This is a genomic window from Roseovarius sp. MBR-51, from assembly GCF_053628575.1.
The window spans coordinates 115,344-169,840 of sequence record NZ_JBRJGQ010000006.1 but is presented as its reverse complement, the minus strand read 5'-3'; the positions used below and the strand labels follow the sequence as shown (position 1 = coordinate 169,840).

The 54,497-nt window shown below is 62.5% G+C and carries 58 protein-coding genes and 2 tRNA genes (2 of these 60 cut by a window edge); 26 read left to right on the top strand and 34 right to left on the bottom strand.

Going from position 1 to position 54,497, the window contains the following annotated elements:
- The 4 genes in view from ACSSVY_RS10640 to purC are tightly spaced (at most 47 nt apart) and all read right to left on the bottom strand, a layout consistent with a single transcriptional unit that may run on beyond the window.
- Positions 1-1,053: the 5' portion of a sensor histidine kinase gene (locus ACSSVY_RS10640; protein WP_454269532.1), read on the bottom strand. It extends 708 nt beyond the left edge of the window; only the first 1,053 of its 1,761 coding nucleotides appear in the window; it begins with the start codon at positions 1,051-1,053; its stop codon lies beyond the left edge, outside the window.
- 47 nt (positions 1,054-1,100) lie between these two features.
- Complete coding sequence (gene purQ / locus ACSSVY_RS10635; RefSeq protein ID WP_454269531.1) at positions 1,101-1,769, bottom strand: phosphoribosylformylglycinamidine synthase subunit PurQ; 669 nt, start codon at positions 1,767-1,769, stop codon at positions 1,101-1,103.
- Positions 1,769-2,008, bottom strand: a complete 240-nt coding sequence (purS, locus tag ACSSVY_RS10630; RefSeq protein WP_045682245.1) for a phosphoribosylformylglycinamidine synthase subunit PurS — start codon at positions 2,006-2,008, stop codon at positions 1,769-1,771. The genes purQ and purS overlap by 1 nt, the downstream gene beginning before the upstream one ends.
- Before the next feature lie 13 nt (positions 2,009-2,021).
- Positions 2,022-2,783 carry a phosphoribosylaminoimidazolesuccinocarboxamide synthase gene (purC, locus tag ACSSVY_RS10625; RefSeq protein WP_454269530.1) on the bottom strand — a complete coding sequence of 254 codons (762 nt, stop codon included), beginning with the start codon at positions 2,781-2,783 and terminating at the stop codon, positions 2,022-2,024.
- Between the two features lie 162 nt (positions 2,784-2,945).
- On the opposite strand from purC, the gene ACSSVY_RS10620 reads away from it, so the two are divergent.
- The 3 genes from ACSSVY_RS10620 (at position 2,946) to ACSSVY_RS10610 (ending at position 4,695) form a co-directional block, all read left to right on the top strand.
- Positions 2,946-3,260 (top strand): DUF1476 domain-containing protein, encoded by a 315-nt coding sequence (locus ACSSVY_RS10620; RefSeq protein WP_454269529.1) that lies wholly within the window; start codon positions 2,946-2,948, stop codon positions 3,258-3,260.
- A gap of 162 nt (positions 3,261-3,422) precedes the next feature.
- Positions 3,423-4,433, top strand: a complete 1,011-nt coding sequence (gene bmt / locus ACSSVY_RS10615) for a betaine--homocysteine S-methyltransferase (protein WP_454269528.1) — start codon at positions 3,423-3,425, stop codon at positions 4,431-4,433.
- A gap of 16 nt (positions 4,434-4,449) precedes the next feature.
- Positions 4,450-4,695 (top strand): methionine synthase, encoded by a 246-nt coding sequence (locus tag ACSSVY_RS10610; RefSeq protein WP_454269527.1) that lies wholly within the window; start codon positions 4,450-4,452, stop codon positions 4,693-4,695.
- Here ACSSVY_RS10610 and ACSSVY_RS10605 read toward each other — a convergent pair.
- On the bottom strand, positions 4,677-5,762 hold the full coding sequence (locus ACSSVY_RS10605) for a PA0069 family radical SAM protein (protein ID WP_454269526.1): 1,086 nt from the start codon (positions 5,760-5,762) through the stop codon (positions 4,677-4,679). The genes ACSSVY_RS10610 and ACSSVY_RS10605 overlap by 19 nt on opposite strands.
- Before the next feature lie 135 nt (positions 5,763-5,897).
- On the opposite strand from ACSSVY_RS10605, the gene ACSSVY_RS10600 reads away from it, so the two are divergent.
- The 3 genes from ACSSVY_RS10600 (at position 5,898) to ACSSVY_RS10590 (ending at position 8,533) form a co-directional block, all read left to right on the top strand.
- Positions 5,898-6,884, top strand: a complete 987-nt coding sequence (locus ACSSVY_RS10600) for an SGNH/GDSL hydrolase family protein (protein ID WP_454269525.1) — start codon at positions 5,898-5,900, stop codon at positions 6,882-6,884.
- Positions 6,885-7,124: 240 nt separating this feature from the next.
- Positions 7,125-7,829, top strand: a complete 705-nt coding sequence (locus ACSSVY_RS10595; protein WP_454269524.1) for a corrinoid protein — start codon at positions 7,125-7,127, stop codon at positions 7,827-7,829.
- A gap of 62 nt (positions 7,830-7,891) precedes the next feature.
- Positions 7,892-8,533: a DUF1638 domain-containing protein gene (locus ACSSVY_RS10590; RefSeq protein ID WP_454269523.1), complete on the top strand. Its 642-nt coding sequence runs from the start codon at positions 7,892-7,894 to the stop codon at positions 8,531-8,533.
- Positions 8,534-8,591: 58 nt separating this feature from the next.
- On the opposite strand, the gene ACSSVY_RS10585 is transcribed toward ACSSVY_RS10590, so the two are convergent.
- Positions 8,592-9,002 (bottom strand): SufE family protein, encoded by a 411-nt coding sequence (locus tag ACSSVY_RS10585; protein ID WP_454269522.1) that lies wholly within the window; start codon positions 9,000-9,002, stop codon positions 8,592-8,594.
- A 126-nt stretch (positions 9,003-9,128) separates the two neighbouring features.
- Between ACSSVY_RS10585 and ACSSVY_RS10580 the strand changes: the two genes are divergently transcribed.
- Positions 9,129-9,647, top strand: coding sequence for a hypothetical protein (locus ACSSVY_RS10580; RefSeq protein ID WP_454269521.1), 519 nt, complete (start codon positions 9,129-9,131; stop codon positions 9,645-9,647).
- Positions 9,648-9,700: 53 nt separating this feature from the next.
- Here ACSSVY_RS10580 and rnd read toward each other — a convergent pair whose 3' ends face one another.
- The 3 genes from rnd to purM all read right to left on the bottom strand — a co-directional run bounded on the left by rnd (position 9,701) and on the right by purM (position 12,605).
- Entirely contained in the window at positions 9,701-10,861 is a 1,161-nt protein-coding gene (gene rnd, locus ACSSVY_RS10575; RefSeq protein WP_454269520.1) for a ribonuclease D, read from the bottom strand.
- Between the two features lie 107 nt (positions 10,862-10,968).
- Positions 10,969-11,562, bottom strand: coding sequence for a phosphoribosylglycinamide formyltransferase (gene purN, locus ACSSVY_RS10570; RefSeq protein WP_454269519.1), 594 nt, complete (start codon positions 11,560-11,562; stop codon positions 10,969-10,971).
- Positions 11,559-12,605, bottom strand: coding sequence for a phosphoribosylformylglycinamidine cyclo-ligase (gene purM / locus ACSSVY_RS10565; protein ID WP_454269518.1), 1,047 nt, complete (start codon positions 12,603-12,605; stop codon positions 11,559-11,561). Before purM ends, purN begins: the two co-directional genes overlap by 4 nt.
- Before the next feature lie 109 nt (positions 12,606-12,714).
- Here purM and ACSSVY_RS10560 point away from each other — a divergent pair.
- Positions 12,715-12,791, top strand: a tRNA-Ile gene (locus ACSSVY_RS10560).
- Positions 12,792-12,810: 19 nt separating this feature from the next.
- Positions 12,811-13,149, top strand: coding sequence for a TfoX/Sxy family DNA transformation protein (locus tag ACSSVY_RS10555; RefSeq protein ID WP_040650642.1), 339 nt, complete (start codon positions 12,811-12,813; stop codon positions 13,147-13,149).
- A gap of 42 nt (positions 13,150-13,191) precedes the next feature.
- On the opposite strand, the gene ACSSVY_RS10550 is transcribed toward ACSSVY_RS10555, so the two are convergent.
- Genes ACSSVY_RS10550 through ACSSVY_RS10540 form a run of 3 tightly spaced genes read right to left on the bottom strand, consistent with a single transcriptional unit; the run spans position 13,192 to position 16,195 of the window.
- Positions 13,192-14,334, bottom strand: a complete 1,143-nt coding sequence (locus ACSSVY_RS10550) for a trans-sulfuration enzyme family protein (RefSeq protein WP_454269517.1) — start codon at positions 14,332-14,334, stop codon at positions 13,192-13,194.
- A 17-nt stretch (positions 14,335-14,351) separates the two neighbouring features.
- Positions 14,352-15,083 (bottom strand): maleate cis-trans isomerase family protein, encoded by a 732-nt coding sequence (locus ACSSVY_RS10545; protein ID WP_454269516.1) that lies wholly within the window; start codon positions 15,081-15,083, stop codon positions 14,352-14,354.
- Complete coding sequence (locus tag ACSSVY_RS10540) at positions 15,083-16,195, bottom strand: anhydro-N-acetylmuramic acid kinase (RefSeq protein ID WP_454269515.1); 1,113 nt, start codon at positions 16,193-16,195, stop codon at positions 15,083-15,085. Before ACSSVY_RS10540 ends, ACSSVY_RS10545 begins: the two co-directional genes overlap by 1 nt.
- A gap of 63 nt (positions 16,196-16,258) precedes the next feature.
- Between ACSSVY_RS10540 and tyrS the strand changes: the two genes are divergently transcribed.
- The gene (tyrS, locus tag ACSSVY_RS10535; protein WP_454269514.1) at positions 16,259-17,512 is read left to right on the top strand and encodes a tyrosine--tRNA ligase; all 1,254 of its coding nucleotides are present in this window, start codon (positions 16,259-16,261) and stop codon (positions 17,510-17,512) included.
- A 61-nt stretch (positions 17,513-17,573) separates the two neighbouring features.
- On the opposite strand, the gene aroB is transcribed toward tyrS, so the two are convergent.
- Both aroB and ACSSVY_RS10525 read right to left on the bottom strand, forming a co-directional pair.
- Entirely contained in the window at positions 17,574-18,692 is a 1,119-nt protein-coding gene (aroB, locus tag ACSSVY_RS10530; protein WP_454269513.1) for a 3-dehydroquinate synthase, read from the bottom strand.
- A complete protein-coding gene (locus ACSSVY_RS10525) occupies positions 18,689-19,270 on the bottom strand; it encodes a shikimate kinase (protein ID WP_454269512.1) in 582 nt (193 codons plus the stop codon). The genes aroB and ACSSVY_RS10525 overlap by 4 nt, the downstream gene beginning before the upstream one ends.
- A 90-nt stretch (positions 19,271-19,360) precedes the next feature.
- Here ACSSVY_RS10525 and ACSSVY_RS10520 point away from each other — a divergent pair, with 90 nt between their 5' ends.
- From ACSSVY_RS10520 to ACSSVY_RS10510, 3 genes are read left to right on the top strand one after another with little or no spacing between them, the layout of a single operon-like run.
- Complete coding sequence (locus tag ACSSVY_RS10520) at positions 19,361-19,510, top strand: hypothetical protein (protein WP_009818711.1); 150 nt, start codon at positions 19,361-19,363, stop codon at positions 19,508-19,510.
- Between the two features lie 34 nt (positions 19,511-19,544).
- The gene (locus tag ACSSVY_RS10515; protein ID WP_454269511.1) at positions 19,545-21,029 is read left to right on the top strand and encodes a hypothetical protein; all 1,485 of its coding nucleotides are present in this window, start codon (positions 19,545-19,547) and stop codon (positions 21,027-21,029) included.
- On the top strand, positions 21,026-21,997 hold the full coding sequence (locus ACSSVY_RS10510; protein ID WP_454269510.1) for a site-specific tyrosine recombinase XerD: 972 nt from the start codon (positions 21,026-21,028) through the stop codon (positions 21,995-21,997). The genes ACSSVY_RS10515 and ACSSVY_RS10510 overlap by 4 nt, the downstream gene beginning before the upstream one ends.
- Here the strand turns inward: ACSSVY_RS10510 and ACSSVY_RS10505 are convergent.
- Positions 21,934-22,752 carry a metallophosphoesterase family protein gene (locus tag ACSSVY_RS10505; RefSeq protein ID WP_454269509.1) on the bottom strand — a complete coding sequence of 273 codons (819 nt, stop codon included), beginning with the start codon at positions 22,750-22,752 and terminating at the stop codon, positions 21,934-21,936. The two genes, ACSSVY_RS10510 and ACSSVY_RS10505, sit on opposite strands and share 64 nt — an antisense overlap.
- 70 nt (positions 22,753-22,822) lie before the next feature.
- Between ACSSVY_RS10505 and ACSSVY_RS10500 the strand changes: the two genes are divergently transcribed.
- A complete protein-coding gene (locus ACSSVY_RS10500) occupies positions 22,823-24,130 on the top strand; it encodes an HlyC/CorC family transporter (RefSeq protein ID WP_454269508.1) in 1,308 nt (435 codons plus the stop codon).
- Between the two features lie 9 nt (positions 24,131-24,139).
- On the opposite strand, the gene ACSSVY_RS10495 is transcribed toward ACSSVY_RS10500, so the two are convergent.
- On the bottom strand, positions 24,140-24,715 hold the full coding sequence (locus ACSSVY_RS10495; RefSeq protein WP_454269507.1) for a hypothetical protein: 576 nt from the start codon (positions 24,713-24,715) through the stop codon (positions 24,140-24,142).
- Between the two features lie 144 nt (positions 24,716-24,859).
- On the opposite strand from ACSSVY_RS10495, the gene ACSSVY_RS10490 reads away from it, so the two are divergent.
- From ACSSVY_RS10490 to ACSSVY_RS10455, 8 genes are all read left to right on the top strand, one after another.
- Positions 24,860-25,297 (top strand): tellurite resistance TerB family protein, encoded by a 438-nt coding sequence (locus ACSSVY_RS10490; protein ID WP_454269506.1) that lies wholly within the window; start codon positions 24,860-24,862, stop codon positions 25,295-25,297.
- A 65-nt stretch (positions 25,298-25,362) separates the two neighbouring features.
- On the top strand, positions 25,363-25,803 hold the full coding sequence (locus ACSSVY_RS10485; RefSeq protein WP_454269505.1) for a tellurite resistance TerB family protein: 441 nt from the start codon (positions 25,363-25,365) through the stop codon (positions 25,801-25,803).
- The gene (locus ACSSVY_RS10480) at positions 25,800-26,555 is read left to right on the top strand and encodes a phosphate/phosphite/phosphonate ABC transporter substrate-binding protein (protein WP_454269504.1); all 756 of its coding nucleotides are present in this window, start codon (positions 25,800-25,802) and stop codon (positions 26,553-26,555) included. The genes ACSSVY_RS10485 and ACSSVY_RS10480 overlap by 4 nt, the downstream gene beginning before the upstream one ends.
- A 122-nt stretch (positions 26,556-26,677) precedes the next feature.
- Positions 26,678-27,454 (top strand): ABC transporter ATP-binding protein, encoded by a 777-nt coding sequence (locus tag ACSSVY_RS10475; protein WP_454269503.1) that lies wholly within the window; start codon positions 26,678-26,680, stop codon positions 27,452-27,454.
- Between the two features lie 27 nt (positions 27,455-27,481).
- Positions 27,482-28,195 carry a transporter substrate-binding domain-containing protein gene (locus ACSSVY_RS10470; RefSeq protein ID WP_454269502.1) on the top strand — a complete coding sequence of 238 codons (714 nt, stop codon included), beginning with the start codon at positions 27,482-27,484 and terminating at the stop codon, positions 28,193-28,195.
- 83 nt (positions 28,196-28,278) lie between these two features.
- Complete coding sequence (locus tag ACSSVY_RS10465; protein WP_454269500.1) at positions 28,279-29,160, top strand: ABC transporter permease; 882 nt, start codon at positions 28,279-28,281, stop codon at positions 29,158-29,160.
- Positions 29,157-29,963, top strand: coding sequence for an ABC transporter permease (locus ACSSVY_RS10460; RefSeq protein WP_454269498.1), 807 nt, complete (start codon positions 29,157-29,159; stop codon positions 29,961-29,963). Before ACSSVY_RS10465 ends, ACSSVY_RS10460 begins: the two co-directional genes overlap by 4 nt.
- The gene (locus tag ACSSVY_RS10455) at positions 29,963-30,550 is read left to right on the top strand and encodes a nucleotidyltransferase family protein (RefSeq protein WP_454269497.1); all 588 of its coding nucleotides are present in this window, start codon (positions 29,963-29,965) and stop codon (positions 30,548-30,550) included. The genes ACSSVY_RS10460 and ACSSVY_RS10455 overlap by 1 nt, the downstream gene beginning before the upstream one ends.
- On the opposite strand, the gene ACSSVY_RS10450 is transcribed toward ACSSVY_RS10455, so the two are convergent.
- Genes ACSSVY_RS10450 through ACSSVY_RS10435 form a run of 4 tightly spaced genes read right to left on the bottom strand, consistent with a single transcriptional unit; the run spans position 30,547 to position 36,034 of the window.
- The gene (locus tag ACSSVY_RS10450) at positions 30,547-33,192 is read right to left on the bottom strand and encodes a DUF2339 domain-containing protein (protein ID WP_454269496.1); all 2,646 of its coding nucleotides are present in this window, start codon (positions 33,190-33,192) and stop codon (positions 30,547-30,549) included. The two genes, ACSSVY_RS10455 and ACSSVY_RS10450, sit on opposite strands and share 4 nt — an antisense overlap.
- Before the next feature lie 3 nt (positions 33,193-33,195).
- On the bottom strand, positions 33,196-34,197 hold the full coding sequence (locus ACSSVY_RS10445) for a YcjF family protein (protein WP_454269495.1): 1,002 nt from the start codon (positions 34,195-34,197) through the stop codon (positions 33,196-33,198).
- Positions 34,194-34,640: a GNAT family N-acetyltransferase gene (locus ACSSVY_RS10440; RefSeq protein WP_454269493.1), complete on the bottom strand. Its 447-nt coding sequence runs from the start codon at positions 34,638-34,640 to the stop codon at positions 34,194-34,196. The genes ACSSVY_RS10445 and ACSSVY_RS10440 overlap by 4 nt, the downstream gene beginning before the upstream one ends.
- Positions 34,637-36,034 (bottom strand): YcjX family protein, encoded by a 1,398-nt coding sequence (locus ACSSVY_RS10435; protein WP_454269646.1) that lies wholly within the window; start codon positions 36,032-36,034, stop codon positions 34,637-34,639. Before ACSSVY_RS10435 ends, ACSSVY_RS10440 begins: the two co-directional genes overlap by 4 nt.
- Before the next feature lie 215 nt (positions 36,035-36,249).
- Between ACSSVY_RS10435 and ACSSVY_RS10430 the strand changes: the two genes are divergently transcribed.
- Entirely contained in the window at positions 36,250-36,870 is a 621-nt protein-coding gene (locus ACSSVY_RS10430) for a thiamine phosphate synthase (protein WP_454269492.1), read from the top strand.
- A gap of 57 nt (positions 36,871-36,927) precedes the next feature.
- Here the strand turns inward: ACSSVY_RS10430 and ACSSVY_RS10425 are convergent, their stop codons facing one another.
- The 3 genes from ACSSVY_RS10425 to ACSSVY_RS10415 form a co-directional block, all read right to left on the bottom strand.
- On the bottom strand, positions 36,928-37,710 hold the full coding sequence (locus ACSSVY_RS10425) for a lysophospholipid acyltransferase family protein (protein WP_454269645.1): 783 nt from the start codon (positions 37,708-37,710) through the stop codon (positions 36,928-36,930).
- A gap of 47 nt (positions 37,711-37,757) precedes the next feature.
- Positions 37,758-38,525, bottom strand: a complete 768-nt coding sequence (locus ACSSVY_RS10420; RefSeq protein ID WP_454269491.1) for a GNAT family N-acetyltransferase — start codon at positions 38,523-38,525, stop codon at positions 37,758-37,760.
- Positions 38,526-38,632: 107 nt separating this feature from the next.
- Positions 38,633-38,815 (bottom strand): DUF3553 domain-containing protein, encoded by a 183-nt coding sequence (locus ACSSVY_RS10415; protein ID WP_040651557.1) that lies wholly within the window; start codon positions 38,813-38,815, stop codon positions 38,633-38,635.
- Positions 38,816-38,840: 25 nt separating this feature from the next.
- On the opposite strand from ACSSVY_RS10415, the gene ACSSVY_RS10410 reads away from it, so the two are divergent.
- Positions 38,841-39,440, top strand: coding sequence for a histidine phosphotransferase family protein (locus ACSSVY_RS10410; RefSeq protein ID WP_454269490.1), 600 nt, complete (start codon positions 38,841-38,843; stop codon positions 39,438-39,440).
- Here ACSSVY_RS10410 and ACSSVY_RS10405 read toward each other — a convergent pair.
- From ACSSVY_RS10405 to ACSSVY_RS10370, 8 genes are all read right to left on the bottom strand, one after another.
- Entirely contained in the window at positions 39,430-40,695 is a 1,266-nt protein-coding gene (locus ACSSVY_RS10405) for a glutamate-5-semialdehyde dehydrogenase (RefSeq protein ID WP_454269489.1), read from the bottom strand. The two genes, ACSSVY_RS10410 and ACSSVY_RS10405, sit on opposite strands and share 11 nt — an antisense overlap.
- Before the next feature lie 22 nt (positions 40,696-40,717).
- On the bottom strand, positions 40,718-41,824 hold the full coding sequence (proB, locus tag ACSSVY_RS10400) for a glutamate 5-kinase (protein ID WP_454269488.1): 1,107 nt from the start codon (positions 41,822-41,824) through the stop codon (positions 40,718-40,720).
- Positions 41,812-42,855, bottom strand: a complete 1,044-nt coding sequence (gene obgE, locus ACSSVY_RS10395) for a GTPase ObgE (protein ID WP_454269487.1) — start codon at positions 42,853-42,855, stop codon at positions 41,812-41,814. The genes proB and obgE overlap by 13 nt, the downstream gene beginning before the upstream one ends.
- A 33-nt stretch (positions 42,856-42,888) precedes the next feature.
- On the bottom strand, positions 42,889-43,428 hold the full coding sequence (locus ACSSVY_RS10390; protein ID WP_454269485.1) for a GNAT family N-acetyltransferase: 540 nt from the start codon (positions 43,426-43,428) through the stop codon (positions 42,889-42,891).
- Positions 43,429-43,613: 185 nt separating this feature from the next.
- Complete coding sequence (rpmA, locus tag ACSSVY_RS10385; RefSeq protein ID WP_009818684.1) at positions 43,614-43,883, bottom strand: 50S ribosomal protein L27; 270 nt, start codon at positions 43,881-43,883, stop codon at positions 43,614-43,616.
- Positions 43,884-43,894: 11 nt separating this feature from the next.
- Positions 43,895-44,509 carry a 50S ribosomal protein L21 gene (locus ACSSVY_RS10380; RefSeq protein ID WP_045681006.1) on the bottom strand — a complete coding sequence of 205 codons (615 nt, stop codon included), beginning with the start codon at positions 44,507-44,509 and terminating at the stop codon, positions 43,895-43,897.
- A gap of 200 nt (positions 44,510-44,709) precedes the next feature.
- Positions 44,710-45,516, bottom strand: a complete 807-nt coding sequence (locus ACSSVY_RS10375) for a DUF2059 domain-containing protein (RefSeq protein ID WP_454269483.1) — start codon at positions 45,514-45,516, stop codon at positions 44,710-44,712.
- A 2-nt stretch (positions 45,517-45,518) separates the two neighbouring features.
- Positions 45,519-46,364, bottom strand: coding sequence for a DUF2059 domain-containing protein (locus ACSSVY_RS10370; RefSeq protein WP_454269481.1), 846 nt, complete (start codon positions 46,362-46,364; stop codon positions 45,519-45,521).
- A gap of 133 nt (positions 46,365-46,497) precedes the next feature.
- Between ACSSVY_RS10370 and ACSSVY_RS10365 the strand changes: the two genes are divergently transcribed.
- Both ACSSVY_RS10365 and ACSSVY_RS10360 read left to right on the top strand, forming a co-directional pair.
- Positions 46,498-46,587: transfer RNA gene (locus tag ACSSVY_RS10365), tRNA-Ser, on the top strand.
- A 265-nt stretch (positions 46,588-46,852) separates the two neighbouring features.
- Positions 46,853-51,124: a choice-of-anchor I family protein gene (locus ACSSVY_RS10360; protein WP_454269480.1), complete on the top strand. Its 4,272-nt coding sequence runs from the start codon at positions 46,853-46,855 to the stop codon at positions 51,122-51,124.
- 89 nt (positions 51,125-51,213) lie between these two features.
- Here ACSSVY_RS10360 and ACSSVY_RS10355 read toward each other — a convergent pair whose 3' ends face one another.
- The 3 genes from ACSSVY_RS10355 to ACSSVY_RS10345 form a co-directional block, all read right to left on the bottom strand.
- Positions 51,214-51,684 carry a hypothetical protein gene (locus ACSSVY_RS10355; protein WP_454269478.1) on the bottom strand — a complete coding sequence of 157 codons (471 nt, stop codon included), beginning with the start codon at positions 51,682-51,684 and terminating at the stop codon, positions 51,214-51,216.
- Positions 51,685-51,743: 59 nt separating this feature from the next.
- Positions 51,744-54,155 carry an endopeptidase La gene (gene lon / locus ACSSVY_RS10350; protein WP_454269477.1) on the bottom strand — a complete coding sequence of 804 codons (2,412 nt, stop codon included), beginning with the start codon at positions 54,153-54,155 and terminating at the stop codon, positions 51,744-51,746.
- Positions 54,156-54,345: 190 nt separating this feature from the next.
- A protein-coding gene (locus tag ACSSVY_RS10345) for a PAS domain-containing protein (protein WP_454269475.1) crosses the window boundary here: on the bottom strand, positions 54,346-54,497 show its 3' portion. 1,165 nt of this gene lie beyond the right edge of the window; only the last 152 of its 1,317 coding nucleotides appear in the window; its start codon lies off the right edge, out of view; it ends in the stop codon at positions 54,346-54,348.

Sequence of the window (54,497 nt, the reverse complement as noted above, 5' to 3'; positions counted from 1 at the left end):
TTCGGCCTGCGCAAGGTTCTCTTGCGCGCGCCTGCGCTCGGCGATTTCCCGCTGGAGGCGGGCATTCAATGCGCGAAGCTCTGCCGATTCCCGCTGAAACAGCGCCATTCGGAGCGCCGCCTTGCGATTGAGAAAGTAAAAGGCGAGCGCCAAGAGAATCGCGAATCCCATGATCTCGAGCGCGAGATAGCCGTTCACCTTGTCGCGCACCGCCGTGTAGGTGGTGAAACCGGCGATCCGCCAGCCGCGAAAGGCAACACGCCCCTCGACCCGCATCACCGCCTCGCCGCGGACATAGGCATCCGCCGGTAGTGCTGTCCAATCCGAGGTCGCCTGAATGGCGCGCTGAATGGCGCTGGTGACCGGCTCGCGGCGCAGGGCCTCGGCCTCTGTCAATCCGCGCCAGCGCGGTTCGGTGGCCAGAATGATCCGGCCTTCGGTATCCGTGACCATCACCGCATCGGAAATCCCGGCCCAGGCGCGTTCGTATTTGCGCAGATCAACCTCGACCACGATCACGCCCAACGTGCCATTCTGCGTCTCGATCCGGCGCGAGTAGTAAAAGTTGAATTGCCCGGTTTCCTGTCGCAAAACATGGAAAATCGTATCGCGCGACCGCATGGCATCGACGAAATAGGCGGCGGTCTTGTGGCTCTCGCCGAGACGCGACCGCTCTGTTGCCGCGACCGCGCGTCCGTCCTTGTCCAGCAGTGTCAGACCCGCCGCACCAATCTCTTCGACAAAGGAAATCAGGCGCTGCGTCGATTGGGCATAGTCCTGCGTGTTGAGCGCGGAAATCAACGCCGGGTCACGCGCCAGAAGTTGCGGCACGATGGCGTTCTGCCGAAGCTCTGACAGGAGGTTGCCGGAATAGAGCACCAGACGCAGTTCGGCACGGTTGCGCGTGTTCTCGGTAAAGCGGTCGGTGAGCAGACGGTTGGTCGTCAACACCACAGACACCGCCGTCACAAAGAGCAGGACCAGCACCAGCCGGGCGCGCCAGGATATGGTGCGCATACGGAGGCGTGTGGTGGAGGGAACACTCTTGCTCATACGCTCAGAGTAAGCCGAGCCGCGGGGCACCTCAAGCGGTCACGCGCTCAGGCGTCGGCCAGCTGGCCCACCACCCCGGCAAAAAGCGCCGCGCCATCGGTGCCCCCATGCAGCGGCTCTGCCATCCGCTCGGGATGCGGCATCATGCCCAGCACACGGCGATTCTCGGACAGGATACCCGCAATGTCACGCGCCGAGCCATTGGGATTGTCGCAATAGGTAAAGGCCACGCGGTCTTCGGCCATCAGCCGGTCGAGCGTGGCGTCATCCGCATAGTAATTGCCATCGTGATGCGCAATCGGCACGGTCAGATTGCTGCCCTTGGCATAGCCAGAGGTAAAGGCGCTGTCCGAGGTCGCAACGCAGAGCCCGACCGGCTTGCAGACATATTTCAGCCCGGCATTGCGCAAGAGCGCACCGGGCAGAATGCCGGTCTCGGTCAGGATTTGAAAACCATTGCAGACGCCCAGCACATAGCCGCCCTTGTCCGCATGCGTGATCACAGACCGGCAGATCGGCGAATTGGCGGCAATGGCCCCGCAGCGCAGATAATCGCCATAGGAAAACCCGCCCGGCACACCGACGATATCGACACCCTGCGGCAGATCCGTATCCTTGTGCCAGACCATCGACACCTGCGCGCCCGCTCGCTCAAAGGCCACGGCAAGATCACGGTCACAGTTGGACCCCGGAAACACGATCACGGCGGCATGCATCAGGCGATCTCCACCGAATAGCTCTCGATGACCGTATTCGCGAGCAGCTTTTCACACATCGCGGTGACGGTGGATTTGGCCTTGGCCGCGTCTGTTTCCGCAAGATCGAGTTCGATCACCTTGCCCTGACGCACCCCCTCGACCCCGTCAAAGCCCATGGAGCCCAGAGCGTGGCGCACCGCCTCGCCCTGCGGATCAAGAACGCCGGATTTCAGCATGACATGCACGCGCGCTTTCATGGGGATATCCTCTTTAGTTGATCAGTTTGGGCCGGGCCATCGGCGTGCTGCCCTTGGGCATGACACCAAGGCGGGTGGCAACCTCTGTATAGGCATCGGTCAGACTGCCCAGATCGCGGCGGAACACATCCTTGTCGAGCTTGCGCCCGGTCTCGATATCCCACAGGCGGCAGCTGTCGGGGCTGATTTCGTCGGCGACGATCAGGCGCTGGAAATCACCATCATAGACGCGCCCGATCTCGATCTTGAAATCAATCAGCTTGATGCCGACGCCGTACATGACACCCGTGAGGAAATCATTGACGCGCAGCGCGAGGCTCAGGATATCGTCCATGTCCTGCTGGCTGGCCCAGCCAAAGGCGGCGATATATTCCTCTGTCACCAGAGGATCGCCCAGCTTGTCATCCTTGAGGCAATATTCCACGATCGGGCGCGGCAATTGCGTGCCCTCGTCAATGCCCAGACGCTTGGCCATGGTGCCGGCGGCATAGTTGCGCACGATCACTTCCAGCGGAATGATCTCGACCGCGCGCACGAGTTGCTCGCGCATGTTGATCCGCTTGATGAAATGCGTGGGCACGCCGATGGCGTTGAGACCGACCATGAAATACTCGGACAGCATGTTGTTGAGCACGCCCTTGCCTTCGATCACGGCCTTCTTTTCGGCGTTAAAGGCGGTGGCGTCATCCTTGAAATATTGGATGATTGTTCCCGGTTCGGGGCCCTCATAGAGGGTCTTGGCCTTGCCTTCGTAAATTTTCTTGCGCCGCGCCATGGGAACTCCGTCGCTGAGGGTGGGGGGCGTGAGTCCCCCCATGCCGATGCGCTCTCATAGTGCATGGGCCATCACGTCGCAAGATGGCGTTGGCCCCTTGCCCTTTTGCCCGCCAGATTGCATATCGGTTCTGACGGCAACGCATGCACGAGGACTGGCCCAATGACCACCTTTGACGACCGCGAGAAGGCATTCGAGAACAAATTCGCCCATGACGAGGAAATGGCGTTTCGCGCCGTGGCGCGGCGAAACAAGCTGCTCGGTCTCTGGGCCGCTGAACTGATGGGCAAGACCGGTGAGGATGCCGATGCCTATGCCCGTGAGGTGGTGAAGGCCGATTTTGAAGAGGCCGGGCACGAGGATGTCGTGCGCAAGGTCGCCGCTGATCTTGGCGATATCGCCGATGCCGACACAATCCGCGGCAAGATGGACGAGTTGCTCAAGATCGCCAAGGGCCAGTTGGCCAAGGAAGTCTGAGCACCCTGATCTGACACCATATGGGCGTGCCAAAATCTGGCGCGCCCTTTATTCTTGGCGCGTCAATTCAAACGCGCCTCACCATTTACATGAAATTTATGCATTTGCGCGCGCGCGCCGTTAGTGGCACATCTGCGTGTTCAAAGATCACAGGACCCTGACATGTCAAACGCCCTCACCAAGATGCTTGCCTCGCGCGACTGGATTCTCGCCGACGGGGCCACGGGCACCAATCTCTTCAACATGGGTCTGCAATCGGGCGATGCGCCCGAAATGTGGAACGATCAGCATCCCGACCGGATCAAGCGGCTCTACACAGAGGCGGTGGATGCGGGCAGCGATCTTTTCCTCACCAATTCTTTTGGCGGCAATGCCGCGCGCCTGAAACTGCACGGCGCACAGGGGCGTGCGCGGGAACTGTCGCGCATCTCCGCCGAGATTGGCCGCGACGTGGCCGACCGCTATGACCGCCCCGTGATCGTCGCGGGCTCTGTTGGGCCGACGGGCGAGATCATGGCGCCGATGGGCGCGCTCACGCATGAACTGGCGGTCGAGATTTTCCACGAACAGGCCGAGGGCCTCAAGGAAGGCGGGGCCGATGTGCTCTGGCTCGAAACCATTTCCGCGCCCGAAGAATACAAGGCCGCCGCCGAGGCGTTCAAACTGGCCGATATGCCGTGGTGCGGCACCATGAGCTTTGACACTGCCGGGCGCACCATGATGGGTGTCACCTCGTCCGACATGGCCACCATGGTCGAAAAGCTGGGCAATCCGCCGCTGGCATTTGGCGCCAATTGCGGCGTGGGCGCCTCCGATCTTTTGCGCACCATTCTCGGGTTTGTGGCCCAGGGAACTGATCGGCCCATCGTTGCAAAGGGCAACGCCGGAATTCCGAAATACCATGACGGCCATATTCACTATGACGGCACGCCAGACCTCATGGCCGAATACGCCGTGCTGGCCCGTGACGCAGGCGCCACCATCATCGGCGGCTGCTGTGGCACCATGCCAGAACACCTGTCCAAGATGCGCGCCGCGCTGGAGAGCCGCCCGCGCGGCCCGCGCCCGACGCTTGACCAGATTACCGAGGCGCTTGGTGCCTTCTCGTCCGGTGGTGATGGGACCGGCGACGATACCGCCGCCCCGCGCCGCCCGCGTCGCAGACGGGCGTAAACGGACGGGCGGCCCGATGCTGCGCTTGATCTTGCGGGGCGCGGCGGTGCTGGCCCTGCTGGCATGGGGCATTGGGTATGTCTGGATATCCGGCCTCGCTTGCGCCTTCGGCTCGCTCAGCGGGACCTGTTCGATCCCGATGCCCTGGAGCTTACGCGGTGAAGATCTGATGATCCTTGTCCTCATGCCCGGTGCCGTGGTCGCGGCACTGATTGGGCTGGCCTATCTGAGCGGTCGGCGCGCTCAAAACAGCGACAACTGATCCCCTCGCGCCAAGGGCACCTCGAAGAGATCAGAGCGTAACGCCCCCTGCGCCGCATCCAGCCCCAAACGCCGCGCCGCCAGATCAAAGCGGCGGGCGATCATCCGGGCATAAACCCCCTCGCCGCGCATCCGCCTGTGCCAGTCGGCGCTATACTCTTGCCCACCATGCATTTCCCGCAGCCGGTTCATCACCCGGCCCGCGCGGTCGGGATAATGCGCTGCCAGCCACTCCTGAAAGAGCGGCGACACCTCGCGCGGCAGGCGCAGCATGATCCAACTCGCGGCCCCTGCCCCGGCCTCTTGCGCGGCGGTCAGAATCGCCTCGATCTCTGTATCCGTCAGACCCGGTATGACCGGCGAGACCATGACGCGCACCGGAATCCCCGCCTGTGCCAAGCGTCGGATCGTCGCCAGACGACGCGCAGGTGACGGTGCCCGCGGCTCCAGCCTGCGCGCCAGCCCCTCATCCAGCGTTGTCACAGAAATCCCCACCCGAGCAAGCCCGCGCGCCGCCATATCGCCCAGAATATCCAGATCCCGCTCAATGAGCGTGCCCTTGGTCACGACGGCAACCGGATGATTGAAGCGGCTGAGCACCTCCAGACAGGCGCGTGTGATCTTGAACTGTTTTTCAATCGGTTGATAGGGATCGGTATTGGTGCCAATCGCCATCGTCGCCACGCTATAGCTGCGCGCCCGCAATTCCGCGTCCAGCCGCGCCGGGGCCTCGGGGCGGGCGATCAACCGCGTCTCGAAATCGAGACCGGGGGATAACCCCAGATAGGCATGGCTGGGGCGTGCAAAACAATAGACGCACCCATGTTCGCAGCCGCGATAGGGATTGATCGAGCGATCAAACGGCAGATCGGGCGAGCGGTTGTAGCTGATGATCCGGCGCGGACGTTCTTCGGTCACAAGGGTGCGCAGCGGCCGCACCTCTTCGTCGCGGTCCCAGCCATCCGCCTCGTAACTCACGGCATGCGCCTCGAACCGGCCTGCCGCATTGCTGACAGCACCGCGCGCCCGAGGGCGCAGATCATGTGGCAGGCTAGGGTCACGAGTCATGGCGTGAATATGGAACATATGAAGAACATGCGCAAGTGACGCAGCGGCCTCATGCTCAAACGGGAAATTGATTTGCGCTGTATCTGACGACCGTGTTCACCTTGCCCTGCTGAAATTTAATGTCTGGGAGGGATTATGATCCGCAATATTCTTTTGGCCGGGGTGACAGCACTGCTGCCGACGCTCGGCACCGCTGCGCCCATTGGGCCGTTCTCCGATCTGGTTGTCTTTGGCGACAGTCTGAGCGATCCGGGCAACATATTTGCCATCACCGGCGGAACTGTGCCCGATGCCACGCTCTATCCCAATGGCCAATTCACCAATGGCGACACCTGGGCGAGCAAGCTGGGCGCGAATTTCGCCTCGGGCACCAATTTTGCCTTTGGCGGAGCACGGGCCGTGGCAAACCCGGAACCCGTGGGCGGGGACACGGATGACAACACCGACACCATTCCCGATTTTGCGGCGCAGCGCGGTCTTTTCAACGCGGCAAAGCCTGCTCTTGGCCTTGGAGCCAACCCGCTGGCGGCGGTCTGGTTCGGCGGCAATGATCTGCGCGCAGGTCTGGCCGATCCGGCCAATCTCGGCGCGGTCATCTCGGGGGCGGTCACCGAGATTGTCACCGGGGTGGCGGAACTATTGTCGGGGGGCCTGACTGACGTTCTCGTCTTTGGCCTGCCGAACCTTGGGCGCATCCCCGAAGTGACCTCCCTGGATGCCTTTCTGGCCAGCATCGGGACGGCCCCAGCCGGGACCGCAATCGCCGGAGCGACGGCTGCCACTCAGGGTTTCAATGCCGCGCTTAGATCCGGCCTCAACACCCTGACACCGCTCGGCAACGTGCAGTTTCTGGACACGTTCGCGCTGTTCGAGGACATCCTTGCGAATGCGAATTCTCTTGGGTTCACCAATACGACAGACGCGTGCATCCTGACGCTTATCCCTGCAAGCGACTGCTCCACGGATCAGGGGTTTGTCTTTCACGACAGCATCCATCCCACAGACCGGGCCCATGCGCTGATCGCTAGCGAAGTTCGCGCCGCTGTTGTGCCGCTTCCGGCAGGCGGGTTGCTGTTGCTGACGGCGCTCGGGGGCATAGCCCTCATACGCCGCCGCGCCTGACTATCGCGCCCCGAAGGACACCCTGTCGGGGCGCATATTCTGTCCGCACAGTCCCCATGTTGCGGAAATTCGAATATCTTCATGCCGACAATTCAGTCACATCCCGCGCGTTTTCCGGCTATAGGTCGGTTGCGGCGCGGGCAGCGTCGCAATTCGGAAAGTGGCCGAGGCGCAAATTGACGAAAGCTGCGCCCAGTCAACCCACGATGCGCGCGCGCAGAGAAACCAAGGATTCCCGCAATGTCTGACCAAGAAGACGAGATCATCCTCTCCGAGCTGGACGACGAAGAGCTTGTCCAACAGATGTTCGACGACCTCTACGACGGTCTGAAAGAAGAGATCGAAGAGAGCGTCAACATCTTGCTCGAGCGCGGCTGGGCCCCCTACCGCATCCTGACAGAGGCGCTGGTCGGTGGCATGACCATCGTCGGCAAGGATTTCCGGGACGGTATCCTCTTTGTTCCCGAGGTTCTCTTGGCCGCCAACGCGATGAAGGGTGGCATGTTCATACTCAAGCCGCTTCTGGCCGAGACCGGCGCACCGCGCGTCGGCAAGATGGTGATCGGCACCGTCAAGGGTGACATCCACGACATCGGCAAGAACCTCGTCGGCATGATGATGGAGGGTGCTGGCTTTGAGGTTGTCGATCTCGGGATCAACAACGCGGTCGAGAAATACCTCGACGCGCTCGAAACCGAACAGCCCGACATCCTTGGTATGTCCGCCCTGCTGACCACGACCATGCCCTATATGAAGGTCGTGATCGACACGCTGGTCGAGCAAGGCAAGCGCGATGACTATATCGTGCTGGTGGGCGGCGCGCCGCTCAACGAGGAATTCGGCAAGGCCATTGGTGCCGATGCCTATTGCCGCGATGCCGCCGTTGCCGTGGAAACCGCCAAGGATTTCATGGCACGCAAGCACAACCGGCTGGCTGCGGGCTGAGCGTCTGAAATGATGACAATCGGCCCGCCCCCGCGCGGGCCGTTTGCATTTGAGGGGACAAAATGGATGTGAGCGACGATCATCTGACCAGCCAAGGGCTCGAGGCCGAGGGGCGTGGCCGCATCCTGCTCATCGCGTGCGGGGCGCTGGCGCATGAGATCCTCGCGCTCAAACGCGCCAATGGCTGGGATCATATGGACCTGCAATGTCTGCCGGCCAAGCTGCATCTCTACCCTGAAAAGATCACCGAAGAGGTGGAGCAGGCCGTGGTGGCGCATCGTGATGACTATGACCGCATCTTCGTGGTCTATGCCGATTGCGGCACCGGCGGGCTGTTGCAGGCGAAATGCGCCGACCTCGGAGTCGAGATGGTGGCAGGCCCGCATTGCTATGCGTTCTACGAAGGTCTGGACCGCTTCGCCGCCCATGAGGATGAGATCAGCGCCTTTTACCTCACCGATTTCCTCGTGCGACAGTTCGATGCCTTCGTCTGGAAACCGATGGGCCTCGACCGGCACCCGCAATTGCGTGACATGATCTTTGGCAATTACACCAAGCTGGTCTATCAGGCGCAGACCGACGATCCCGCCCTGCGCGCCAAGGCAAAAGACTGCGCTGCGCGGTTGGGTCTCGCCTATGAATACCGTTTCACTGGCTATGGCGATCTTAAAGCATCACTTGAGAAACAGGCTGCAATAAACTGATTCGAAAATCATCTTGCTTTAAATACTTCGGGGCATTGGGGGCATCGCCCCCACACTCTTATGCCGCCTCTGCCGCAACCAGCCTGATCCGCTCGATCATCGCCCGCACCCCGTTCGAGCGCTGCGCCGAGAGGTGTTCATCCAGCCCAAGCCGCGCCAGTTCGGCCGGGGCATCGACGCGCCCCACCTCGACCACCGGCAACCCGTTGTAGAGCGCCCGCAACACCGCAATGAGGCCGCGCACGATCATGGCATCGCTATCCCCGTCAAAGCTGAACTGACCGGCCTCGATCTTGGGATGCAACCAGACCTGACTGGCGCAGCCATCGACCTTGGTCACCGGCACCTTGAGCGCATCGTCGAGCGCCTCCATCGCCCGGCCCCGGTCGATCACATAGCGATAGCGGTCTTCCCAATCCTCGAGAAACTCGAAATCTTCGACAATCTCTTCAAAGGCGGCGGTGGCCATGACACTCTCCCTGATCTCTGCCTCAGACCTAGGGCCGGGCCGGAAAAAGGTCCAGACCCCGCTTGCACCTTTTCAAGCTGGACCGGATAGGATAGTCGAAAGGAAAAGGGTACAGGGGCAGATGGCATGCAACGTCGGGTCTTTCTTTCATTGGTAGCAATGTCGGCTCTGGCGGGCTGTGGCGGCTATCGCCAGTCGCGCGCCAACCCGCGCAATTGGTTCGGGCGCAGCCAGTCGCGCCCCCGTCCCACCGAAGCCGTGCCCGCCACGACCAATCCGCTGATCCCTGAGCGCGAGGACACGATTTTCCGCCGCAACCGGACAAGGGTCTACGAGGGCACCCCCGTGGATCAAGTCACCCGCTTGGTGATCGAGCGCACCAGCGACGGCGGCATCCTTCGCGTCGAGGGGGTCAGCCTGCGTCAAGGTGCGTTTGACGTGCGTCTGGTTTCCGAGACCGAGAATGAGCCGGTGAATGGCGTGTTGGAGTTCAAACTGATGGCCTTGCAACTCGAGGATCAGCCGCAGGGCTCAGAGCGCGCCCGCACCGTGACGGCAGCCGTCTTTCTGTCGAACCAAACGCTGGAGCGCTCGGATGTGATCCGGGTCATCGGCGCACGCAACGAACAGGTCAGCCGACGCTGAACGCAGAGAGGCTGTGCATCTCAGCACCGCCCGCCTGACCGGCTGAGAAATGCTCAGAGATCCACCGTCTCTACGCCATTCCCCTTGACCGCCAGAGCCACCTCGCCCTTGCAGAGCCGGAGCGCATCAGCCCCGAACACATCGAGCCGCCAGCCGCGCAAGGCAGGCAACTCGCGCGCCCCCGCCGCAATGGCATCGAGGTCGGCGGCACTCGCAATCAGCTTGGCGGCCACGCCATAGCTCTCGCTCTTGGCCTTGAGCAGCACGCGCAAGAGATCGGCCAGCGCCGGGTTGACCTGTGCGCGGTCGTCCAGCACCTCGGGACGCGGCATCTGATCGACGGGACACTCAAGCCCTGCCTTGACCGCCGCCAGAATACCATCGGCAATCTCGCCCTTGCGGGCCTCACGCAGCAACAGCCTTGACCGTCCCAGATCCTGATGTGTCACTGGCTTGGTCGAGGCCAGTTCCACCAGCGCATCATCCTTGTAGACCCGGCTGCGCGGCACATCGCGCGACTGGGCATAGTCCTCGCGGAACCGTGCCAGTTCGCGCAGAATGGCGAGAAACTTGGGCGAGGTGTTGCGCGTCTTGATCCGCAGCCAGGCCTCGGCGGGATCGGTGCGATAGGTGGCGGGATCGGTCAGAACGCTGAGCTCCTCGGCCACCCATTTGTCACGCCCGGAGCTTGCCAGTTTTTTGGCCAGAAATTCATAAACCACGCGCAGATGCGTCACATCGGCCAAGGCATAGGTTTTCTGCGCATCGGTCAGTGGGCGGCGCGACCAATCGGTAAACCGCGAGCTTTTGTCGACGGTCTGCTTGGCGATCCGCTTGACCAGCGTCTCATAGCCCGCCTGTTCGCCAAAGCCACAGACCATCGCCGCCACTTGGGTATCGAACATCGGATCGGGAATCACCCCGGCATCGACATAGAAGATCTCAAGATCCTGCCGCGCGGCGTGAAACACCTTGACCACCGACGTGTCGCGAAAGAGCTCATAGAGCGGCTCCATCGACATGTCTTCACCCTCGATCGGATCGACCAGAACGGCGCTGTCGTCGCCCTTGCCCGGCACCGCCAATTGCAAGAGGCACAGCTTGGAATAATAGGTGCGCTCGCGCAGAAACTCGGTGTCGACGGTGACATAGGGATGCGTGCGCGCCATGGCGCAAAATTCCGCCAGGTCTTCAGTCGTGGTAATGGTTTTCATAAGGGGTGATCTTTGCTCTTGTCGTTGATGCCCAGTCTTGTCCCCCGCTCCAGCTATAGACCAGATTGGTCGAATTGCAAATGCTGGCAGTGGCCCCCGAACCGGTCTCAGGGCAGATAAAGCGGCGTGCGGTTTCCGGCGGCAAACCGGCGCAGCACCGCCGGGTAGAGGATATGTTCCTGCGCCAGAACGCGCGCCGCCAGCGTGTCGGGCGTATCCCCGGCCAGCACCGGCACGCGCGCCTGTCCCAGCACGGGCCCCTCGTCCAGTTCCGCCGTCACCTCATGCACGGTGCAGCCTGCTTGCCTGTCGCCCGCGTCCAGCGCGCGGGCATGGGTGTGCAGCCCGCGATAGTTCGGCAAGAGAGAGGGATGAATATTGATCATCCGCCCCTGCCAGGGGGTCACGAACCCGGCTGTGAGAACGCGCATGAACCCCGCGAGGCAAATGATGTCGATGCCATACGGGGCAAGACGCGCCTCGATTTCCGCTTCAAAGGCGGCGCGGTCCGCGCCATGCGGGCGGTGATCCACCACCTCGGTCGCAATCCCCTGCCCTGCGGCCCAGGCAATCCCGCCCGCGTCACTGCGGTTCGACAGCACCAGCGCAGGCCGCGCCGGATGGTCGCCGGTCATGCTCGCCACCAGCGACCGCATGTTCGAGCCACCCCCCGAGAGAAAAATCGCGACCCGCTTGCTCACAAAAGATGGCCCCGGTATGCCACGCCCGTGCCCGGCACCACCTGCCCCAGCCGACAGACCGTCTCGCCTGCCTCCTGCAACGCAGCCATGACCGCGTCGGCCTCGTCCGCCGCGACGACAGCGATCATGCCGATGCCGGAGTTGAAGGTCTTGAGCAGTTCCGCTTCGGCCATGTTGCCGGTCTCGGCCAGCCAGCGGAACACCCCCGGCAACGCCCATGCGCCAAGGTCAATCTCGGCCCCCAGCCCCTCAGGCAGCACACGCGGCAGGTTCTCGGTCAACCCGCCACCGGTGATATGCGCAAGACCGTGAATGCCCCCTGACTGCAGCGCCGCCAAAACCGGGCGCACATAGAGCCGCGTGGGCGTGAGCAAAACCTCCCCCAGACTGCCCTCGGCCCAGGGACAGGCGTCGTCCCATGTCAGCCCCGACATCTCGACAATCCGCCGCACCAGCGAATAGCCGTTGGAATGCACCCCATCCGAGGCGAGACCCAGCAACACATCGCCCTCCGCCACATTGGCAGGCAGTTCCGTGCCGCGCTCCATGGCGCCCACGGCGAACCCCGCCAGATCGAAATCGCCCGCCGGATACATGCCCGGCATTTCCGCCGTCTCACCGCCGATCAGCGCGCAGCCAGAGCCTTCGCAGCCCCGCGCGATACCTTCGATGATCCGCGTCGCCTGATCCAACTCCAACTTGCCCGTGGCAAAATAATCCAGGAAAAACAGCGGTTCCGCCCCCTGACAGATCAGGTCATTGACGCACATCGCCACCAGATCGACGCCGACGCCATCGACATGGCCGGTATCAATCGCGATCCGCAGCTTGGTGCCCACACCATCGGTCGCCGCCACCAGCACCGGGTCGGTAAAGCCAGCCGCCTTGAGATCAAAGAGCCCGCCAAAACCGCCAAGCCCCGACATGACGCCAGAGCGTTGCGTGCGCTTGGCTGCGGGCTTGATCCGCTCCACCAAAGCGTTGCCCGCGTCGATGTCTACGCCCGCATCGGCATAGGTGATCCCGTTCTGTCGCTCGGTCATGGCCCGTCCCCATCGCTTGAATGCGCCACCCGTTAGCTGATTGGCAGGCCTCGTGCAATCTGAAAGCCTTGACCCTGCCCCGGCCCCGGCTTACCAACTGCCGCAGGTGGGGCCTGTAGCTCAATTGGTTAGAGCAGAGCGCTCATAACGCTTTGGTTGGGGGTTCGAGTCCCTCCGGGCCTACCAGATTAACGGAATGCCACCGATGCCCCTGCCCGTTTCCTCTATCCGCAACCTCGGTCCTGCCTCTGATGCAGGCTTTGCGCGTGCCGGCATCCATGACGCCGAGAGCTTGCGGGCCATGGGGGCAGATGTGGCCTATGAGGCGCTGTTGCGCGCTGGCACGCAGCCGCATTTCATCGGCTATTATGCCTTGGTGATGGGATTGCAGGGGCGGCCTTGGAATGACTGTCAGGGCGCAGAAAAAGCTGCCCTGCGCGTCCGATTCGACGCGATCAAGGCGCGCGTCGCAGGCGAGATGACCGGGCCAAACGCGACGCTTGAGGCGATTCTGAATGAGATCGGGACAGGGCTGCGGCGCTAGATTTGGTCTCAATCCGCAAAGGCGTGGGTCAGAACCCGGCGCCTAGCCCTCCAACGCCTGCGCCAGATCGGCAATCAGATCACCCGCATCCTCGATCCCAACCGAAAACCGCAACAGCCCCTCGGGGATGCCCGTATGCGGCTCGATCGTGTGGCGATGCTCGACAAGGCTCTCGACCCCGCCCAGCGACGTGGCACGGTGGAAAAGCTGCAACCGCCCCGCCACCTCCAGCGCCCGCGCCCGCCCGCCTCGCAGCACCGCAGACAAGAGATAGCCATAGCCGCCGCACATCTGCCGCGCGGCAATCGCATGGCCCGCATGGCTGACAAGCCCCGGATAATACACCGCCTCAATGCCCGCATGCCCCTCGAGATACGCGGCCACGGCCTGCGCATTCTCGCACATGCGTTCCATCCGCAGCGGCAGCGTGCGCATGCCCCGCATCAAGAGCCACGCCTCGAACGGCCCCATCACCGCGCCTGCATCATGCCGGTCGGTCACAATCTCCTGCCACATCGCATTGCCCGGTTCGCGGCAGGACAGCACACCTGCCAGAACGTCCGAATGCCCGTTGAGCGCCTTGGTGCCGGAATGCATCACAATATCGGCCCCCAGATCCAGCGCCCGCGTCAAGACCGGCGTCGCCGCCGTGCCATCGACCACCAAAATCGCTCCCGCCTTGTGCGACATCCCCGCCGCCGTGGCGATATCAACGGTCTTGAGCCACGGATTCGACGGCGTCTCGATCCAGACCATATCGGCCGAAGAGCGACACGCCGCAGCCAGAGCCGCCGGGTCCGCCGCGTCGATCTCATCGAGCAGAATGGCACGGCGCACACAATAGGCCCGCACCCATTTGAGCGTGCCCCAGTAAATACCGGTCTGCATCACCACCCGCGCGCCACTGGGCAGCGCCCGAAACACCGCCGCCACCGCCGCCATGCCGCTTGGAAAGAGCAGCGTCGCCGCCGCCCCTTCCAATTGCCGGATCACCTCTTCGGCCTGCCGCACCGTGTCATTCTGACCGCGCCCATAAATGTTGTCCGGCCGTAGCAACACGTAATCGGCATCCCGCCCATAGGTCGTAGAGAGCGAGATCCCCGGCACCACGCCGCCCGTGGCCGTATCCGTGGCCCCCGCCGCCTGAGCGGCAATCGTTGCGGGTTTCAACTCGGTATTCTTCATCTGTCCTGTCCCCTTCTTCATATCGTAAAGAGCCGCCCCGGCCCCCAGCCGCGCGCCTCAGCGCCAGCCCGGCGCAGCATGTCCCAAAAGAGCGCCTGATTGGAGGTCACGACCGGCAGGCCCAACTCCGCCTCAACGGCGTCGATCACGCCAAATGTGCGCAAATTGGTGCAACTGGCAAACACCGCTTCGACCCCCGGCACGCGCCCCGCCTCCAGCATCGCACGCCGCGTGCTCGCCTCGGTGATACGCCCCACCGTCCAATCCTCTTTCTGTCCGAAACTGACCGCATGGATCACCTCGATTCCCGCCACGCCGAGCGCTGCCGCCATCGGTTCGCTCACCTGCGGCACATAGGGTGTCACCATCGCGATCCTGCCCACCCCAAGCGTGTGCAGCGCCGTGATCACCGCGCTCAGCGGATTGCTCACGGGCACGCCCGGATGCGCCAGATGGATCAGCCGCGCCACCTCCTCCGACCCGATGATGGTCGCCCCCGAGGTGCAGGCATAGGCCATGGCACTCAATTCCTTTGGCAAGAGCGCCGCCGTGCGCGTCATCTCGGGTGCCATGAGGGCCAGATCCTCAGGCGTCACATCGGCCTTCGCCGGAATGCGCGCATGCAGCAGGTTCACATCGCGCCCCGCCAGCACCATCCGCGCCTCATATTCCACGGTCTCATCTGTGCTGAGCATGATCATCCCCAGCCGCAGCCCCGATCCCGCGCCCTGATCCAGATCATAGTCCATCACATCGCCTCCGGTCGGCGGCCCAACCGACTGATCGTCCCGCCCGAGACAGCGGCGCGCACCCCCGTGGTGCTGGCACAGGATGTGGGCAAACCCCGTGCCACCCGCACCGCCAGATAGGCAAAGGCCTGCGCCTCCAGCATATCGCCATCCAGCCCCACCGCCTCGACCGGCTCCACCGGACAATCCAGCGCGGCACGCAGCATCTGCATCATCACCCCATTATGCCGCCCACCTCCCGTCACCAGCAAACGCGCAGGCGGGCGCGGACAATGCTCCATGCCCCGCAGCACCGCCGCTGCCGCCATGCCGGTCAACGTCGCCACGGCATCGGCATCGCCCAGTTCCCCCACCAGCCCGATCATGTCAGCGAACGTGTCCCGGTCGAGCGATTTCGGCGGCATCCGCAGGAAATAGGGCTCATCAAGGAACAGCTCCAACGCGCCTTGCGCCACCTCCCCCTGACGCGCCAAGGCCCCATCGCGGTCAAAGGGTTCGCCCCGCCGCGCCAGCATCAGATCGTTGATGGGCGCATTGGCAGGCCCGGTATCAAACGCCAGAATGGCCCCCGCCTCCTCTGGCCGCGCAAAACTCGGATCAATCCAAGTGATATTCCCCACCCCGCCAAGGTTCAGAAACGCCAGCGGCTCTTGCGCGCCGATCCACTTGGCACAGGCGAAATGAAAGAACGGTGCCAGCGGCGCACCTTCGCCCCCCAGCCGGATATCCGCGCTGCGAAAATCCCACACCACCGGCAGGCCCAAATCCTCAGCCAGCCGCGCGCCATCGCCCAGTTGATGCGTGCCGCGCCCCTGCGGCTCATGCGCCAAGGTCTGTCCGTGAAACCCCACCAGCGCGGCGCCCTTGAATTGGCTCAAAACCTCCAGATGCGCGCCCTCAACCAGCGCTTGTGCCTCAGCCAGATTCTCGCCCGGCCATTTCCCCAAGGCGGCAGACAAGATCGCCTGCTCCTCGGCGCCATATCCACGATAAGCCGTTGGTCCAAAAGTGAATATTGTCTCGCCATCGGTCTCAACCATGGCCGCATCCACCCCATCCAATGAGGTGCCCGACATCGCCCCCAACGCCCAGAGGCGTTCCGCCTTCAACATGGCCTTTTCCTTTGCCCACCGACTGCATATACATGCCGCGCAAACCAAGCCGGGACAAGCATTATGACCTATCGCCCCAAATCCGATTTTCTCAACGTGATGATGTCGCGCGGCTATCTCGCCGACTGCACGGATTATCAGGGTTTGGACGAGGCCCTGAGTGCCGGAACCGTCACCGCCTATATCGGCTACGACGCCACGGCGAAATCTTTGCATGTCGGGCACTTGCTCAACATCATGATGCTGCGTTGGCTGCAAAAAACGGGGCATCGTCCCATCACCCTCATGGGCGGCGGCACCACCAAGGTGGGCGATCCCTCGTTCCGCTCGGATGAACGGCCCCTGCTCTCGCCCGCGCAGATCGACGAAAATATCGCCGGCATGAACCGCGTCTTTGCCCGCTACCTCGCCTATGGCGACGGCCCGCAAGAGGCGATGATGCTCAACAACGCCGAATGGCTCGACGGGCTCAATTACCTTGAGTTCCTGCGCGACATCGGGCGACATTTCTCCGTGAACCGGATGCTGGCGTTTGAATCGGTGAAATCGCGGCTCGACCGCGAGCAATCGCTCTCATTCCTCGAATTCAACTACATGATCCTGCAAGCCTATGATTTTCTGGAGCTAAATCGCCGTCATGGTTGCGTCCTGCAAATGGGCGGCTCGGATCAATGGGGCAATATCATCAACGGCATCGACCTCACCCGCCGCGTGATCGACCATGAGGTGTTTGGCCTGACATCACCGCTCCTGACCACCTCGGATGGGCGCAAGATGGGCAAATCGGCGGGCGGTGCCGTCTGGCTTTCGGCGGATATGCTGTCGCCTTACGAATTCTGGCAGTTCTGGCGCAACACCACCGATGCCGACACCGGGCGCTTCCTGAAACTCTACACCGAATTGCCGATTGAGGAATGCGAGCGGCTTGGCGCTTTGGAAGGTTCCGAGATCAACGCCGCCAAGATCATTCTCGCCAACGAGGTCACAACCCTCCTGCACGGACCCGAGGCGGCAGCGGCGGCCGAGGCCACGGCCCGCGAGGTGTTCGAACATGGCGGCGTGGGCGATGACCTCCCCACCGTCGAGGTGACAGCGGATGAACTGGCCGGGGGGATTTCCATCGTGCAACTCATCGTGCGTGCCGGTCTCGCCAAATCCGGCAAAGAGGCCAAGCGCCTCATCACTGAAAACGGCGCGCGTTTGGATGACGAACCGTTAACCGACGCAGGCCTGATAATCGACGCCGCCGCCCTCAAATCGCCGATCAAGCTTTCGGCGGGCAAGAAACGCCACGCCCTCGTCAAGCTGATCGACTGAGGGGCAAATCCGAACCGCGGACCTTACAAAATCAGCTTACGTCTTGTAAGGTCAGTAAGGTTCACCCCCGCCCGCGCAGCGCCTCTTTCAGCACGTCACGCACCGCCTCGGGCGGCACATCCGAGGTGATGAACGCCTCGCCAATGCCGCGCGCGAGGATAAAGCGCAGCTTGCCATCGACCACCTTCTTGTCCTGCCCCATGAGCGCAATCAGCCCATCGGCATCCGGCAATTCCCCTGCGATATCCGATAGATCCACCTTCATCTTCATGTCGCGGAAATGCGCCCGCACCCGGCTTGGATCTTCCTGAGAGCAGAGCCCTAGACGCGCCGACACCTCAAACGCCAGGGCGCAACCAATGGCCACCCCTTCCCCATGCAAAAGCCGCGCCCCATCATACTGTGTGGCCGACTCCAAAGCATGACAAAATGTATGCCCCAAATTGAGCAACGCCCTGTCGCCCTGCTCGGTTTCATCACGCGTCACGATCTCGGCTTTCATCTCGACCGAGCGTTTGACCAGATGAATTCTAGCCGCCATATCACCGCTCGCGGCACGTGAAGCATTAATTTCAAGCCATTGAAAAAAATCACTATCCCCCAGCAACCCGTATTTGGCGACCTCGCCATATCCGGCCAGATAATCGCGTTCCGTCAGTGTGCCCAGCACCTCTGTATCGGCCAGAACAAGGCTCGGCTGGTGAAACGCCCCGATCAGGTTCTTGCCCTGTGGCGCATTAATTCCTGTCTTGCCGCCCACCGAACTGTCCACCTGCGCCAGCAGACTCGTCGGAACCTGAACAAACCGCACACCCCGCCGCAACACCGCCGCCGCAAACCCCACCAGATCGCCGATCACGCCACCGCCAAAGGCGACCACAACGTCATTTCGCTCGACTTTCTGCTCCAGCAACCATTCCGCCACCCGCTCAAAATGCGGCCAGGATTTGGTGGCCTCACCGGCAGGCAACGTCATCGAAACAGACACAATTCCTTTCGTTTCCAATCCATTGCAGAGCGAAGCTAAATGCAGAGGCCCCACCGTCGCGTCGGTCACAATCGCCACGCGTGGACGCCGCAACAGCGGAGCAATCAGTGCCCCGGCCTCTGCCAACAGGCCCGGCCCGATATGAATGTCATACTCCCGCCCCGGCAGACCCACATGCACGATCTCGGTCATTCCACCAACTCCAATACGTCCTTGCGTTCGCTCAACGCCTTGAACACCTGCTCTGCCATCGCCTCGACACTGTATTCGCTGCGCGCACGGACGCGAATTTCCGCAAGCGCATAGATCGGCACCCGCGCGTTGTAGATTTCTGTCAGCGTCTCAAGAGGTTGAGCTGTGCGCAGTAAAGGTCTGGTATTCTTGCCTTTTACCCGCGACCATAAGAGCGACAAATCGGCATCGAGCCAGACCGAAACCCCCTTGCGCGCGACCAGATCGCGGTTGCGCTCGGCCAGAAAAGCCCCGCCGCCAGTCGACAATATGGCTCGTTGACCATCCAGCAGACGGTCAATCACCTCAGTCTCCCGCGCACGAAAGAAAGCCTCGCCATCCCTTTGAAATATCTCGGCAATCGTCATATTCGCGGCTTTCTCGATCTCGGCATCCGAGTCGAGGAACGGCACGCCGATCTTCGCCGCCAGCGCCTTGCCCACGGCTGTCTTGCCTGCCCCCATCATGCCCACCAACACAACGGTTTTGCCCAGTTTCCAATGCCCCTTGGCCGACACGATCGGCGCTCCCTTGCCCATTCACAAAGTTTTTCACTCAATGACGTGATCTTGCACAAAAGGCCAGTTATAACTTGGGAAAAAGAACGGGCAAAACAGGCAGGGGATGATATGTTGCGATTGATCAAATGGCTGTTTTATTTGGCCATTCTAGGGTTTATCGCCCTTATGGCCTATGCGTATCTTGGCCCGTTTTTTGGTGCGGATTTCTCGCCACCACAAACCGAGATTCGTCAGGACATCATACTTGAGACCGATTAGTGCGTTATTTTTGTTAGGATGTTGCACGGCGACCATGGCCGCAGCGCAGCAACCGCTGTCGGCGATTGACTGGTTGGATCAGGCCAGCACCGCCGCCGTGACCACCATTCCCCGCACGCCTCTGGGTGAACCGCCCGCCAGCGACGGCGTGGATGTGCCGCCCGTGACCGTGACAGCCCTTGACGCGCCGCGCGCCGATGCGGTTGGCCTCTTGCCCAGCACGACCACCGGCCTGCCTGCGACGCTCTGGGACAAGAGCGCCACCAACGATCTCACCCGCGCCTTTTCCCGCCTCGAGGCAGAGCCCATTCCCGCCATTCAGGCGCTCTACTACACGCTCCTTCTGGCAGAGGCGAATGCACCGCTGGATGCCGGATCCGACGCAAAGTTTCTGCGCGCCCGCCTCGAGGCCCTGACAGAGTTTGGCGCGATCGAGCCCGCGCAAGCCCTGTCAGAGCGCGCCGGACCAATGACAGAAGTTCTTTTTGATCAATGGTTTGCTCTGTCACTCTTGCTGGGGCAAGAGGACTCGGCCTGCACCGCGCTGACTCGCAAACCTCACCTGTCCTCTGATCTGAGCGCGCGGATATTCTGTGCGGCGCGTGGCGGTGACTGGAATACGGCCGCACTTACCTATCACAGCGCCACAGCACTTAATGCCCTCTCAGAGACGGACGCGACGCTCCTCGCGCTCTATCTCGATCCCGAGCTGATCGACGAGACAGACGCACCCGAGCCGCCGCAGACCCTCACGGCGCTGCAATTCCGTCTCTTTGAGGCGATCGGTACCGCCCTGCCCACCCATAACCTGCCCCGCGCCTTTGCCATGGCAGATCTGCGCGGCACGTCGGGATGGAAGGCCGAGATCGAGGCCGCAGAGCGCCTTGCCCGCACCGGTGCCGTTCCCGCCGCGCGCCTGCTTGGCCTCTATACCGAACGCCGCCCGGCGGCCTCTGGCGGTGTCTGGGACCGGGTCGCCGCCGTGCAGGCGCTTGATCGGACGTTGAGCGAGGGGGCAACCGAAGCCCTGACCGAAGCCCTGCCAATCGCTTGGCGTGCGGCCCGCGAAGAGCATCTCGAGGTGGTCTTTGCCGAGCTTTTTGCAGAGCGCCTCGCCGCGCTCGATCCCCCCGCGAGCATTCGCTCCCAGGTCTTTGAAATAATGCTTCTTTCTGCGCAGTATGAACAGGCGGAGGCGTTGCTTCAAACACCCACGCCGGACCAGACGTTTCTGATCGAGACCGCCCGTGGTAGGCCTCCAGCAGCTACCGCGCGCAGCGCCCTCCAAGGTGCCATCGCCACCGGATTTGCCAGCGAAGAGCCTGCGCCGGACCATCAGGCGCTGATCGACGCAGGTCGCTTGGGCGAAGCGATCCTGGCCGCAGCGCGACAAATCAGTCGCGGCGACGCCGCCCGCGACGCGTTGACCGGCGCGCTCGCCACCCTGCGCGCGGTCGGGCTGGAGGACACCGCCCGCCGTGCCGCCCTGCAACTCCTGTTGTTGGAGCGCCGCGGGTGACCGGCGACACCGCTTGGGTCGATCTCTTTCTCGAGGCTCAGGCGGCGGAGCTTGGGGCTGCAAAGAACACCCTGATGGCCTATGCGCGCGATCTGCGAGATTTTACGGATTGGGTTAAATATCAAAACCTTAGCCTAGAAAACCTCATGCAACCCGATATCGAATCCTATCTGGTTCAGTGCGACGCTCAGGGCTTGGCTCAGGCCACGCGGGCGCGCAGGCTCTCGGCCATCCGGCAACTTTACCGTTTTGCCTTTGAGGAACGGTTGCGCGCCGACAACCCCGCCATACGCATCAAGGGAGCGGGCAAGGCGCAGCGCCTGCCCAAGACCCTGACCGAGGATGAGGTCAGCCGCCTGCTCGAGGTTGCCCCCCAGCATGGCCGCACCGCCACAGAACGCTGCCGTAACGCTTGCCTCATGGCGCTGCTCTATGCCACCGGCATGCGCGTGAGCGAGCTGGTCTCGCTGCCCCTTGCCGCCGCGCGGGGCGACCCGCAGATGCTTTTGGTGCGCGGCAAGGGCGGCAAGGAACGCATGGTGCCCCTCTCGCCACCCGCCCGCGCGGCGCTGGTTGACTGGCTGGCGCTGCGCGACGCCGAAGAGACCGCGCGCCGCAGCAAAGGCCTGACACCCTCGCCCTTTCTCTTTGCCTCAGGCGGAACGGCGGGATATCTAACTCGCCACAGGTTTTACAACCTTATTAAAGAATTCGCAGTCAAAGCTCATGTTGATCCGGATAAGGTGACACCTCATACCCTGCGCCACGCCTTCGCGACGCATCTTCTGGCCAATGGGGCGGATCTACGGGTCATTCAGACCCTCTTGGGCCATGCCGATATCGCCACAACCGAGATTTACACGCATGTGCTCGAGGCGCGCTTGCAGGCGCTGGTGCAGGAACATCATCCGCTGGCACAGGCCGCCCGGCGCAAAACCGGCGGCAACACATCCTCCGACGGCCAATAGCCGCTCACAAGCGCGCGATCATAGCCCTGCACCAGCCCCGCCGCCCGCATCGCCGCATGTGCCGCACCATGATCATAGGCCAGCCGGTGAAACACCACGCCAGCCGCTTCGAGCACGGCAAATCCAGTCTCGAGCCGGCCATCATGCGGCGGCATGCCGATGGCCCCGGCGTTGACCCAGGTCACCGCCCCGATCGCACGTTGGAACATCAGACCGGAGTGCCCCGCCAGAACCATATCAATAGGGCCTGTAACCTCTCGAATAGCTGCGATTTCCTCTTGAAACACCGCCTCATCCGACACGGGCCAGATAAAGCGGCTCACCTCCGTCAGCCCGCCGTGAATCACCGCCACCCGTCGACCGGCATGGGTGAAGAGGATGAGATCCGGCAAACCCGCCATCCAACCCCGCGGCTCGGTCCCGACAGACCGATCCGCATGGCGATACCATCCCGCCGACAAGAGATCACACTGCGTGCCCGCCTCGAATCCACAGCCGCAATCCATCGCATTCTCCGCCAACTGCCGCTCGCAATTGCCCGCGAGCACGGCACACCCCGCCGCACGGATCAGCGCCACGGTCTCGACCGGCTGCGCACAATAGGCCACGACGTCCCCGGTGCAAATCATCCGCTCGGGCGGGATGCCAAGGCCCCCGGCCCGTGCCAGAATCGCCTGCATCGCCTGCAAATTTGAATAGGGCCCGCCAAAAACCAGGACAGGACCGACCATCTCCCCCAATTCCGCGATCCGCATCGCCAATGCTCCCTTGAATGCAGGGGGCGGACGCCCCATAACCCTGTAAACTACGAGGGACCGAACAAAGATGGAAGCCGCGCCAAGCGCACCCGACCTGACATTCTGGATCACCACCGGCGCGATCGTCGCGCTTCTGGTTATGTCCGCCTTCTTCTCAGGCAGCGAAACCGCACTCACCGCCGCCTCGCGCGGCAAGCTGCGCGCGCAGGCCGAAAAGGGCTCGCGCGGGGCTGAAACCGCGCTCCGCATCACAGAGGATAACGAGCGGCTGATCGGCTCGGTGCTGCTTGGCAACAATATGGTGAACATCCTCGCCGCCTCGCTGGCCACCGCGCTCTTTACCCGCCTCTTCGGTGAGAGCGGTGTCGCCCTTGCCACTCTCGTGATGACGATTCTGGTGCTGGTCTTTGCCGAGGTTCTGCCCAAGACCTACGCCATCACCAATGCCGAGGCCGCTGCCGCCCGCACCGCCCCCCTCATTGTGTGGGTGATCAAGATCTTTTCGCCCATCGTGACCGCCGTGCGCTGGTTCGTGCGCCGTATTCTGGCGCTCTTTGGCGTGCAGACCGACCCTGACAGCCATATTCTCGCGGTGCGCGAGGAAATTGCGGGCGCGCTCTATCTGGGCCAGTCCGAAGGCGTGGTCGAGAAAGAGGACCGTGACCGCATCCTTGGCGCGCTTGATCTGGGGGAACGCGCGGTCGAGGAAATCATGCTTCATCGCTCGCGGATCGAAATGATCAACGCCGAGTCGGAACCGGATGCGATTCTCAACCAATGTCTTGAAAGCAATCACACCCGCCTGCCGCTCTACCGCGACGACCCCGACAACATCATCGGTGTGGTCCATGCCAAGGATCTCTTGCGCGCCATTCACAAACTGATCACCGCATCCGAACTGGGGGCCGCAGCCCTCAAGGATTTCGATGTCTGCAGCATCGCGCGCAAGCCGTATTTCGTGCCGGAAACCACCACGCTCGACGATCAGATGCGGCAATTCCTGCGTATGCGCAGCCATTTCGCCATGGTGGTCGATGAATATGGCACGCTTCAGGGGTTGATCACGCTCGAGGATATTCTCGAGGAGATCGTCGGCGAGATCACCGATGAATTCGACCCCGACGCCGAGCATACGATTCGCAAGACCGAGGACAATCAGTTCCTCGTGGATGGGGCCATGACCATCCGCGACCTGAACCGCGCCACGGACTGGACACTACCCGACGAGGCCGCGAATACCGTTGCCGGTCTGGTGATCCACGAGGCCCAGATGATCCCCAAGGTGGATCAGGTCTTCATCTTTCACGGTTTCCGGTTTCAGGTCGTCGCGCGCAAAGACAACCGCATCACCAAACTCAAGGTGCGCAAGCTCTGATTGTCGGATCTAGCGCGGCTCTTTGTATTTCAGAATATCGCGGTCCACGCCCAATCCGATGATCGGGCTCAGCAGATCACGCCAGAGACTAGGGCGCGCGGCCTTTGCGGGGGCGAGGTCAGGCGGCAGCCGCAGGTCGTTCTGCAACATCGGCGCAAGGATACGCTCGTCCAGCATCCAGCGCCCCCGCCGCCCCTCCGTGCGGTCTGCCTGCTGGTAGGTCAACCATGTCGACAGCTTGGCCTGACAGCGCGGAGACTGCCCCGGATAGACAAGGTAAAAGCCGCTGTTGATCCGCAAACAGATATTGTCCAGCACCCGCGCCACTCCGCCAAGATCACCCGGAACATGACTCTTGGGCATATAGTTGAACCGCGCAGGTTCGCCGTTGAAAAACACCGCCAGAGCGCTGCAAAGGTCAATCTCGCGTTGCGCCATGCCCCACCCCAGCACCGGCTCCGGCAGCAAGGACCAGTCATAGGCACAGAGCGCCTCACGAAAGGCCTCGCGGGACAGGGATCGCAGATACGCGATTTGCTCTGCGGCTGTGCTTACGGACCAATCAAACGGACCGGGCTGCGGCATGGGAGGCTCCGTAAACTGAGGAAAAGGCAGATCACACCCTTGTGAGTTCAGAAAGTGCGCTTTCTGCGGAACAACTGTGACACCATTTGGGCAGCCGATAAATTCCACTTGGGATAGGCCAGTTTAGCGGATAGATTCGCACCCATGTTGACCCGCATTCTGCACGCCTTTTCCGCCACCAAACCGGCCCCCTTGCCAGAGCCGGACGAGAAACTTGCGCTGGGCGCCCTTATGGTTCGGGTGGCAAAATCCGACCACCATTACGAGCTGGCAGAGATCAAGCGAATCGACCGTCTCCTGACGCGCATCTATGGGCTTGGCCCGGTCGAGGCCGCCAAGATGCGCGCGCTCTCGGAACGGCTGGAGCGGGCCGCCCCCGAAACCGACCGCTTTGGCCATATCATCCGCGAGACCGTCAGCCTCGAGGCCCGCCTGAGCGCGCTCGAGGCATTGTGGGAGGTGGTCCTCTCCGACGGCGCCAGCCAACCCGAGGAATTGCAGGTGATCGACGCCGCCCGCGAGACGATGGGTCTCAGCCACGCCGACAGCGACGCCGCCCGCGCATTGGCCGAATCCCAGTAAAGCCACGCGAAGTTCCCTACGAATTCCCCATTGGCCTGCGCCACGTCGCACCCTATACCTGTGCCATGTTTGCAGATTTTCTGAAGCGGCTGATTCAACCAGCCCCCGAGCCGATGACCGGCGGCGATGCCCGTCTGGCGCTCTGTGCCCTCCTTGTGCGTGTCGCACGCACCGATGGAGACTATTCCGCCTCCGAGATCATCCGCATCACGCGCATCATCTCTGCCCGCTATGGCCTGCCGCAGCCTCAGGCCGAGGCCTTGCGCCAAGAGGCCGAAACGCTCGAGAGCGAGGCCCCCGATACGGTCCGCTTTACCCGCGCGATCAAGGATGCGGTGCCACATGAGGACCGCATGGGCGTAATCGAGGCGCTCTGGAAGGTGGCCTTGGCCGATGGGCAGCGCGAGGCGGATGAGGATGCGCTCTTGCGGCTGGTCGCCAGCCTCTTGGGCATCACGGATCAGGAAAGCGCCCGCGCCCGTCAACGCGTCATGGGGCAATCATGATCGCCAGCCTGCCGATGTATGACCGACCAGAGACAGCGGCAGCCAATGACGCGCTCTGGCAGGGCGTGCACGCCGCGCTTGGGCACGGGCCGGACACCCTCGACCGCGACGGAGAAGTCTGGACCCATTGGCTTAGCCCGGACCTCTTGCTGTCGCAGACCTGTGGCTATCCTTACCGCGCACGGCTGCATGGCCGGGTAACGCTGGTGGGCAGCCCCGTGCTCGACCTGCCCGACTGTCCGCCGGGGCTGTACTATAGCGTCTTGGTCGCCCGCGCCGATGACCCGCGCGAGCGCCCCGAGGATTTCGCCACCGCGCGCCTCGCCTATAACGACGCGCTCTCGCAATCCGGCTGGGCCGCGCCGCAAAACTGGGCCGCTGCGCGCGGATTTGCCTTTGGCAATCCCGTCCACACCGGCGCGCACCGCGCCTCTGCGATGGCCGTGGCCGAGGGGCGCGCCGATATCGCCGCGCTCGACGCGCTCAGTTGGCAATTCATGCAGGCATATGACCAGTTCCCCAAACACCTGCGCGTGTTGGGCCGGACAGATCCGACACCGGCCTTGCCCTATATCACCGCTCTCGGGCGCGATGCCGAACAGCTGCACGCGGCTCTGAAGGATGCAATCAATGCGCTCCCTGCATCCTTGCGCACAACCCTTGGCTTAACAGGCGTGACCCATATCCCGGCTGAGGATTATCTTGCCTTGCCCAATCCCGCGTCACCACCTGCGCCACAGCCTCCGAATTGAGCTGACGGTACGTCAAATCGCACAAACCGTCCCCTAATCGCCCGTTTTGCAAGTTGCATCAGCCCATTTTTTCGGCCCTATTGTCATGCAAGCGTCAAAAACCACCGAAACGGAAGCACCCCTTGTCCGAAACGCCCCCGGTTATCGAGATCCGCAACCTGCACAAGGCTTATGGCGCGCTTGAGGTCATCAAGGGGGTCGATATTGCGGCCCGTCGTGGTGATGTGGTTTCGCTCATCGGTTCGTCCGGGTCCGGCAAATCCACCATCCTGCGCTGCGCCAACCTGCTCGAGGACAGCCAACAGGGCGACATCCTCTTCAAGGGTGAGCCGGTGCACTGGAAGGGGACAGGATTGGCCCGCCATCCCGCTGATCCCAAACAGGTGCTGCGCATCCGCACCAATCTCAGCATGGTGTTTCAGCAATTCAATCTCTGGGCGCATCTCACGATCCTGCAAAACGTGATGGAGGCACCCGTCACTGTCTTGGGTCGAGATCGGCACGAGGCCGAAGGGGCCGCGCGCAAGTATCTAGACAAGGTGGGCATCGGCGACAAATGCGATGTTTACCCGGCTCAGCTCTCGGGTGGTCAGCAACAGCGCGCGGCAATTGCCCGCGCCCTCTGCATGGAACCCGAGGCGCTTCTCTTCGACGAACCCACATCGGCGCTCGACCCCGAACTCGAACAAGAGGTGATCCGCGTCATCAAGGATCTGGCCAACGAAGGCCGCACCATGATGATCGTCACCCATGACATGCGAATGGCCGCCGATGTCAGCGATCATGTCGTGTTCCTGCACCAAGGCCTGATCGAAGAACAGGGCCCGCCTGACAGCCTCTTCGGCGCTCCGAAATCGGAACGCCTGCAACAGTTCCTCAGCTCGACCAATCCGGCCTGAGGCGAAAACCAACCAAGGGAGAAAACCATGAAGAAACTGCTACTCACAACCGCCGCTCTGGCCCTCTCGACCGGCTTTGCCATGGCCGACACCGTCCGTCTCGGCACCGAGGGCGCCTACCCTCCGTATAACTTCATCAACGACAAGGGCGAGGTTGACGGATTCGAGCGCGCGCTGGGCGACGAGCTGTGCAAACGCGCCGAACTGACCTGCGAATGGGTCACGAACGACTGGGACAGCATCATCCCCAACCTCGTGTCCGGCAACTATGACGTGATCATCGCGGGCATGTCGATCACCGACGAGCGCGATCAGGTGATCGACTTCACCCAGAATTACACCCTTCCCGATCCCTCGGCCTATCTCGCCCCCTCGGCGGATGTCGATGTGAAATCCGGCGTCATCGCGGCCCAGTCGGGCACCATTCAGGCCTCTTATGTCGCCAGCAGTGGGGCCACGCTGGTCGAATACGCCACGCCCGAGGAATCCATCGCCGCCGTGCGCAACGGCGAGGCTGATGCCGTTCTGGCCGACCGCGCCTTTCTTCTGCCTGTCGCAGAAGAGGACGAAGGTCTGGAACTGCTCGAAGAGATGGTGATGATCGGCGGCGGCATCGGTCTTGGCGTCCGCGAGAGCGACGCCGAGCTCAAAGGCAAACTCGACGCCGCCATCCAGTCGATGAAGGACGATGGCAGCCTGAACGCGCTGATCGAGAAATGGGAAATCGGCCTGACCTTCTAAATCTGACCTGAGGTTGACGATTAAAGTTGACCGGCCGGCGGGGCCAAACGCGGCCCCGCCCCCCTCTGACGAGGCGCGATAGAATGTTTGCCTTTTGCTCCGATCCGGCCAGTATCGACGGGTTTGCGTGGCTCACCTGCTACCTTACCACGTCCAAACACCTCCAACTCTACTATGCGGTGGGCACGGTGCTGTTGCTCTTGGCGATCACGGCACCTGCGGCCCTCGCCTTTGGCTTTGGGGGGGCGATGGCCGCGCGGGCGCATATCGCCCCGGTCCGCTGGTTCGGCAAGGCCTATATCGCGGTCGTGCGCGGCGTGCCCGACATCGCGTTTTTCCTCTTTTTCGTCATCGCGCTCGATCAGGCCTTTGAATGGGCGCGACACAAGGTTCTTTGCCCCGATTGGGGCCAACCGATCCGTCAGGGCAATGATTTCGTCGTCTGTCAGGCTGCCAAACTGCCGCTTGGCTCCGCGCCGCAATGGGTGCATGAATCCTACGGCTTTCTGCTCGCCGTTCTGACCTTTGCCATCGTTTTCGGGGCCTTTGCCGCCAATGTGCTGTTCGGTGCCATGCGCGCCGTGCCGCGCGCCCAGATGGAAACCGCCGAAGCCTATGGCATGTCGCGCCGTCAGGCCTTCTGGCGGATCATGGTGCCGCAGATGTGGGTCTACGCCCTGCCCGGCCTTGGCAATCTCTGGATGGTGCTGATCAAGGCCACGCCGCTCCTCTTTCTCTTGGGGGTCGAGGATATCGTCTATTGGGCGCGCGAACTCGGTGCCACCGCCAACCCGCGCTTTACCGAGTATCCGCATGGCGACTGGCGGATGTGGTATTTTCTGGGGCTGATGGTGTTCTACCTCGGCTTCACGCGCGTGTCAGAGGTGGTGCTGGAACGCCTCATGCAACGCCTCACCCTGGGCCAGGCCACCACCGGCGGCGAAGCGCAAAGGAAAGCAGCATGAGCTGCCTCGAGACCATTCAGGCCTATGGGCTGCGCGCCATTGGGATTGGTGAACGGCTCTTGCCACAAGACAATTTCACCCTCTGCGAACAAGTGACCCTGATCGGCTCTGGCCTGATCTGGAACGTCTATTTCGGGTTCTTCGCCCTTGTCAGCGGGTTCATCCTTGCCACCGCCGTGGCGCTTGGCAAAGGCTCCCGCAACCGTGTGATCCGCAAACTCTCCGAATGGTTCATCTTTGTCTTTCGCGGCTCACCACTCTTTATCCAGTTCTTCTTTGCCTATTTCTTCTTTCTCTCGCTCAAATCGGTCTCGCCTTTCTTCGATATCCTGACCTCGGCTTGGCTCGGCGCGATGATCGTGCTGTTCCTCAACACCGCCGCCTATTCCGGCGAGATTTTCTATGGCGCACTGCGCTCCATCCCCAAGGGCGATGTCGAGGCGGCGGATGCTTACGGCTTTTCCGGCTGGCCGCGCTTTCGCCGGATCATCTGGCCCACGATGCTGCGGCTCGCCTGGCCCGCCTATACCAATGAGGCGATCTTTCTCTTTCACGCCACCACACTGGTCTTTTTCTCGGGCTTTCCGGTGTGGCAACAGCGCGGCGATGCGCTCTACTATGCCAAGTATTTCGCGGACAAGACCTTTAACCCCTTCGTGCCCTATCCGATCCTTGCGGGCTATTTCATCCTTCTCACTCTGGTCGTGATCGGTGTCTTTGGCCTGATCAATCGCCACCTCAACCGCCATCTGCCGCAGGAATACCGCCGCAAGCTCAGCCTGCGGATGAACCTGATCCGCTGATGGGCGGAGTGGCGATCCTCATTCCCGCCGCCGGGGCCTCGTCACGGATGCGAGGCACGGATAAGCTCTTGGAAACGGTGCGCGGTCAGCCGCTCTTGCGCGACCGCGTGACGCTCGCCCTTGGGACAGGCTGCGCCGTGGCCGTGACCCTGCCGCCCGAGACCGCTGCCCGCCGCGCGGCCCTTGACGGGCTCAACGTCACCCTCCTATCCGTGCCCGATGCCGCAACCGGCATGTCCGCCTCGCTGCGCACGGGCGCTGAATGGGCTATGGCCCAGGGTGCCGCAGCCTTGATGATCTTGCTTCCCGACCTGCCAGACCTCACCGCAAGCGACATGAGCCTCATGCTGCAAGCCAATGATTCTGAAACCATCTTGCGCGCCTGCGACATGGATGGCACACCCGGCCACCCGGTGATTCTGCCGGCCCACCTGCTACCAGAGCTAACCCACATCACCGGCGACACCGGCGCGCGCGACCTCTTGCGCGCCCATCCCGTGACGCCTGTGCCCCTGCCCGGCCAGCACGCCACAACCGACCTCGACACGCCCGAGGCTTGGGCAGCATGGCGTGCCGCGCAACCCTAAGCCGGGTCACGCCCCATATGCTCGGCAATGCGCCGATTGAGCCACGCAAGCCCCGCCAACGACAAGCCAAGCCCGAGGAAGGACGCCACCCGCACCAACCCCGCCAGCCCCGCCATATCCACCAGAAACACCTTGGCCACGGTCAGCGCGACGCCGGCCATTGCCACCCGCCGCAAGGTCTCGGACCGCCGCATCAGGGCCAACCCCAACAGCACGACCGAGACCAGAATGAGCGCGACCGTGTAGCTGTATAGCTCGCCATCGCTCACCCCCGGCACGCTCAGGTCATCCCCCTGCCACAACCGCCGGATCTCGAGCCCGAGATACCACGCGCCATAGCCGGCCCCCGCCACGACCAAGCCATGCCGCAGCAAACGCGGCAGATGATCCAGCTTCCATGCCGCAAGGGCAAAGACCAGCGCCACCGGCAAATAGGCGGCAGCCAGCGAATCCACGATCAACGGCCCGCTCACGATCTCCTTGCGCCAGAACACCGAGATCAGCGGATTGGTCAGCACCGCCTGCGCTATGAGCGTGATCAGCGCCACCGCCCCCATGCCACAGCCAAGAGCCAGCCGCAGCCCGCGCACCACACGCCCACCCACGCGCATCCGCCAGAGCTGCACCATGCTGGACGCGAGCCATACCACGGCTGTCAGGCCCAGCCCCGCATGCCCCATCGCTCCCGGCCCACCCAGCCACCGCTGAATAATAACGCTGAGAAATATCGCCGTGATGCTCCAGACAGCGCTTTCGATCACCGCCCGTGTCGCCCCTCCGGCCCGCGCCGCCATCACCCCCCATGCCGCCGCCAGCAGGGCCAGCGGCCCCAAATGCGACAGGAGCACATCGCCCAGCCCCGCCTCGCGCACGGCCCAAGTCAGACCCGGATCAATCACAAGACGGTAGCCGATCACCGCGACGCCCACCTGCGCCACCCCACCCAAGAGCGGCAGAGTGTACCGCCGGTCAATCAGCGCCGTGGCCAGAACCATCACCGCCAAGGCCAGCGTCAGCGCCGCCTTGCTCAGCATGACAAAGAGCGCCAGCGTGATCAACACAATGGCCGCCCCGGCAAAGAGCGCAGCAGCCAGTTGCCTCTCCGGCCCGCGCGCCCGCAGCGCGAACAGCACCATCAACCCCGCCAACGCCATCACCTGCAAGGCCCAAGGATAGGCGCCGATCACCGCCGCCGGGGTCCAAAGGAGTTCGAGGATTAGCGCCAGCCCCGGTGCCATCACCGCCGCGCCAAGGCTCCACAGGATCACCGGCACCGCCCCCGCCGCATATCGTGCCCGAAACGCAAAAAGGGCCGAGGCCACCGCCCCGCCCGCCAACAGCACACTCGCCGCAAGCGGCATCTTCGCCTCGGGCAACCGCTCGATCCCGGCCATGAACCCGGACCAGACCGGCCCCTGCCCGAACCCTTCGAGCGTCACCAAAATCAGCGCGGTCAAGGCCGGGACCAGCGGTACGTCCTCCAGCGCTTCGGCCCGCCGTGTGCCAAGGATCAGCGCCGCCAGCATCCCCGCAAGCAGGCTAAGCGCCCCCCAGATCACCCGCGCCTCGCGCCCGTCCTGTGCCATCCAGAGGGCTGCAAGGCTTGCCAGACCCACCACACCCCACACGAGCCGCACCGGGAAATCGGGATAGTCTCCGCCCGCCAACACGCGCCGCAGCAGCGAATTGCCCCTGTGCTGCGGCACCAGCCGTGCCTCAGGCACCACCACGGTCAACACCACCAGCACCGCCCAGAACGTGAGATAGAGGAGCGCGCCCGCCTCACCCAGATAGAGCAGCGTCGCGCCGCCGATACTGACCGCCAAGGCCAGCACCGAAATCCACGCCCACCGCCGCGCGGCATCCACCGCCAGCCCGACCGCCGCCAAGACGGCATAATACCCGTAAAACACCCCCGGCGTGTCCGACTGTCCGCCCACCATGAACGGCGCAACCCCCGCGCCGATCAGGCCAAGCGCCGTCAAAACCGGCCCATGGAACCAGCCAAGGACTACAGCCCCCGCGCCAACGCCCACCAAGCCTGCCAAGGCCACTCCCGGCCCGATCAAATCATAAAGCCCCCGCGCCGCCAGAACGCCCGCAAAGAGCGCAATCACCCCCGCCCCTGACAGAACCGAGGGCAGGCCGGTGACCGCGCCCGCCGCCTCATCCCCATAACGCCGCCGCAGCCGCTCGCCTGAAGCAATCAGCGCGGCTCCGAGCGCCAGCGCACCCATCACCCGCCAGAAGGGCGTGAGCAGCCCTTGCTCGACCCCGTATTGCACCATGAAGACGCCTGCCAGGGCCAGCGACACCCCTGCCACCGCCAAGGCCCAGTTCGCCCGGACCCACACCATCAGCGCCGATAGCCGGTCCGCCCGCAGCACAAAGGCGCGTGGCGGTGCGGTCTCGGGTTCTGTCTGAGGGGTAACACCAGGCGCGACGGCCCATGGGCCAGCACGCTCTTCAACAACGGGCGCGGCCACAGCCTCTGCCAAAAACTCTGGCGCAGCAGGTTTCAACCCCGCCTCCAGCCGCGCCACCCGCGCTTTCAGCCGCGCATGCGACACCAAGAGATAGGGCACCCCGATGAGCAAGAGCGCCAGCACGCACAGCCCAATGACAACCGCCAACGCGTCCATGGATTACCCCTGCCCGAAGAGCCCGGTCAGCGCCCGCCGCACCAACCCTGTGACCGAAGGCCTGCGCCCGCGTTGAAACGGCAGCGGTCGACAAACCTCGATCGCGGCCACACCCACACGCGCCGTCAGCGCGCCATTGACCACGCCTTCCCCAAACCGCCGCGACACCTTTGAGAGCACGCTGCCCCCCGCCACGCTGCTGATCATGTCATCCCCCACCGCCACAGCCCCCGTGGCCAAGAGATGCGCCATCACCGCCCGCGCCAGCCGCCAACTGCCCAAGACACCCGCGCGCCCACCATAAATCTCGGCCACCGCCCGGATCATCCGCAGATTGGCGACCATGGCCCCCACCACATCGGCCAGCGCCAGCGGCACCAGCGCCGTGACCATCGCCACCTGTCGCGCCGCCCCTTCGACCTCGCGCACCGCAAGCGCATCGAGCGGGGCCAGCACCTCGACCTCGGCCAGACCCAACAGCGCTTCGGCGTCAAACTGCTCCGCCTGTCGCTCTGCCAGCCGCTCCAGCCCCCAGGCCGCCTCGGGCCGCGCCGCATAGAGCGCGCGCAGCCGCGCGACAACCGCCCGTGCCGCCTCCAGATCTCCCTCCGCCAGCGCCACCCCGGCCTGTCCGCGCAGGGCATCGAGCCGCCCCAACCGGGCAAACCCCGCCACTTCGCGCAGGCCGATCAGCAGCGCCACCAGCAAGAGGCCCACGCCCATCGCCGCCACGCCGTAGCCCAGCACCGGCACCCGTGCGATCAAGCCAACCGCAAAATCCCACGCCGCCACCGAGACCGCAGCGCCCATCAGCCCAAGCGCCAGCCCCCAGAAAAGTCGGCCCAGCCATGAGGGCCGGGATGCCCCCCGCGCAATCACCGCCCGCATCGCCCGCCCCTCGGGGGCTTCGGCGGGATCGGGCACCGGCGGCGCGCGGTCCGGCCCCTCGGCGGCGGGAACGTCCATGTCGATCAGAACCGGACCCTTCGCCTTGTTGCTGCTCACGCGCCTTCTCCTTCACCACGCCAAACCATCAGGATATCCGGCAGACCTTCATCATTGCCAAGACCTGCGCTGCGCGCCGCCTCGACAAACCCTTGACGCGCGTAAAAGGCCCGCGCCGCCGCATTGGCCTCAACCACCCAGAGGCGCAGCACGCCCGCTTCCGCCTTGGCCTCGGCCAGAAGCGCCCGACCAAGCCCTCGCCCACGCCGCATCGGATGCACATAGAGCGCGTGCAGAATGTCACCGTCACGGACTAAAAATCCCGCGACACGGCCCTGCTCGCGGATCACCCGGACCCACCCCCACCGGATCACCGATCTCAGCGCGCGCAGGTCTTCCCAATGGCTGCGCACCTGCGGCAACCATGGCGTTGCGCGGGTGAACCCCCAGAGGATCACCGCCAGACGCGGCAGATGCCAGAGCTGGGCGCGCGCCGTTTTCATAGCTTGTCCCCGATCAGGAATTGCGCGGCGCGGTCCAGCCGGATATGCGGCGGCCCCTCGCCAGCCCGCAGATTGAGCGGGGCGGGCGCAAAGCGCATCACCCGGTAATCCTGACCCAGCCAGTCGGTCGCCCCCGCCCGCGCCGGGGCCAGCAATTGCCCCGGATCGTCCGGCAGATCACCCGCATAGAACGCCGCCTGCCGCCCGGTCTCGAGCAAGCGCCCGCGCACACAGTCGAGCATCTCGCCGTTGTGGCTCACCCGTTCCTCGACCGTGGCGCGCAGGGCGGCCAGTGCCATTGACTGTGTCGTGGCCCCGGCGAATTCCGCCCGGTCCCGCGCCTCACGCAATAGGGCTGCCATGATCCCCGTCAGCCGCCCGTGCTGGGCATGATGCAGATGATCCGCCTTGGTCGCGGCGAATAGGATACGCTCCACCCGCCGCCCCAACAGCAATTGCGTCAGGAACGCATTGCGGCCCGGTCGGAACGCCCCCAGAATATCCGCCATCGCCCGTCGCATATCCTCGACCGCCTGCGGCCCCTTGTGGATCGCATCCAGCGCGTCAACCAAGACCACCTGCCGGTCAATCTTGGCGAAATGGTCCCGAAAGAACGGTTTGACCACCTCGCGCTTGTAGGCGTCATAGCGCCGCGCCATTTCAGCCCGCAAGCTGCCCCGCCCCGCCTTGCCCTCCGGCAGGGGCGCAAAGGTCACCACCGGCGATCCCGCCAGATCCCCCGGCAGGATGAACCGCCCCGGCGTGCAATCATAGAACCCGGCGGCACGCGCGGCCTGCAAATAGCCAGTGAATCCTGCGGCCAACGCCTGCGCCACCGGCTCGTCCAGACGCGCCGTCGCATCCACCTGCCCCACCTGCGCCAGATAGGGCGCGGCCTCCGTGCGCGCGCTGATCCGCTTTAGAACGTCGGCCGCCCATTGATCATAACTCTTGTCCAACAGCGCCAGATCCAGCAGCCACTCGCCGGGATAATCCACGATATCGAGATGGATCACCCGTGGCCCCGTCATGCCCGCCAAGAGCCCCGCAGGCCGCACGCGGAGCGACAGGCGCAATTCCGACACCGTGCGCGTGCTCTCGGGCCAATGCGGCTCGGGGCCGGTCAAGGCCGCCAGATGCGCCTCGTAATCAAAGCGTGGCAGGGTCACATCGGGCTGTGGTTGCAGATAGGCCGCAAGAATTCGCCCCTCGCCCTGCGCCAAGAGGCCGGGCATCCGGCCCCGGTCCATCAAATTGGCGATGAGCGAGGTGATGAACACCGTCTTGCCCGCCCGCGCGAGGCCCGTCACTCCGACCCGGATCACCGGCTCGAAGAACGCTTGGCTCACACGGTCGCCCAAGCCCTCGATGCCGCGCACCACGCCCTCTGCCATGCCTGCTATCGCCAAGAACTGCCCCTTTTCCTCTTGCCCACAAGATAGAGACCCGCCACCCCGGTTGCTAGGGGCCATTTGTCCGCCCCTTTTCCCCTTAGGCCTCTGACGTCGCGGCGGATTCTGGCGTTTTCCCTGATCGGAACCCTGGCCTCCCCGATGGTCAAAGCCGATTTTCCGCGCTATAGGGTCAAAAATCCATCAGGAGAGCCCCAATGGCCGAGACCGAGCAGCCTCAGATTTACCTCATAACCCCGCCAGACTTTGAACTCAGCGTCTTTCCCGATACGCTGGCCCGTGTGCTGGACAGTCACGCGGTCGCCTGCGTGCGCCTTGGCCTCGCCACCCGTGACGAGGACCGCATCGCGCGTGCCGCCGATGCCTGCCGCGAGGTGACACATGCCCGCGACGTCGCGCTCGTGATCGACAGCCACCTGATGCTCGTCGAACCGCACGGGCTCGACGGTGTCCACCTTCCCGATGCTGCCCGCTCTGTGCGCGCCGCGCGCAAAGCTCTCGGAGAGGATGCCATCGTCGGCTGTTTCTGCGGCACCTCCCGTCATGACGGCATGTCCGCAGGCGAGGCGGGCGCGGATTACATCAGCTTTGGCCCGATCGGCGCGACCGCTCTGGATACCGGCGCTTGCGTTGATCTCGACGTGTTCGACTGGTGGTCCAAGGTAATTGAACTGCCCGTCGTGGCCGAAGGCGCCCTGAACGAGGCGCTCGTCGCCCAACTCGCTCCGATGACCGATTTTTTTGCCTTCGGTGACGAGATCTGGCGTGACGAGGACGCCGCCGCCGCCTTGGGCCGGTTCATCGCCGCGATGGGCTGATGTCGCGGGGCCGGGCTGTGTACAGAACAGGCGTCAAATTGTACGCCCTGTACACACTCACCGGCCCCGGCGATCCTCGGGCATTCCTGCCCTGACCCGATCCTCCGCCCAAGCGGCCAACACCTTGCGACTCTCAAATTCATCTACCTTTACATAGGGATGATAGACGACTCTCACCTTGCCATTACGCCGGACCGCCAGAACCCGCAGCAAATGCTCGCCAAACTCCATATCCCCCCACCACCCATAGAAACGCGGATCCTGCCCATTTGGGGCCTCATAGATGACACTGACGGGTTGAATGTGGATTTCATGCTGTAGCTTCTTACTAAAGAACGCCTGAAAAAGCGTTGATTTAAAAGGTAAAACGCGCATTCCATCGGTCGAACTTCCTTCCGGAAAGAACAAGAGCTTATGCCCCGCCAGCAACCGCGCTTCAAAGATTTCGGTCTGCGCCTTCGCCTCTTTCGGGTCGCGCGTGATGAAAACCGTTCCAACCAACTTGGCCAATCCACCAATCCCCGGCCATTTCGCCACTTCGGATTTTGACACAAAATACACACGCTTGCGGGCATTGAGTGCGAAAATGTCCATCCATGACGAGTGGTTAGCAACCACAGCTCCAGCGGCGCGCATGGACGTTCCCACGACCTCATGCCGCATCCCCAGCACCCGAAACACCGCCGCAGAGACCCACTGCGTCACATAGGGACTCCACGGTCTGTGCAGCCCATAGAACGGACGCTCGATCAATCGCAGCCCAACCGATGCCATAACCCCCAGAAATATAACGAGAAAGATAAATGTGCCACGCCACCCGGCGCGCAACACCCCTGCCATCGACAGCCTGAACGCCGGCGGCGGCACCTCTGATTGCCACCTTAACTTCAACTTATAAGATCCTGTTGATAAATGGATTTATGTGTTTCAGTCATCCGGTCTGTATCAAGAATTAAACACACGTCGGTTGTGTTGAATTGATGGTCGACAAAGGCCCCTTCGCCCACAAACCCGCCCAACCGCAGATAGGCCTTGATCAGCGCAGGCACCTGCCGCATCGCCATGCGACGATCAAGATTATCCTCTGAAATCAAATCCATTCTCTGAAAATGCTCTGCTCGTGCGCGCACACGTAACGCCTCCGGCACCAGATGTCGCGCGTGCAAGAGGCTCAGCGGTTGCGCCAGTTCCGCGATATCGGTGCCATGGAAACTCGCCACGCCAAAGAGAATTTCTATTTTATGATCCGTGACATAGCGGCCCAAACCATTCCAGAGGTGATACATTCCCGGCCCACCACGATAGGATTTCGCAAGGCAAGAGCGCCCCAACTCCATCAACCGCCGCCCGCTGGTCTTGAGGGCGGTCAGGTCATATTCATCCTCTGAATAAAACTGCCCGGCCCGCGCCGCCTGATCATCGCGGAGCAGCCGGTAAACCCCTGCCACATAACCATTTTTAGACTCATCGAGCAACAACAGGTGATCAAAGAACGGATCAAACCGGTCACATTCCAGCCGGGCCACATGATCGACCAAAGGCCCGTCACCCCCCAGTTCCGTGACAAAAACCTCATAGCGCAACCGCTGCGCAGCCCGCAGGTCTTCAGGTGACTCGGCCAGTTTTACTCGAAATATGGGGGGGCTTGCGGTCATCGGCCTCGTCTCTGTGGTCTGAGCGCGTTTTATGCAAGACCGCCCCCGAGTGCAACGATCCGACTGGTCGCCGCGTCTTGCGGCTGTTAACCTTTTGCTAACCCGGATCAGGGATCAAGGAGGGGTATCAGTTCCACGCGGTTGCCATCAATCACCACCTTGCCTTCTTCACGAAAGTTAACGGTGATCCGGCCCCCGATATTCGATTGCACCTGCCCCGTTCCCCAATCCGGCCTCTGCGGATGCAGCACCAGCATTCCCGGCTCAAGTATCGAATTCATATCCGTCATGCCACATCCCGCCCCGGAGAGTCCCATGCCGCAGCATAGCCAACCCTTGGCCGCATTGATAGCCTCGCGTATCTGCCACGATCTTGTCAGCCCCTTGGGAGCGATCTCCAACGGATTGGAATTGCTGCATCTTTCTGGGGTGCCCCAGAGCCCCGAATTAACGCTGATCACCTCAAGCGCCACGAATGCCACGGCACGCATCCGCTTCTTTCGACTGGCCTTTGGACAGGCGGACGAAGGTCAGAGCATCCATGCAAAGGATCTGTGTGATATTCTCACGGCGGTGCATGTCGAGGGACGCATCACGCTTGATCTGCGCCTCTCGGATGACATCCCACATCCGATGGCGCAGGCGCTTTTATTAACCATTCTATGCGTTGAACAGGCGATGCCCTATGGCGGGCTGTTGCATGTGTCTCGACTGAATGACCGCTGGCACATCACAGCGATCTCTGGACGCCTCAATCCCGATCTCACGCTCTGGGCAGCGCTGTCGGGTTCCGAAAAATGGCCGGAAGTCAGCGCATCACAGGTACATTTTTTAATATTGTTTCAATGCCTTGCAACCCGCAGTTCACGCGTTGACACGACGCTGTCCGACACTGAATTCCGCGTCAGCCTCTGATTGCGCCATCGCCTTCAACCAGATACTTGAAACTCGTCAGTTGGGCTGCCCCAACCGGACCGCGCGCATGCATCTTGCCCGTGGCGATGCCGATTTCTGCCCCCATGCCGAATTCGCCACCATCCGCGAACTGGGTTGACGCATTGCGCATCAGAATCGCGCTGTCGAGCCGAGCAAAGAACCGCGCCGCAGCCGCATCATCCTCGGTCACGATGCAATCGGTGTGATTGGACCCGAAATGCCGGATATGCGCAATGGCTTCGTCAATGTTTTCAACGGCTTTCACGGCGATGATGCTGTCGAGATACTCGCGCCCCCAATCTTCATCTGTGGCTGGAACGGTGCCTGCAATCCCCAGCAAAGCCGCATCGACGCGCACCTCAACCCCAGACTCCAAGAGTGCGCGGATCACGCCCTGACCGATGGAATTGACAATATCGCGATGGATCAGCAGACATTCCGCCGCCCCGCAAATTCCCGTGCGCCGGGTCTTGGCGTTGACCACGACCCGGAGCGCCTTGGCTGGGTCCGCCTCAACATCAAGATAAATATGAACAATTCCTTCAAGATGGGCAAAGACCGGTACCCGCGCCTCGCGCTGCACGAGACCCACAAGCCCCTTGCCACCACGCGGTATGATCACGTCAATCGTGTCGGTCATGGTCAGCATCGCCCCGACCGCCGCCCGGTCCCGCGTCGGCACCAGTTGAATCGCATCCTCCGGCAGGCCCGCCGTCCGCAGCCCCGCCACCAGACAGGCATGGATTGCGCCCGAGGAATGAAAACTTTCTGATCCGCCACGCAGGATCACCGCATTACCGGATTTCACGCAGAGCGCGCCGGCATCCGCCGTCACATTCGGGCGGCTCTCATAGATCACGCCCACCACGCCCAAAGGCGTGCGCACCCGGCGGATATGCAGGCCGCTTGGCCTGTCCCATTCCGCCAGAACCTCTCCCACCGGATCATCCTGCGCCGCAACAGCGCGCAACCCGTCCACGATTCCCTGAATTCGCGCGTCATCGAGCGCCAGACGGTCCATCATTGCCTCTGACAGACCCTTGTCGCGACCATAGGCCAGATCACGGGCATTGGCCTCCATGATCTCGGCCCGCGCGGCCCAGACCGCATCGGCTGCCGCCTCCAGTGCCGCGCGCTTTGTCGCCGCATCGGCAATCGCCAGCTCAGCCGAGGCCGCTCGGGCGCGCGCGCCAATCTCGGCCATCAACGCGACAATCTCTGTCTGGTCTTTCATATCCCGCCCTCCGAAATCCGCCTCAGAATGCCATATCGTCACGATGCATCAAGGGTCCGCGCGCTGGATAGCCCAGCACCGCCTCGATCTGATCCGAACGCAACCGTTTGATCCGCTCCGCATCCGCAGCGTCGTACCGCGTGAGGCCCTGCCCCAGAACGCGCCCGGCCTCATCAGCCACTTCGACCGGATCACCCCGGCCAAACCGGCCCGTGACCTCTGTCACCCCGGCAGCAAGCAGGCTGCTGCCGGCCGACAAGGCATGCGCCGCACCGGCATCAACGATGACCCGCCCCTTGGGCTTCATCGCCGCAATCCAGGCCTTGCGCTTTTGCTGCGGATCGCCTTGGGCCAAGAACCACGTTGCCGCCGCGCCATCTTCCAGCGCCTGGATCGGATGCAGCACATCCCCTTGCGTGATTGCCATCACACAGCCGCCCGCCGTGGCCGTTTTCGCCGCCATCAACTTGGTCTTCATGCCGCCCTTGCTCAGGCCCGACACAGCATCGCCGGCCATCGCCTCGATCTCGGGCGTGATTGCCGCCACCACGTCGAACCGATGCGCAGAGGGATGCTGCGCCGGATTGGCGGAATAGAACCCATCCACGTCACTGAGCAGGATCAACTGATCCGCCCCCGCCGTGACCGCCACCTGCGCCGCCAGCCGATCATTGTCGCCATAGCGGATTTCATCGGTGGCCACAGTGTCATTTTCATTGACGATCGGCACCGCCCCCAGCCGCAAAAGCTGTTCCAGCGTGGCCCGGGAATTGAGGTAACGCCGCCGGTCGGTGCTGTCCTCCAGCGTCACCAGAACCTGCGCCGCCGTCAGCCCATGCGCCGCCAGTGCCGCATCATAGGCCCCCGCCAGCCTGATTTGCCCCACGGCGGCGGCGGCCTGCGATTGCTCCAGCGTCAGAACGCTCTGCGGCAGGTTCAACACCCGCCGTCCAAGCGCGATGGACCCCGACGACACAAGGATCACATCCGTACCGCGTTGGCGCAGCCTTACCACGTCCTCGATCAGAGCCGCCAGCCATTCGGCCCGCAAGGCCCCTGTCACCCGGTCCACCAAAAGCGCCGAGCCGATCTTGATCACCAACCGTTTCGCGTCAGTTACGGTTGCCACGGTGCATCTTCTTCGTCCTCGTCCACCACCTTGTGGCGCAGACGGTCGGCGTCGATTCGCGACCTCAGCGCGCGCAACACGTCTGTCACCCCTTCACCCGATACGCCCGACATGAGCATGACGGGCGTGCCGCAGGCTGTTTCCAGTTCTTCGCGCAGAAATTCACGCTCTTCCTCATCCAGCGTGTCGATCTTGTTGAGCACCGTCACACGCGGTTTGTCGGCAAGCCCTCCACCATAGGCTTCCAACTCGGTGATGATGGTCTGATAATCGCCAACAATATCACCGGAACTGCCATCCACCAGATGCAGCAGCACCGCACAGCGCTCGACATGGCCTAGAAAGAGGTCGCCAAGGCCGCGGCCTTCGGATGCTCCCTCGATCAGCCCCGGAATATCGGCCACCACAAACTCAACATTGTCCACGCCCACGACGCCCAGATTGGGATGCAGAGTGGTAAAGGGATAATCGGCAATCTTGGGGCGCGCATTGGACGTGGCCGCAAGGAATGTCGATTTCCCGGCATTGGGCAGACCCAGGAGGCCCACATCGGCAATCAGCTTCAACCGCAGCCAGATCGTGCGCTCGACGCCCTCTTGCCCCGGATTGGCGCGACGCGGCGCCTGATTGGTCGAGGTCTTGAAATGCAGGTTGCCCCAGCCGCCATTGCCGCCCTGCGCCAAGAGCACGCGTTGCCCCAGTTCGGTCATGTCGGCGATCACCGTTTCCATATCCTCGTCGAGGATCTCGGTGCCCACCGGCACGCGCAATACGATGTCATCGCCACTGGCTCCCGTGCGCTGACGGCCCATGCCGGGCGTGCCGCTATGGGCAAAGAAATGCTGCTGATAGCGGAAATCAATCAACGTGTTCAGCCCATCGACGGTTTCCGCCCAGACCGAACCACCATTGCCACCGTCGCCGCCATCGGGCCCACCGTATTCGATGAACTTCTCCCGGCGAAAGCTGACACAGCCGCTACCGCCGCCGCCGGAACGGATATAGACCTTTGCGAGATCGAGAAATTTCATATGCCGTCCTTACCGCAAAGGCCCTGTCGGACCTCAGATCATCTTTTTGCTATAGGTCCAGGTCAGGACCTTGGAGCCACGCGCGACGCTGAACGCCTCGGCATCCCCAAGATACTGAAACCCACAATTCGTCAAGACCCGGGCCGAGGCCGCATTGTCCTGAAACACCGAGGCAAAGATCGTGCGCGCATGATGCGGATTGGCCGTCAGCAGCACCTCGACCGCCGCCGAGGCGACGCCGGTGTTCCAATAGGCCGGGGCCACCCAATAGGCGATCTCGGATTGACCGTCGTCCACCCGTTCGAGGCTGATCAGCCCCATGACCTCAGAGCCACCGGCTTTGGTGCCGTCAATCGCCCAGATATCCTCGGATCGGCCCTCGGCACGCGCACGCTCAATCATCGCCTCTGTCGCACCCGGCGGCAGAGGATGGGGAATGCTGCGGGTAAAGCGCGCCACGCGCTCATCCCCGGCATTCAGGCCGATCAACCCGGCGTCCGATTCACGCAGCGGGCGCAGATCGAACCGCTCCGCCGTAATCACCGGTTGGTTCAGGATCGTCTCGTCTTTCATGCGCCTACTCCTCCGATCAGCGCCCACGTCATGGCCAAGAGATGGGGACCCCTGCCAAGGCACACCAGCCTGCTCGCGCTATTGTGCAGTTCTCCCGTGGCCTATCACGGCCACGCAACCCCAAAATCGAAAAGGGACCGGCGGTGTCGCCGATCCCCTTATTGTATCAAAACCCTAAGGACGGCTTATTCAGCGGCCTCCGCCACTGGCAGAACCGAAATAAAGGTGCGGCCCTTGAGGCCTTTGTGAAACTTCACAGCGCCTTCGGCGACGGCGAAAAGGGTGTGATCCTTGCCTTCGCCCACGTTCAGACCCGGCCAGAACTTGTTGCCGCGCTGACGCACGAGGATATTGCCGGAAATCACGGCTTCGCCGCCGTATTTCTTGACGCCAAGACGGCGACCATCAGAGTCGCGCCCGTTACGGGATGAACCGCCTGCTTTTTTATGTGCCATTTGGTCTCTCCTTAGCCTTTGGCCAATTCTTTGGCCTGTTCGATCCAGCCTTCACGCTCGATGCGGCCTTTGAACGACAGTTTCTCGTCCATAGCAGCTACATCGGCATCCGTCCATGCCGCGACTTGGGCAAAGGTGGTCACACCGGCTTCAAGCAGCTTCTTCTCAAGCGCGGGACCAACGCCCGACAAACGCTTGAGATCATCGCCACCAGCAGCGGGTTTCGCGCTGGATTTCTTGGCGGGCTTGGCCACGGCCACAGCAGGTGCCGATCCGGTTCCAATCGCCGCTTTGATGCCTGTGGCATCCGCACCGCTCTCGAGGATCTCTGTCACCCGCAACAGCGTCAACTGCTGGCGGTGGCCCTTGGTGCGCTGCGAGCCATGCTTACGGCGACGTTTGACAAAGTTGATGACCTTGTCACCCTTGACCTGATCGACGACCTCGGCCTGTACCGCAGCACCGGCCACAAAGGGCGCGCCGATGACCGGCGCGTCGCCGCCCAGCATCAGAATCTCGTTGAATTGAACTTTCTCACCGGCATCCGCTGCAAGTTTCTCAACACGAAGCATGTCGCCTGACGACACCTTGTATTGCTTGCCACCGGTCTTGAGGACCGCAAACATGGGCTCTTCCTTTTCTCTCCGCGCTCTGTGGTCCCCGGACAATCCGGGCGTTGTTGGCTCTCAGGCCACCTCGAACGGCGCACCCCTCAGGGGTGTATATCAAAGACAAACCCGGCAAGATCATCCCGCCGGGTTGCGCGCTATTGCCAAACTCCAGCCCCAGAGTCAAGGCCCGCACCGGCAAAACCGATCAAACCAGCCTATAAATCCTCGCCATCCATTTGCAAGGCGGTGGCCAGACCCAACTGATACGACAGCTCTTCATACATCGCATCAAAAGCGGCGAAAAGCGCACGATTGAGATGCTTGCCCTCGGGGCTCTGATAGAGGGCGATATAGGCGTCCATCACCTCTTGCGACAGCGGTTGATAGGCCATCGTCAGATAGGCGTGCATCCAGTCGCGCGTTTCCTCCCGCATCTCGGATTCCTGCGCCCAGATCTCGGCTAGCATCTCGTCCTCGCTCAGGTCTAGACCGCCCCCGTCGGCCAAGCCGCGATAGAACACCAGATTGGCATTGAGCGCCCCCGCGACATTGCGCTCGATCAGGTCACTGTCCGTGATCAGCGTCGTGACCTTTTCGACGATTGGGGCGCCCGCCGCAGCCAGTTCGGCATAGCGCAGCTCGGCGGCGGCCTCGGTGCCATCGTCCAGCAGGGCCCGACGCCCGGCGATTTCCAAGCTGACGATCTCGGCCCCCTGCCCCTCGAAGAACGCGAGCAATGGCCCGGTATTAGCCCCCTCCATCGCCTTGACGAAATTGGTCTGAACCTGTTTCAGCATCTGCTCGGCGTCATAAACCCCGGCCACCACCCGGTCCCACCGTGCACGCTCGACCGGGCTTAGCATCTCCTCCCCAACATCACCGCCATAGCGCAGCCCCTCGGCGCGCATGATCTCAACGGTCTCTTCAAAATGCAACGCGCCCATCAGGCGATCCACCTCGCCCGCCCGCAGAGGCACCGCGAGCAGGATCAACGCAGCACAGGCGACCAGAAACGCCCGCACCGCTACAACTCCTGCGCTGGTGTCAGGCCCCGCATCCGCGCCGCCAGTACCTCGAACCGGTTCGCCATGATCTCGTATTGCACAGCATTCATCAGCTCATAGACCCGCGCCATTGTCGGCTGCTGCAACGCCTCCACATAGGCGCGTAGATCCGTCGTTGCCAGATCCTGATAGGTATAGGCCGCATTGGCCAGAGCCGAGGCACGCAAGCTCTCGCGCAACTCCTCCTCGCCCTCGGCCAAAACCGCCCGCAACATGCTTTCGTCAATCTCGCTCTCCAGCACCCCGGCATAAGAGGCGGCGAGGAGGAATCGCACCTGAATCTCCTGCACGGCGCGCACGCCGGTGCCAGCACTGTCCACAGCGGCATTCATTTCGCTCAGAACCTCGACGCGATCGGGCTCCATCTGCGCCAAGAGCGCCTCGCCCTCGGCCCGCTTGGAATCATCGTCCTCTTGCAGGTGCGAGGCATTCTCGACCTCGACCAGACGCTGTCCCAGATCCGAGGCATAGAATTCGGCGGCATGACCCAACATCTCGTCGTCCATAGCCTGCTCCAGAATGCCAAGCCCCATCTCGCGCATCCGGGCCGTGTCAAACACCTCGTCCGCAATATCCGTCCAGCTCTGCCCGAAGTCACTGGCCGATAGCCCCAGCATCGCCGGTGCCCCAGAGGCCGAGAGCGCGATACTGTCCAGCGCCACGCCAAACCCCGTCACCTCCAGAAACGCCTCGAGCCGCTCCCGCTCCGCCGCGCGCAGCGACCCCGCGGCCAGCGTCACAGCCATCATGACAAGACAAGCCACCGCGATACCACGCGTATATGACCGCAAGGGCATCCCCATCATCACAAGCCGTCCTTTCAGAAACCATCAGATATGCCGTGTCTCCAACCTAGGCAAATTATCCCGCGAAACAATGCAAATCCCCCTTGCCCCCCCCGCCAAAGGCAAATAAACGCTTGCTCCACCAGACCCCCGCGGAGAGGTGCCGGAGTGGTCGAACGGGGCGGTCTCGAAAACCGTTGAGGATGCAAGTCCTCCCAGGGTTCGAATCCCTGTCTCTCCGCCAGTTGGCCTTTCCTGATCCGTCAGGCCTTGCCAAAGCATCACCTCGCCGACCGACAGTCTGAGCGATCATCGCCCGATCCTTGACCACGCATGGAGCCTCGTCGCAGTGGCTCAAGATGCCGCGACGAAGCGGACTGTGGCATGCGGCCCGTCTTCACACCGCCACCACCCCCACGTTACACCCCCGTTACAAATCCCACAAACGCACGTCACAAACGGCCTCTATCGGTTCCGGGCAATATTCCTAAACCCGGGTGGACCCTCCTATGGCCTATACGCTTCAACTTCTGCATGCCAACGATCTCGAGGGCGGCGTTGCCGCTCTGGACAACGCGCCGAACTTTGCCGCGATCGTCGACACGTTCGAAGATACGTTCGAGAATACGATCCTGCTTTCTGCCGGTGACAATTACATTCCCGGCCCGTTCTTTTCGACAGCAGCCGATTTCTCGATGGGGGCCACGCTGACCGCCGCTTATGAACGGTTCTACACCGAAGTCCTCGGGCAGGACCTGACCGGCGTGACGCTCGACATCGCCGAAGGTGCGGGCCGCGTCGACATCACCATCATGAATATTCTGGGCTTTGACGCCTCGGCGGTCGGCAATCACGAATTCGATCCCGGCACCAATGCTTTCGCGGGCATCATCAATGCCGCCGGCGGCGATGGCACGATCGACTGGGTCGGTGCGCTCTTCCCCTACCTCTCGTCCAACATCGACTTTTCCGGCGACAACAGCCTTGGCCGCCTCTTCACCGATGAAATCCTGACCGCGGATATCTTTAAGGAATCGCTGACCGATCTGGCCGCGCGCAACATCGGCCCGTCCATCGCCCCGGCCACCCTGATCGAAGAAGGCGGCGAGTTGATCGGCATTGTGGGTGCCACCACCCAGATCATCGAGACAATTTCCTCGACCGGCGGCACCAATGAGATCACCGGAGGGACCAACAACATGGCCGCCCTCGCCGCGGTCATTCAGCCGCAGATCGACGCGCTGGTCGCAGCGGGTGCCAACAAGATCATCCTCACCTCGCATCTCCAGCAAATTTCGCTGGAAAAGGAACTGGCGGGCCTGCTCGACGGGGTCGACATCATCATCGCGGGCGGCTCGAACACGCTTCAGGCCGATGCCAATGACCGCCTGCGTGATGGCGACGAAGCCGCAGAAGGGTATCCGTTCCTGACCGTGGATGCGAATGGCAATCCCGTGGCCATCGTCTCGACCGATGGCGAATACAGCTATCTGGGCCGTCTCGTGGTGGAATTCGATGATGCCGGCAACCTGATTGCCTCCTCCATCGACGACGCCGTCTCCGGCACCTTCGCCACGGATACCCAAGGCGTGCTCGACGTGACCGGGGCGGCCAGCCTCGATGAGGCGCTCACCACCTCGGCCAAGGCCAGCATCGTGCAGGACCTGACCGACGCGGTACAGGTCATCGTGGACGAGGCCGACGCCATCGCCTTTGGCAACCATGATGTCTTCCTCGACGGTCGCCGCGAAACCGTGCGCACCGAGGAAAGCAACCTTGGCAACCTGACCGCCGATGCCAATCTCGCAGCGGCCCGCGATGCCGATACTACGGTCAACGTCTCCTTCAAGAACGGCGGCGGCATCCGCGCCGAAATCGGCTCGGCCAGCAACACCGGCACCGATGCGGGCGACGGCGTGCTGTCGCAACTCGACCTGCAAAACTCCTTGCGGTTCAACAACGGTCTTGCTGTTGCCACCGTGACCAAAGAAGGCTTCCTCATGCTGCTTGAGCATGGCGTGGCCGATACAGATACCGCCGCCGGCAACACCCCCGGCCGGTTCTTCCAGATCGGCGGCTTCCGCGTCAGCTTTGACGAGGCGGGCACGGCACAGGAACTCGTGACCGACGAGAACGGCGATTACGTGCTCGATCCTGCCACCGACCGGCCGCAGGTGGCCGTGGCGGGCGACCGGATCAAGACCGTGGCCCTCATCGACCCCGAAACCGGCGATGACATCGTGATCTTCCGCGATGGCGCCTTTACCGCTGAGGCCCCCGAGACGATCCGGATGGTCACGCTCGATTTCCTCATGCAGAGCAATGGCGATGGCTATCCCTTCCAGGAACTGATCTCGGATGTGCAGTTCCTGACACCCGATGGGGCCATCACCTCGGACACCGAGGCGGACCGCCTGGGCGAACAGCAGGCCTTGGGCGATTTCATGTCCGAGAATTTCCCCGACGCGGACAACGCTTTTGCAAGTGCCGAAACCGATGTGACCAACGACCTGCGCATCGTGCAACTGGCGCGTAACGGCGGGAATGACCGCATCTTGCTGGACGAGGCAGACGCCACCCTCGGCACCTCCATCGCGGCAGAACTCCTGAGCGGCGAGACCGAGCTTTTCACCGGCGGGTCCGAAGTGGTCTCGGTGGACGCAGGTCGCGCCTATGTCACCAACGGCGCGCAGAACCGGATCGACGTGTTCGACGCGGCCACCGGCGCGAAACTGGGCGAATTCGATCTCGGTCAGGTCACAGGCTTTGCCAGTGTGCAATCGGTCGCGGCCAAGAACGGCCTTGTGGCCGCCGCGCTCTCGGTCACCCCCGCCGAGGCCAATGGCGTCGTTGCAATCTTCGATCTGAACGGCACCCTGCTCAATACCGTCGAAGTGGGCAACCTGCCGGACATGCTGACCTTCACCCCCGATGGCACGCGCATTCTCGTGGCCAACGAGGGCGAGCCGCTGGACGGGACCGATCCTTTGGGCAGCGTGTCCATCATCGACCTCGCCAATGGCGCGGCCAATGCCACCGCCGTAACACTCGACTTCACGGCCTTCGAGGGTCAGGAAGACGCCTTGCGCGAGGCGGGCGTTCTGATCCAGCCGGGCAATTCCGCCTCTCAGGATCTGGAGCCGGAATACATCACCGTCCTGCCGGATGGCGTCACCGCATGGGTTTCCCTGCAAGAGGCCAATGCCTACGCGGTCATCGACCTCACGACCAACACCGTGACTGACATCCGCAGCTTTGGTCTCGTGGATCGTTCGCTTGCGGGCAACGAGATTGACGCCTCCAACCGCGACAATGCGATCAGCCTCCAGAACTACGACAACCTCTTCGGCATGCGCCAGCCCGACTCGATCACCTCGATCGAAATCGACGGTGAGACTTATATCTTCACCGCCAACGAGGGTGACGCGCGGGATGCGACAGAGGCCCGCATCAGCAGCCTCACGCTTGATCCCACCGCCTTTCCCAATGCCGATATCCTGCAACTCAATGAAAACCTTGGCCGCCTCAACGTGCGCAGCGATCTGGGCGATACCGATGGCGACGGCGATTACGACCAACTCTTCCACTACGGCTCGCGCTCCTTCACCATCTACAACGCCGCGGGCGACATCGTTTATGACAGCGGATCGCTCTTTTCGCAGCTCATCGCGGAAATCCGGCCCGAGCTTTTCAATCAGGACGAGGGCGAATTCGACAACCGCTCTGACGACAAAGGCGTCGAGCCCGAGGCCATCGCCGTGGGCGTGGTCGAAGGCAAACCCTATGTCTTCATCGGCCTCGAGCGTGACAGCGGCATCATGGTGTTCGACATCTCTGACCCTGCAAACCCGGTGTTCGACAGCTATATCGACAGCGAGGTCAACGGCAATATCAGCCCCGAAACCATCGCCTTCATCCCCGCAGAGCAGAGCGCGACGGGCTTTGCTCAGATCGCCATTGCCCATGAGGGCGATGGCAATACCGTGATCTACAACCTCGACAACCTCGGCGTGGACAATTCCGCCGCCGGGCGCAGTGATGGCGAGGATACGTTGATCGGCTCTGACGGGGATGACAACCTTGGCGCGGGTGCGGGCAACGACCTCGTGAATGGCGGCGCAGGCAATGACAACCTCGGCGGTGGCTTTGGCGACGATACGGTCAACGGCGGCGCAGGCAATGACACCATCGGCGGCGGCCTTGGCGACGATCTGGTCAACGGCGGCGCGGACAATGACGTGGCCAATGGCGGCTTCGGCAACGACCGGGTGTTGGGCGAGGACGGCAACGACCGCCTCGGAGGCGGTCAGGGCGCGGACACGATCGAGGGTGGTGCTGGCGACGACAACCTCGGCGGCGGCGCAGGCACCGACCTGCTCGACGGCGGCGAGGGCAACGACAGCCTCGGTGGCGGCTTGGGCGATGACGATGTCTTTGGCGGTGCTGGCGACGACTTTGTCGCAGGCGGCGGGCGCGATGACGTGCTCGATGGCGGCACCGGCAATGACACGCTCAACGGCGGCGAGGGCAATGACCTGATGACCGGCGGCGAGGGCGTGGATACCTTTGTCTTCAACACGCTCACCAGCGGCGAGGCCGACATCATCACCGATTTCGACGTCAGCGCCGAAACCGTGATCCTACGCAGCGTCGCCAACTTCGACGCGCTCGACATCACCGATACGGTGGCTGGTGCGGTTGTGACGGTCGACGGCCAGACCATCACCTTCGAGGCGGTTCTCGCGGCAGACCTCACCGCAGATAACTTCCTCTTCGGATAAATACTGGTCTAGGCAAAAATTTCACCGGCCCCGTTCAACAGCGGGGCCGGTTTCCTTTCGGCCGCCTTTTCCAGATACGCGCGCTCGCCTCAGACACGCGGAATTCGGTCTTTCAATATTTCAAGAATGGCATCGCTGTCACACCCATATAAATAAAGACTACCGACCTTGTCCCAACACCAAAACGCCCCCGTAACGATACGTCGCTCTTTCGTCGCCATCTTTAGCCGCAGTCCGCCAAGAGACCGGGGCGGCGTGTCACGCCGGTCCATCCAGCTTGGCACCTCCATCCCGTCGATATCGGCAAAGCGCAGCTCCGCCCCGACCGGCAGAAACAGCAGGCGCTGTGCGTCGATGCGGATTTCGCGCACGTTCCAAGCGGACTTGAGACTGTATAGTCCAATGGCCAGCCCCAAAATGGCAACGATCAGGATTTTGCGCTCATAGGGCGGCCCTTCGGCAAGCGAGACCGCAACGTAGACCGGAATCAGTATCAGCCAGAACCAACCAAACCACAGCAACAACCGACGCCGTACCGGAAAAACTCGCTCTTCACTCATACCGATACCCCATCAAGAAAATGCCCCGGATCATCTCCGGGGCATTTTTTACAGCTTTCTCAGTGCGCCACAGCCCCCCGGCCCTCTTCGCCGGATTTCAGCGCGGTCTCGGCGGCGGCGGCCTCTTCGGCCTCCTCGTCCCACTCGACCGGCTCGGGGGCCCGTACCAGCGCCAGTTTCAGGACGTCGCGCACGTGATCGACGGGGATGATCTTGAGCCCCTCTTTCACGTTGTCCGGGATCTCGGCCAGATCCTTTTCATTCTCACGCGGAATGATCACCGTCTTGATCCCGCCGCGCAGCGCCGCCAGCAGCTTTTCCTTGAGGCCGCCAATGGGCAGCGCATTGCCGCGCAGCGTGACCTCGCCGGTCATGGCGATATCCTTGCGGATCGGAATCCCCGTCAGAACCGACACGATGGACGTCACCATCGCAAGGCCAGCAGACGGGCCATCCTTGGGCGTCGCCCCTTCGGGAACGTGGACGTGAATGTCCCATTTCTCGAACTTGGGTGGCTTGATGCCCAATTCCGGCGCGACGGAGCGGACGTAACTCGACGCCGCATCAATCGATTCCTTCATCACATCACCCAGTGTGCCGGTAGTCTTCATCCGGCCCTTGCCCGGAAGACGCAGCGCTTCGATATTCAGCAACTCACCGCCGACGGATGTATAGGCAAGCCCAGTGACAACACCGACCTGATCGCTCTCTTCCGCCAGACCGAACTTGTATTTGCGCACCCCAAGAAAATCGTCGAGGTTTTCCGACGTGATCGTGATCGACTTCTCCTCGCCCTTGATGATGCGCGTCACCGCCTTGCGCGCCAGCTTGGCAATCTCGCGCTCAAGGTTCCGCACCCCGGCTTCGCGGGTGTAATAGCGGACGATGTCCGTCAAGGCTCCATCGGTCAGTGAGAATTCACCCTTCTTCAGACCGTTGTTCTTGACCTGCTTGTCGAGCAGGTGCTGCTTGGCGATCTCGCGCTTTTCATCCTCGGTGTAACCCGCCAGCGGAATGATCTCCATCCGGTCGAGCAGCGGCCCGGGCATGTTGTAGCTGTTGGCGGTGGTCAGGAACATCACGTTCGAGAGGTCATATTCCACCTCAAGATAGTGATCGACAAAGGTCGAGTTCTGTTCGGGATCAAGAACCTCGAGCATGGCCGACGCTGGATCCCCTCGGAAATCCTGCCCCATCTTGTCGATCTCATCAAGCAGGATCAGCGGATTCGTGGTCTTGGCCTTCTTCAACGCCTGAATGATCTTGCCGGGCATGGATCCGATATAGGTCCGACGATGACCCCGGATCTCGGATTCGTCGCGCACCCCACCCAGCGAAATCCGGATGAATTCGCGCCCCGTGGCCCGTGCCACAGACTTGCCGAGGCTTGTCTTGCCCACACCCGGCGGGCCGACAAGGCACATGATCGGGCCTTTCAGTTTCTGACTGCGCTGCTGCACGGCCAGATACTCAACAATCCGTTCCTTGACCTTCTCCAGACCATAGTGATCGTCATCAAGAATTTCCTGCGCCTTGTGCAGATCCTTCTTGGTGCGGCTCTTAACGCCCCACGGAATGCTCAGCATCCAGTCGAGATAATTGCGCACCACCGTGGCCTCGGCGCTCATCGGGCTCATGCTCTTGAGCTTTTTCAGCTCGGCCTGCGCCTTTTCGGCGGCCTCCTTGCTCAGCTTGGTGGCGGCGATGCGCTCTTCCAACTCGGCAATCTCGCCCGCGCCATCCTCACCATCGCCCAATTCCTTCTGAATGGCCTTCATCTGCTCATTCAGATAATACTCGCGTTGCGTCCGTTCCATCTGGCTCTTGACGCGCGTTTTGATCTTTTTCTCGACCTGCAAGACGCTCATTTCGCCCTGCATGAGGCCATACACCTTCTCCAGCCGCTCGCTCACGCTCAGCGTCTCAAGAAGTTCCTGCTTGCGGCCCACCTCGATTCCCAGATGACCCGCCACCAGATCGGCCAACTTGGCCGGTTCCTCGGAATCGGTGACAGCCGCCATCGCCTCATCGGGAATGTTCTTTTTTACCTTGGCATAACGCGCGAACTCATCCCCCACCGTGCGCAACAGCGCCGCGATGGTGGTGGCATCACCCGGTATCTCGCTCAGATACTCGGCTTTCGCCTCAAAGAAATCGGAGTTGACCAGATAGTCCGTTATCCGCACCCGCGCCACGCCCTCGACCAGCACCTTGACGGTGCCATCGGGCAATTTCAGCAGTTGCAGCACATTGGCCAACACACCGACGCGGTAAATGCCTGCTTCATTCGGATCGTCATCCGACGGGTCGATCTGGCTCGACAGCAGAATTTGCTTGTCGTCAGACATGACCTCTTCCAGTGCGCGCACCGATTTCTCGCGGCCCACAAAGAGCGGCACGATCATATGCGGGAATACCACAATATCGCGGAGCGGCAGAACCGGGTAAGAGGCGTTGAGGGTATCTTGCATGCTCGTTTTCCTGTTCTTGGCAAGAGTGCATCGGTCCCGCGCGGCGGCAACCACAGCCCTCTCCGTTTCGTTAATCCTAATTTGGGGCGCGGCCCGTCAGGTTTCAACAGATTCGGCAAAGTTTGCCTGTTGATCCGCGCGGGCACAAGAGCGCATCACAGCCCGGTCGACCTTTCACAGCCAATCTGCCTCACGCAACGACGCCCCGATCCCGCAACAGGGCCGTTACGGCGTCCTGTATCCGCTCTAGCGCCTCGCCCACCTGATCGTGAAATCGGTCCAACTGACCCAGAATGGATTGCAGACCGGCCAGACGTTCACGCAGAATCCCCGCCTCAACCC

Bases quoted from the DNA above. Each gene is read 5' to 3' on its own strand.
- ACSSVY_RS10480 (WP_454269504.1), top strand. From the start codon at position 25,800: ATGATCGCCAGCCTGCCGATGTATGACCGACCAGAGACAGCGGCAGCC.
- ACSSVY_RS10595 (WP_454269524.1), top strand. From the start codon at position 7,125: ATGTCTGACCAAGAAGACGAGATCATCCTCTCCGAGCTGGACGACGAA.
- ACSSVY_RS10515 (WP_454269511.1), top strand. From the start codon at position 19,545: ATGGCCGCAGCGCAGCAACCGCTGTCGGCGATTGACTGGTTGGATCAG.
- ACSSVY_RS10440 (WP_454269493.1), bottom strand. From the start codon at position 34,640: ATGAAAACGGCGCGCGCCCAGCTCTGGCATCTGCCGCGTCTGGCGGTG.
- lon (WP_454269477.1), bottom strand. From the start codon at position 54,155: ATGCAAGATACCCTCAACGCCTCTTACCCGGTTCTGCCGCTCCGCGAT.
- ACSSVY_RS10455 (WP_454269497.1), top strand. From the start codon at position 29,963: ATGGGCGGAGTGGCGATCCTCATTCCCGCCGCCGGGGCCTCGTCACGG.
- ACSSVY_RS10610 (WP_454269527.1), top strand. From the start codon at position 4,450: ATGCTGCGCTTGATCTTGCGGGGCGCGGCGGTGCTGGCCCTGCTGGCA.
- ACSSVY_RS10495 (WP_454269507.1), bottom strand. From the start codon at position 24,715: ATGCCGCAGCCCGGTCCGTTTGATTGGTCCGTAAGCACAGCCGCAGAG.
- ACSSVY_RS10590 (WP_454269523.1), top strand. From the start codon at position 7,892: ATGGATGTGAGCGACGATCATCTGACCAGCCAAGGGCTCGAGGCCGAG.
- ACSSVY_RS10540 (WP_454269515.1), bottom strand. From the start codon at position 16,195: ATGTTGAAGGCGGAACGCCTCTGGGCGTTGGGGGCGATGTCGGGCACC.
- ACSSVY_RS10585 (WP_454269522.1), bottom strand. From the start codon at position 9,002: ATGGCCACCGCCGCCTTTGAAGAGATTGTCGAAGATTTCGAGTTTCTC.
- ACSSVY_RS10460 (WP_454269498.1), top strand. From the start codon at position 29,157: ATGAGCTGCCTCGAGACCATTCAGGCCTATGGGCTGCGCGCCATTGGG.
- ACSSVY_RS10420 (WP_454269491.1), bottom strand. From the start codon at position 38,525: ATGACCGCAAGCCCCCCCATATTTCGAGTAAAACTGGCCGAGTCACCT.
- ACSSVY_RS10415 (WP_040651557.1), bottom strand. From the start codon at position 38,815: ATGACGGATATGAATTCGATACTTGAGCCGGGAATGCTGGTGCTGCAT.
- ACSSVY_RS10450 (WP_454269496.1), bottom strand. From the start codon at position 33,192: ATGGACGCGTTGGCGGTTGTCATTGGGCTGTGCGTGCTGGCGCTCTTG.
- ACSSVY_RS10355 (WP_454269478.1), bottom strand. From the start codon at position 51,684: ATGAGTGAAGAGCGAGTTTTTCCGGTACGGCGTCGGTTGTTGCTGTGG.
- ACSSVY_RS10380 (WP_045681006.1), bottom strand. From the start codon at position 44,509: ATGTTTGCGGTCCTCAAGACCGGTGGCAAGCAATACAAGGTGTCGTCA.
- purM (WP_454269518.1), bottom strand. From the start codon at position 12,605: ATGACCGAGCGACAGAACGGGATCACCTATGCCGATGCGGGCGTAGAC.
- bmt (WP_454269528.1), top strand. From the start codon at position 3,423: ATGTCAAACGCCCTCACCAAGATGCTTGCCTCGCGCGACTGGATTCTC.
- ACSSVY_RS10470 (WP_454269502.1), top strand. From the start codon at position 27,482: ATGAAGAAACTGCTACTCACAACCGCCGCTCTGGCCCTCTCGACCGGC.
- ACSSVY_RS10485 (WP_454269505.1), top strand. From the start codon at position 25,363: ATGTTTGCAGATTTTCTGAAGCGGCTGATTCAACCAGCCCCCGAGCCG.
- rpmA (WP_009818684.1), bottom strand. From the start codon at position 43,883: ATGGCACATAAAAAAGCAGGCGGTTCATCCCGTAACGGGCGCGACTCT.
- ACSSVY_RS10555 (WP_040650642.1), top strand. From the start codon at position 12,811: ATGCCCCTGCCCGTTTCCTCTATCCGCAACCTCGGTCCTGCCTCTGAT.
- ACSSVY_RS10525 (WP_454269512.1), bottom strand. From the start codon at position 19,270: ATGGGCAAGGGAGCGCCGATCGTGTCGGCCAAGGGGCATTGGAAACTG.
- rnd (WP_454269520.1), bottom strand. From the start codon at position 10,861: ATGAAAACCATTACCACGACTGAAGACCTGGCGGAATTTTGCGCCATG.
- ACSSVY_RS10520 (WP_009818711.1), top strand. From the start codon at position 19,361: ATGTTGCGATTGATCAAATGGCTGTTTTATTTGGCCATTCTAGGGTTT.
- ACSSVY_RS10465 (WP_454269500.1), top strand. From the start codon at position 28,279: ATGTTTGCCTTTTGCTCCGATCCGGCCAGTATCGACGGGTTTGCGTGG.
- ACSSVY_RS10360 (WP_454269480.1), top strand. From the start codon at position 46,853: ATGGCCTATACGCTTCAACTTCTGCATGCCAACGATCTCGAGGGCGGC.
- ACSSVY_RS10620 (WP_454269529.1), top strand. From the start codon at position 2,946: ATGACCACCTTTGACGACCGCGAGAAGGCATTCGAGAACAAATTCGCC.
- ACSSVY_RS10370 (WP_454269481.1), bottom strand. From the start codon at position 46,364: ATGATGGGGATGCCCTTGCGGTCATATACGCGTGGTATCGCGGTGGCT.
- ACSSVY_RS10430 (WP_454269492.1), top strand. From the start codon at position 36,250: ATGGCCGAGACCGAGCAGCCTCAGATTTACCTCATAACCCCGCCAGAC.
- purC (WP_454269530.1), bottom strand. From the start codon at position 2,783: ATGGCGCGGCGCAAGAAAATTTACGAAGGCAAGGCCAAGACCCTCTAT.
- ACSSVY_RS10505 (WP_454269509.1), bottom strand. From the start codon at position 22,752: ATGCGGATCGCGGAATTGGGGGAGATGGTCGGTCCTGTCCTGGTTTTT.
- ACSSVY_RS10405 (WP_454269489.1), bottom strand. From the start codon at position 40,695: ATGAAAGACCAGACAGAGATTGTCGCGTTGATGGCCGAGATTGGCGCG.
- purQ (WP_454269531.1), bottom strand. From the start codon at position 1,769: ATGCATGCCGCCGTGATCGTGTTTCCGGGGTCCAACTGTGACCGTGAT.
- ACSSVY_RS10435 (WP_454269646.1), bottom strand. From the start codon at position 36,034: ATGGCAGAGGGCGTGGTGCGCGGCATCGAGGGCTTGGGCGACCGTGTG.
- ACSSVY_RS10580 (WP_454269521.1), top strand. From the start codon at position 9,129: ATGCAACGTCGGGTCTTTCTTTCATTGGTAGCAATGTCGGCTCTGGCG.
- ACSSVY_RS10490 (WP_454269506.1), top strand. From the start codon at position 24,860: ATGTTGACCCGCATTCTGCACGCCTTTTCCGCCACCAAACCGGCCCCC.
- obgE (WP_454269487.1), bottom strand. From the start codon at position 42,855: ATGAAATTTCTCGATCTCGCAAAGGTCTATATCCGTTCCGGCGGCGGC.
- purS (WP_045682245.1), bottom strand. From the start codon at position 2,008: ATGAAAGCGCGCGTGCATGTCATGCTGAAATCCGGCGTTCTTGATCCG.
- ACSSVY_RS10545 (WP_454269516.1), bottom strand. From the start codon at position 15,083: ATGGACTATGATCTGGATCAGGGCGCGGGATCGGGGCTGCGGCTGGGG.
- aroB (WP_454269513.1), bottom strand. From the start codon at position 18,692: ATGACCGAGATCGTGCATGTGGGTCTGCCGGGGCGGGAGTATGACATT.
- tyrS (WP_454269514.1), top strand. From the start codon at position 16,259: ATGACCTATCGCCCCAAATCCGATTTTCTCAACGTGATGATGTCGCGC.
- ACSSVY_RS10500 (WP_454269508.1), top strand. From the start codon at position 22,823: ATGGAAGCCGCGCCAAGCGCACCCGACCTGACATTCTGGATCACCACC.
- ACSSVY_RS10425 (WP_454269645.1), bottom strand. From the start codon at position 37,710: ATGGCAGGGGTGTTGCGCGCCGGGTGGCGTGGCACATTTATCTTTCTC.
- ACSSVY_RS10605 (WP_454269526.1), bottom strand. From the start codon at position 5,762: ATGACTCGTGACCCTAGCCTGCCACATGATCTGCGCCCTCGGGCGCGC.
- ACSSVY_RS10600 (WP_454269525.1), top strand. From the start codon at position 5,898: ATGATCCGCAATATTCTTTTGGCCGGGGTGACAGCACTGCTGCCGACG.
- ACSSVY_RS10410 (WP_454269490.1), top strand. From the start codon at position 38,841: ATGCCGCAGCATAGCCAACCCTTGGCCGCATTGATAGCCTCGCGTATC.
- ACSSVY_RS10550 (WP_454269517.1), bottom strand. From the start codon at position 14,334: ATGAAGAATACCGAGTTGAAACCCGCAACGATTGCCGCTCAGGCGGCG.
- ACSSVY_RS10390 (WP_454269485.1), bottom strand. From the start codon at position 43,428: ATGAAAGACGAGACGATCCTGAACCAACCGGTGATTACGGCGGAGCGG.